67 protein-coding genes (2 of these 67 cut by a window edge) are annotated in these 53,785 nt (G+C 69.8%); 42 read left to right on the top strand and 25 right to left on the bottom strand.

Annotated elements, in window-relative coordinates:
- From SCAB_RS23305 to SCAB_RS23255, 11 genes are all read right to left on the bottom strand, one after another.
- On the bottom strand, positions 1-501 hold the 5' portion of the coding sequence (locus SCAB_RS23305; protein WP_013002527.1) for an FAD-dependent monooxygenase. It extends 642 nt beyond the left edge of the window; the window shows 501 of its 1,143 coding nt (coding positions 1-501); its start codon is at positions 499-501; the stop codon falls past the left edge of the window.
- Positions 502-518: 17 nt separating this feature from the next.
- Positions 519-1,502: an SMP-30/gluconolactonase/LRE family protein gene (locus tag SCAB_RS23300; protein ID WP_225618759.1), complete on the bottom strand. Its 984-nt coding sequence runs from the start codon at positions 1,500-1,502 to the stop codon at positions 519-521.
- Positions 1,503-1,577: 75 nt separating this feature from the next.
- Positions 1,578-2,462, bottom strand: a complete 885-nt coding sequence (locus SCAB_RS23295; RefSeq protein ID WP_013002525.1) for an aldo/keto reductase — start codon at positions 2,460-2,462, stop codon at positions 1,578-1,580.
- Positions 2,463-2,507: 45 nt separating this feature from the next.
- Entirely contained in the window at positions 2,508-3,296 is a 789-nt protein-coding gene (locus SCAB_RS23290) for an SDR family NAD(P)-dependent oxidoreductase (protein ID WP_013002524.1), read from the bottom strand.
- Between the two features lie 36 nt (positions 3,297-3,332).
- Complete coding sequence (locus SCAB_RS23285; RefSeq protein WP_013002523.1) at positions 3,333-3,650, bottom strand: putative quinol monooxygenase; 318 nt, start codon at positions 3,648-3,650, stop codon at positions 3,333-3,335.
- Between the two features lie 13 nt (positions 3,651-3,663).
- Positions 3,664-4,437, bottom strand: coding sequence for an SDR family NAD(P)-dependent oxidoreductase (locus SCAB_RS23280; RefSeq protein ID WP_013002522.1), 774 nt, complete (start codon positions 4,435-4,437; stop codon positions 3,664-3,666).
- Between the two features lie 94 nt (positions 4,438-4,531).
- The gene (locus SCAB_RS23275) at positions 4,532-5,512 is read right to left on the bottom strand and encodes an aldo/keto reductase (RefSeq protein WP_013002521.1); all 981 of its coding nucleotides are present in this window, start codon (positions 5,510-5,512) and stop codon (positions 4,532-4,534) included.
- An 86-nt stretch (positions 5,513-5,598) separates the two neighbouring features.
- Positions 5,599-6,441, bottom strand: a complete 843-nt coding sequence (locus tag SCAB_RS23270; RefSeq protein WP_013002520.1) for an SDR family NAD(P)-dependent oxidoreductase — start codon at positions 6,439-6,441, stop codon at positions 5,599-5,601.
- 31 nt (positions 6,442-6,472) lie between these two features.
- Entirely contained in the window at positions 6,473-6,802 is a 330-nt protein-coding gene (locus SCAB_RS23265) for a carboxymuconolactone decarboxylase family protein (protein WP_013002519.1), read from the bottom strand.
- 271 nt (positions 6,803-7,073) lie between these two features.
- Positions 7,074-7,967, bottom strand: coding sequence for a helix-turn-helix transcriptional regulator (locus SCAB_RS23260; RefSeq protein ID WP_013002518.1), 894 nt, complete (start codon positions 7,965-7,967; stop codon positions 7,074-7,076).
- 118 nt (positions 7,968-8,085) lie between these two features.
- Positions 8,086-8,592 (bottom strand): NUDIX domain-containing protein, encoded by a 507-nt coding sequence (locus SCAB_RS23255; RefSeq protein ID WP_013002517.1) that lies wholly within the window; start codon positions 8,590-8,592, stop codon positions 8,086-8,088.
- A 141-nt stretch (positions 8,593-8,733) separates the two neighbouring features.
- Here SCAB_RS23255 and SCAB_RS23250 point away from each other — a divergent pair, with 141 nt between their 5' ends.
- The gene (locus SCAB_RS23250) at positions 8,734-9,915 is read left to right on the top strand and encodes a hypothetical protein (RefSeq protein WP_231885111.1); all 1,182 of its coding nucleotides are present in this window, start codon (positions 8,734-8,736) and stop codon (positions 9,913-9,915) included.
- A 62-nt stretch (positions 9,916-9,977) separates the two neighbouring features.
- Here the strand turns inward: SCAB_RS23250 and SCAB_RS23245 are convergent, their stop codons facing one another.
- The 7 genes from SCAB_RS23245 to SCAB_RS23215 form a co-directional block, all read right to left on the bottom strand.
- Positions 9,978-11,021, bottom strand: a complete 1,044-nt coding sequence (locus SCAB_RS23245) for a serine hydrolase domain-containing protein (RefSeq protein WP_041670878.1) — start codon at positions 11,019-11,021, stop codon at positions 9,978-9,980.
- Between the two features lie 100 nt (positions 11,022-11,121).
- On the bottom strand, positions 11,122-12,237 hold the full coding sequence (locus SCAB_RS23240; RefSeq protein ID WP_013002514.1) for a glycosyltransferase family 4 protein: 1,116 nt from the start codon (positions 12,235-12,237) through the stop codon (positions 11,122-11,124).
- The gene (locus tag SCAB_RS23235) at positions 12,234-12,770 is read right to left on the bottom strand and encodes a dCTP deaminase (protein WP_013002513.1); all 537 of its coding nucleotides are present in this window, start codon (positions 12,768-12,770) and stop codon (positions 12,234-12,236) included. Before SCAB_RS23235 ends, SCAB_RS23240 begins: the two co-directional genes overlap by 4 nt.
- A complete protein-coding gene (dcd, locus tag SCAB_RS23230; RefSeq protein ID WP_013002512.1) occupies positions 12,767-13,306 on the bottom strand; it encodes a dCTP deaminase in 540 nt (179 codons plus the stop codon). Before dcd ends, SCAB_RS23235 begins: the two co-directional genes overlap by 4 nt.
- Entirely contained in the window at positions 13,303-14,538 is a 1,236-nt protein-coding gene (locus SCAB_RS23225; RefSeq protein WP_013002511.1) for a bifunctional UDP-sugar hydrolase/5'-nucleotidase, read from the bottom strand. The genes dcd and SCAB_RS23225 overlap by 4 nt, the downstream gene beginning before the upstream one ends.
- A complete protein-coding gene (locus SCAB_RS23220; protein ID WP_013002510.1) occupies positions 14,535-15,821 on the bottom strand; it encodes a UDP-N-acetylglucosamine 1-carboxyvinyltransferase in 1,287 nt (428 codons plus the stop codon). The genes SCAB_RS23225 and SCAB_RS23220 overlap by 4 nt, the downstream gene beginning before the upstream one ends.
- Before the next feature lie 39 nt (positions 15,822-15,860).
- A complete protein-coding gene (locus SCAB_RS23215; protein WP_041669528.1) occupies positions 15,861-16,292 on the bottom strand; it encodes an ATP-binding protein in 432 nt (143 codons plus the stop codon).
- A 176-nt stretch (positions 16,293-16,468) separates the two neighbouring features.
- Between SCAB_RS23215 and SCAB_RS23210 the strand changes: the two genes are divergently transcribed.
- On the top strand, positions 16,469-17,758 hold the full coding sequence (locus SCAB_RS23210; RefSeq protein ID WP_173402999.1) for a helix-turn-helix domain-containing protein: 1,290 nt from the start codon (positions 16,469-16,471) through the stop codon (positions 17,756-17,758).
- On the top strand, positions 17,755-18,300 hold the full coding sequence (locus SCAB_RS23205) for a flavoprotein (protein WP_013002507.1): 546 nt from the start codon (positions 17,755-17,757) through the stop codon (positions 18,298-18,300). The genes SCAB_RS23210 and SCAB_RS23205 overlap by 4 nt, the downstream gene beginning before the upstream one ends.
- 293 nt (positions 18,301-18,593) lie before the next feature.
- Here the strand turns inward: SCAB_RS23205 and SCAB_RS23200 are convergent, their stop codons facing one another.
- The 5 genes from SCAB_RS23200 to SCAB_RS23180 all read right to left on the bottom strand — a co-directional run bounded on the left by SCAB_RS23200 (position 18,594) and on the right by SCAB_RS23180 (position 24,212).
- Entirely contained in the window at positions 18,594-20,309 is a 1,716-nt protein-coding gene (locus tag SCAB_RS23200; RefSeq protein ID WP_013002506.1) for a relaxase/mobilization nuclease domain-containing protein, read from the bottom strand.
- The gene (locus tag SCAB_RS23195; RefSeq protein WP_041669526.1) at positions 20,306-20,866 is read right to left on the bottom strand and encodes a MobC family plasmid mobilization relaxosome protein; all 561 of its coding nucleotides are present in this window, start codon (positions 20,864-20,866) and stop codon (positions 20,306-20,308) included. The genes SCAB_RS23200 and SCAB_RS23195 overlap by 4 nt, the downstream gene beginning before the upstream one ends.
- A gap of 334 nt (positions 20,867-21,200) precedes the next feature.
- Positions 21,201-21,995: a DUF2637 domain-containing protein gene (locus SCAB_RS23190; protein ID WP_225618762.1), complete on the bottom strand. Its 795-nt coding sequence runs from the start codon at positions 21,993-21,995 to the stop codon at positions 21,201-21,203.
- Positions 21,996-22,445: 450 nt separating this feature from the next.
- The gene (locus SCAB_RS23185) at positions 22,446-23,708 is read right to left on the bottom strand and encodes a DUF3631 domain-containing protein (protein ID WP_013002503.1); all 1,263 of its coding nucleotides are present in this window, start codon (positions 23,706-23,708) and stop codon (positions 22,446-22,448) included.
- A 264-nt stretch (positions 23,709-23,972) separates the two neighbouring features.
- Positions 23,973-24,212, bottom strand: a complete 240-nt coding sequence (locus SCAB_RS23180) for a hypothetical protein (protein ID WP_013002502.1) — start codon at positions 24,210-24,212, stop codon at positions 23,973-23,975.
- A gap of 111 nt (positions 24,213-24,323) precedes the next feature.
- Between SCAB_RS23180 and SCAB_RS23175 the strand changes: the two genes are divergently transcribed.
- On the top strand, positions 24,324-24,989 hold the full coding sequence (locus SCAB_RS23175; protein ID WP_013002501.1) for a helix-turn-helix domain-containing protein: 666 nt from the start codon (positions 24,324-24,326) through the stop codon (positions 24,987-24,989).
- On the top strand, positions 24,986-26,623 hold the full coding sequence (locus SCAB_RS23170) for a site-specific integrase (protein ID WP_013002500.1): 1,638 nt from the start codon (positions 24,986-24,988) through the stop codon (positions 26,621-26,623). The genes SCAB_RS23175 and SCAB_RS23170 overlap by 4 nt, the downstream gene beginning before the upstream one ends.
- A gap of 298 nt (positions 26,624-26,921) precedes the next feature.
- Here SCAB_RS23170 and SCAB_RS23165 read toward each other — a convergent pair whose 3' ends face one another.
- Complete coding sequence (locus SCAB_RS23165; protein WP_013002499.1) at positions 26,922-28,601, bottom strand: tyrosine-type recombinase/integrase; 1,680 nt, start codon at positions 28,599-28,601, stop codon at positions 26,922-26,924.
- On the bottom strand, positions 28,601-29,632 hold the full coding sequence (locus SCAB_RS23160; protein ID WP_158512257.1) for a helix-turn-helix domain-containing protein: 1,032 nt from the start codon (positions 29,630-29,632) through the stop codon (positions 28,601-28,603). The genes SCAB_RS23165 and SCAB_RS23160 overlap by 1 nt, the downstream gene beginning before the upstream one ends.
- 224 nt (positions 29,633-29,856) lie before the next feature.
- On the opposite strand from SCAB_RS23160, the gene SCAB_RS23155 reads away from it, so the two are divergent.
- The 37 genes from SCAB_RS23155 to SCAB_RS22985 all read left to right on the top strand — a co-directional run.
- A complete protein-coding gene (locus SCAB_RS23155; protein WP_013002496.1) occupies positions 29,857-30,195 on the top strand; it encodes a MerR family transcriptional regulator in 339 nt (112 codons plus the stop codon).
- A 14-nt stretch (positions 30,196-30,209) separates the two neighbouring features.
- The gene (locus SCAB_RS23150) at positions 30,210-30,782 is read left to right on the top strand and encodes a hypothetical protein (protein WP_148274222.1); all 573 of its coding nucleotides are present in this window, start codon (positions 30,210-30,212) and stop codon (positions 30,780-30,782) included.
- Positions 30,779-31,429 carry a DUF6907 domain-containing protein gene (locus SCAB_RS23145; RefSeq protein WP_013002494.1) on the top strand — a complete coding sequence of 217 codons (651 nt, stop codon included), beginning with the start codon at positions 30,779-30,781 and terminating at the stop codon, positions 31,427-31,429. The genes SCAB_RS23150 and SCAB_RS23145 overlap by 4 nt, the downstream gene beginning before the upstream one ends.
- An 82-nt stretch (positions 31,430-31,511) precedes the next feature.
- Positions 31,512-31,829 (top strand): hypothetical protein, encoded by a 318-nt coding sequence (locus SCAB_RS23140; protein WP_013002493.1) that lies wholly within the window; start codon positions 31,512-31,514, stop codon positions 31,827-31,829.
- On the top strand, positions 31,826-32,068 hold the full coding sequence (locus tag SCAB_RS23135; RefSeq protein ID WP_013002492.1) for a hypothetical protein: 243 nt from the start codon (positions 31,826-31,828) through the stop codon (positions 32,066-32,068). The genes SCAB_RS23140 and SCAB_RS23135 overlap by 4 nt, the downstream gene beginning before the upstream one ends.
- A gap of 100 nt (positions 32,069-32,168) precedes the next feature.
- Positions 32,169-32,471 (top strand): hypothetical protein, encoded by a 303-nt coding sequence (locus SCAB_RS23130; RefSeq protein WP_013002491.1) that lies wholly within the window; start codon positions 32,169-32,171, stop codon positions 32,469-32,471.
- Complete coding sequence (locus SCAB_RS23125) at positions 32,468-35,158, top strand: hypothetical protein (RefSeq protein WP_013002490.1); 2,691 nt, start codon at positions 32,468-32,470, stop codon at positions 35,156-35,158. The genes SCAB_RS23130 and SCAB_RS23125 overlap by 4 nt, the downstream gene beginning before the upstream one ends.
- Positions 35,159-35,399: 241 nt before the next feature.
- Complete coding sequence (locus SCAB_RS23120; RefSeq protein WP_013002489.1) at positions 35,400-35,645, top strand: hypothetical protein; 246 nt, start codon at positions 35,400-35,402, stop codon at positions 35,643-35,645.
- Positions 35,645-36,169, top strand: a complete 525-nt coding sequence (locus SCAB_RS23115) for a single-stranded DNA-binding protein (RefSeq protein ID WP_013002488.1) — start codon at positions 35,645-35,647, stop codon at positions 36,167-36,169. The genes SCAB_RS23120 and SCAB_RS23115 overlap by 1 nt, the downstream gene beginning before the upstream one ends.
- Positions 36,170-36,178: 9 nt before the next feature.
- On the top strand, positions 36,179-36,346 hold the full coding sequence (locus SCAB_RS47800; protein ID WP_013002487.1) for a hypothetical protein: 168 nt from the start codon (positions 36,179-36,181) through the stop codon (positions 36,344-36,346).
- Entirely contained in the window at positions 36,343-37,008 is a 666-nt protein-coding gene (locus SCAB_RS23110) for a hypothetical protein (RefSeq protein ID WP_013002486.1), read from the top strand. Before SCAB_RS47800 ends, SCAB_RS23110 begins: the two co-directional genes overlap by 4 nt.
- A 311-nt stretch (positions 37,009-37,319) precedes the next feature.
- The gene (locus tag SCAB_RS23105) at positions 37,320-37,688 is read left to right on the top strand and encodes a hypothetical protein (RefSeq protein ID WP_013002484.1); all 369 of its coding nucleotides are present in this window, start codon (positions 37,320-37,322) and stop codon (positions 37,686-37,688) included.
- On the top strand, positions 37,685-38,065 hold the full coding sequence (locus SCAB_RS23100; RefSeq protein ID WP_013002483.1) for a DUF6907 domain-containing protein: 381 nt from the start codon (positions 37,685-37,687) through the stop codon (positions 38,063-38,065). The genes SCAB_RS23105 and SCAB_RS23100 overlap by 4 nt, the downstream gene beginning before the upstream one ends.
- Positions 38,062-39,183: a hypothetical protein gene (locus SCAB_RS43820; RefSeq protein WP_013002482.1), complete on the top strand. Its 1,122-nt coding sequence runs from the start codon at positions 38,062-38,064 to the stop codon at positions 39,181-39,183. The genes SCAB_RS23100 and SCAB_RS43820 overlap by 4 nt, the downstream gene beginning before the upstream one ends.
- Entirely contained in the window at positions 39,180-39,356 is a 177-nt protein-coding gene (locus SCAB_RS47795) for a hypothetical protein (RefSeq protein ID WP_013002481.1), read from the top strand. Before SCAB_RS43820 ends, SCAB_RS47795 begins: the two co-directional genes overlap by 4 nt.
- The gene (locus tag SCAB_RS23090) at positions 39,353-39,652 is read left to right on the top strand and encodes a hypothetical protein (RefSeq protein WP_041669521.1); all 300 of its coding nucleotides are present in this window, start codon (positions 39,353-39,355) and stop codon (positions 39,650-39,652) included. Before SCAB_RS47795 ends, SCAB_RS23090 begins: the two co-directional genes overlap by 4 nt.
- A 100-nt stretch (positions 39,653-39,752) precedes the next feature.
- Positions 39,753-39,953 (top strand): hypothetical protein, encoded by a 201-nt coding sequence (locus SCAB_RS23085; protein ID WP_013002479.1) that lies wholly within the window; start codon positions 39,753-39,755, stop codon positions 39,951-39,953.
- 2 nt (positions 39,954-39,955) lie between these two features.
- Complete coding sequence (locus tag SCAB_RS23080; protein ID WP_013002478.1) at positions 39,956-40,138, top strand: DUF6257 family protein; 183 nt, start codon at positions 39,956-39,958, stop codon at positions 40,136-40,138.
- Positions 40,139-40,225: 87 nt separating this feature from the next.
- Positions 40,226-42,319, top strand: a complete 2,094-nt coding sequence (locus SCAB_RS23075; protein ID WP_013002477.1) for an FtsK/SpoIIIE domain-containing protein — start codon at positions 40,226-40,228, stop codon at positions 42,317-42,319.
- 187 nt (positions 42,320-42,506) lie between these two features.
- On the top strand, positions 42,507-42,872 hold the full coding sequence (locus SCAB_RS23070) for a DUF6221 family protein (RefSeq protein ID WP_013002476.1): 366 nt from the start codon (positions 42,507-42,509) through the stop codon (positions 42,870-42,872).
- A 15-nt stretch (positions 42,873-42,887) separates the two neighbouring features.
- Complete coding sequence (locus SCAB_RS23065; RefSeq protein ID WP_013002475.1) at positions 42,888-43,100, top strand: hypothetical protein; 213 nt, start codon at positions 42,888-42,890, stop codon at positions 43,098-43,100.
- Between the two features lie 184 nt (positions 43,101-43,284).
- Positions 43,285-43,578, top strand: a complete 294-nt coding sequence (locus tag SCAB_RS23060) for a hypothetical protein (RefSeq protein ID WP_013002474.1) — start codon at positions 43,285-43,287, stop codon at positions 43,576-43,578.
- Between the two features lie 18 nt (positions 43,579-43,596).
- Positions 43,597-43,824, top strand: a complete 228-nt coding sequence (locus SCAB_RS23055) for a hypothetical protein (RefSeq protein WP_013002473.1) — start codon at positions 43,597-43,599, stop codon at positions 43,822-43,824.
- Between the two features lie 63 nt (positions 43,825-43,887).
- Positions 43,888-44,142, top strand: coding sequence for a hypothetical protein (locus SCAB_RS23050; protein ID WP_013002472.1), 255 nt, complete (start codon positions 43,888-43,890; stop codon positions 44,140-44,142).
- A 12-nt stretch (positions 44,143-44,154) separates the two neighbouring features.
- Positions 44,155-44,445 carry an HNH endonuclease gene (locus tag SCAB_RS23045; RefSeq protein WP_013002471.1) on the top strand — a complete coding sequence of 97 codons (291 nt, stop codon included), beginning with the start codon at positions 44,155-44,157 and terminating at the stop codon, positions 44,443-44,445.
- 208 nt (positions 44,446-44,653) lie between these two features.
- Positions 44,654-45,085, top strand: a complete 432-nt coding sequence (locus SCAB_RS23040; RefSeq protein WP_231885110.1) for an ATP-binding protein — start codon at positions 44,654-44,656, stop codon at positions 45,083-45,085.
- A 676-nt stretch (positions 45,086-45,761) separates the two neighbouring features.
- Complete coding sequence (locus SCAB_RS47410) at positions 45,762-46,001, top strand: HNH endonuclease (protein ID WP_158512256.1); 240 nt, start codon at positions 45,762-45,764, stop codon at positions 45,999-46,001.
- Positions 46,002-46,011: 10 nt separating this feature from the next.
- Positions 46,012-46,287 (top strand): hypothetical protein, encoded by a 276-nt coding sequence (locus tag SCAB_RS23030; protein WP_106437432.1) that lies wholly within the window; start codon positions 46,012-46,014, stop codon positions 46,285-46,287.
- Positions 46,268-47,806 carry a terminase gene (locus SCAB_RS23025; RefSeq protein WP_173402899.1) on the top strand — a complete coding sequence of 513 codons (1,539 nt, stop codon included), beginning with the start codon at positions 46,268-46,270 and terminating at the stop codon, positions 47,804-47,806. The genes SCAB_RS23030 and SCAB_RS23025 overlap by 20 nt, the downstream gene beginning before the upstream one ends.
- Positions 47,788-47,967, top strand: a complete 180-nt coding sequence (locus SCAB_RS23020; RefSeq protein ID WP_041669517.1) for a hypothetical protein — start codon at positions 47,788-47,790, stop codon at positions 47,965-47,967. The genes SCAB_RS23025 and SCAB_RS23020 overlap by 19 nt, the downstream gene beginning before the upstream one ends.
- The gene (locus SCAB_RS23015; RefSeq protein ID WP_013002465.1) at positions 47,964-49,319 is read left to right on the top strand and encodes a phage portal protein; all 1,356 of its coding nucleotides are present in this window, start codon (positions 47,964-47,966) and stop codon (positions 49,317-49,319) included. Before SCAB_RS23020 ends, SCAB_RS23015 begins: the two co-directional genes overlap by 4 nt.
- Complete coding sequence (locus tag SCAB_RS23010) at positions 49,319-50,311, top strand: HK97 family phage prohead protease (RefSeq protein ID WP_041669515.1); 993 nt, start codon at positions 49,319-49,321, stop codon at positions 50,309-50,311. Before SCAB_RS23015 ends, SCAB_RS23010 begins: the two co-directional genes overlap by 1 nt.
- Positions 50,311-51,792, top strand: coding sequence for a phage major capsid protein (locus SCAB_RS23005; protein ID WP_013002463.1), 1,482 nt, complete (start codon positions 50,311-50,313; stop codon positions 51,790-51,792). The genes SCAB_RS23010 and SCAB_RS23005 overlap by 1 nt, the downstream gene beginning before the upstream one ends.
- A 71-nt stretch (positions 51,793-51,863) precedes the next feature.
- Entirely contained in the window at positions 51,864-52,274 is a 411-nt protein-coding gene (locus SCAB_RS23000) for a hypothetical protein (RefSeq protein WP_013002462.1), read from the top strand.
- 10 nt (positions 52,275-52,284) lie between these two features.
- A complete protein-coding gene (locus tag SCAB_RS22995; protein ID WP_013002461.1) occupies positions 52,285-52,683 on the top strand; it encodes a hypothetical protein in 399 nt (132 codons plus the stop codon).
- 9 nt (positions 52,684-52,692) lie between these two features.
- Positions 52,693-53,508, top strand: coding sequence for a hypothetical protein (locus SCAB_RS22990; protein ID WP_013002460.1), 816 nt, complete (start codon positions 52,693-52,695; stop codon positions 53,506-53,508).
- On the top strand, positions 53,509-53,785 hold the 5' portion of the coding sequence (locus SCAB_RS22985) for a hypothetical protein (protein ID WP_013002459.1). It continues 191 nt past the right edge of the window; 277 of the gene's 468 nt are visible here — the first part of the coding sequence; the start codon lies at positions 53,509-53,511; its stop codon lies off the right edge, out of view. It abuts the gene before it with no gap.

Raw genomic sequence — 53,785 nt, 5'->3', positions numbered from 1 at the left:
AAACGTCGCGTCGGGCTTGTCGGGTGCGACGCCGCCGCGCACCACGCTTCCGTGGCCGTCCGCTCCGATCACGACATCGCCCCGGAACGTCCGCCCGTCCGAGGTGATCACCCACGCCGAGTCCGCGTCCTGGCCGACGCTTCGTACGGTCGTGTGAGGGCGGAGCTCAATACAGGGGTCTGCATCGACGGCCGCTCGGAGCCGGGCGTGGACCGCCGTCCAGCTCTGCACACCGGAGGCCACCGAACTCAGCGGCGCCGGGCTGCTCTTCGAGAGATCGGATCCCGTGATTCTGCTGAGCAGGCCCTCACTCACCCCGCCGAGAGCGGCCCCTCTGCGGGCCCGGGGGACCGCCCCGGATCGCTCCAGCATCGTCACGTCGATTCCATTCTGCGAGAGGGCCAGTCCGGTCATCAGACCCGCGAGGGAAGCACCGACGACGACGGCGGTGCCCTGGCGCCCGTTCCCGGAGCGGCTCATGTCGCGCGTTGCTGTGGTCATGCTGGTGTTCTCCGCATTCAATGTGAGAGCAGCGCGGCGAGGTTGATCTTCCCGATCTGCAGTTTCGCGTCGTGGGGTTCGTTCAGTCCGCCGTCGGTGATGTACAGCCGCTTCCCGCGCACCGCGGTGGCGGTGGGCGAGGCGAGGCCGTCCGAGGCGGTCAGCACGGTCTTGGTGGTGCCGTCCGGGAAGACCACCGCGACCTTGTTCTGCGTGTTCAGCGCGGCGAACACGACGTTGGAGCGCTCGCTGAGGAAGTTGAAGTCGTCGACGCCGGTGAGGCCGTCGGCGACCGTGTGGATCCGGCCCGGGGCTCCGGTGGCGGTGACGGGGATCCGCAGCAGGGTGCCCTTGCTGAGGTTAGAGACCCATACGGCGCCGTTGTGGAAGCGGAGTCCGTTCGCGCCGTACGGCACGGGCGCGGACGCCTTGATCGCGAGGGCGGGGCCGACCAGCCACGCGGTCGCGGGACCGCCGGAGACCGGGACGGCCCAGACGGTGCCCATCTGGCTGTCGGCGACGTACAAGGTGCGCCCGGCCGGATCGATGGCCAGACCGTTGGGGACTCCGCCGACGGGCAATGCCGCGATGCGGTGGGGGGTGCCGCCGGGCGGCAGCTTCCACACTCCGTTGCGGGAGGCGTCGGAGGACCACACGTTGTAGTAGACGGTGCCGTCGTGGCCGCGGGTGTTGCCGGTGATTCCGTCGCCCTTCTGCCCGGTGACCAGCACGGTGCGGTGCCCGGACGGTGCGATCCGCACCAGGGCCGGCCGTTCGCCCGCGGGCGTGCCCACCATCGAGACGGTCAGTGAGTTGTCCGGGGCGACGGTGATGTTCTCGGGCACGTCGCCGATGGCGAAGTCGAATGCGGCCACGGTCTTCACGTGGGTGACGGCGGGCTGCGCGTCCGCGTGCTCGGTCGCGGCGGACGCATACGGTGCCGAGACGACGACGGCGGCGGCCGTCGCGGAGATCACCGTGAAGGTGAATCGCTTCTTCATGGGCAGGGCTTTCGTGATCATTGCGCTCTTGAGTTCTTTCGTTCGTGGGCTTGTCGGAGAGGTACTTCAGGGCCCCTAGTCCGGGATCGAGAAGCCGGCGTTCTGCAGGTCGAGTGAGTCCGGGTCGGGTCCGCCGCGTACGCCGGTGTCGAGGGCGTCGATCGCGACCACCTCGTCGGATGTCAGGGCGAAGTCGAAGACGTCGAAGTTCTCGGCGATGCGATGGGCCTTCACGGACTTCGGGATCGCGCAGAAGCCGTGGTCGAGGTGCCAGCGCAGCACGATCTGCGCGGACGTCTTCGCGTACTTGTCGGCCAGGGCCGTGATGACGGGGTCCTCAAGAGGGTTCGTCTCGGCGCCTCGGTACACGTAGGAACCGCCGATGGGCGACCACGACTGGGTCAGGATGCCGTGGCTTTCGTTCGCCGCCCGCCACTCGGGCTGCGTGTAGTAGGGGTGCACCTGAATCTGGTTGACGGCCGGGACGACGCCGGTGCGGGAGATGAGTTCGTCGAGCTGCTTGGGCGTCTGGTTCGACACGCCGATCGCACGAACGCGCCCCTCCGCGAGCAGTTTCTCCGCCGCTTTGTACGCCGAGATCGTCTTCTCGAAGTCGGACGGCAACGGCTGGTGCAGCAGCCACAGGTCGAGCTGTTCGAGGCCCAGCTTGCGCAGACTCACGTCAAAGGCTCGCAGCGCGGAGTCGTAGCCGTAGTCGCTGATCCACACCTTGGTCGTCACGAAGATCTCGGAACGGTCCACGTCGGAGCGGGCGATCCCCTCGCCGACCTCCCGCTCGTTGAAGTAGGCGGCGGCGGTGTCGATCAGCCGGTAGCCGTCGTGCAGCGCGGTTACGACCGCGTCGGTGGTCTCCTCGGGGGCGCTCTGGTAGACGCCGAGTCCCAGGGCGGGAATCTGGACGCCGTTGTTCAGGGTGATGAGTGGGTTGGTTCCGGTCATGGTTCGCTCCAATCAGGGTGTGCGGACGTGGAGGGGTGCGCGGGCTCAGTCGGCAGAGACCGCTGTCGGCAGCTCGACCTCGGTGAGGTCGGCGCAGTAGGCCAGCAGGCGGTCCTGCACCTCGGGCGACTGCGTCGCCGGGTGTGGACGGCGGGGCTGCTGGTGGTGGAAGTAGCGGCCCGTAACCAGCGCCTCTGGGTCATCGCCGGCCGCCAGCCATGCCTGGGTCACCGGAGCCAGCCGCAGGTCGTCGGTGGCGCTGTTCCCGCCCATCTTTGTCGGCACCCAGCCCGGGTCGACGGCGTTGGAGAGCACCTCGGGCCATTTCCTCGCGACGGCGAGCATGAGAGCGGTGACGTGGAACTTCGACTCCGAGTACGCCTGGGAGCCCTGCCACGGCCGCGTCGCCCACTGCGGGTCCCGCAGGGTGGGGTCGCCGCTGTGGTGCATGCCGGAGCTGAGATAGACGAGCCGTCGGGGCGGGGTGATCAGCGCCGTGAGGAGGTAGGGCGCCAACACGTTGACCGCGAAGACATCCGAGAGGCCGTCCTCGGTCTCCACCCTGCCTCGCCCGTAGTAGCCGACGCCGGCGTTGTGGATGACCGCGTCGAAGGTGCCCAACTCGTTGACCTGAGCCGCCACATCACGGGTCTGGGCGATGCTGGAGAGGTCACCGACGACGACGCCCGCGTTGTCCGGGAGCGCGGCGTGTGCGTCACGGGCCCGGGTGTCGTTGCGAGCGTGGAGCGCCACCGTGTGGCCCTGCCGAAAAAGCAACTGAGCGGCCATCAGGCCGAGGCCGTCGGTGGAACCGGTGATGAAGATGCGAGCCATGGATCTTTCCTGACGGGTTCGGACCCCGACCAGTCGCTAGGCCGGGTCGCTGACCCGATTGCTGGTGGTGACCTTGAGGGGTACTTCGAGCAGCGGGAGCAACCGCTCCACGACCTTCGTCACGTTCGGGTGCTCGGCGTGTTCCGCGACGGCTTCGGCCGAAGCCCAGCCATCGACGATGTAGAAGGTGTCGGGCTCGTCCGACTGCTGGTAGAGGTCGTAGTAGAGGCATCCGGCCTCCGCCCGCGCGGGGCCCACGAGCTCCAGCAGGAGCTCCTCGACCCTGGCGCGGTGGGCCGCCTGGCCGCGTACCTCGCAGATGATGTGGCGCTCTGCCGACTTGACCGTGCTCATGTGGATTCCTTCGTCAGTTCTGGCCGGCGTAGACGCGGGTCATGCCGCCGTCCACGACGAGGTCGACGCCCGTGATATAGCGGCTGGTGTCCGAGGCGAGGAAGACGAGGGCGTCGCCGATGTCCTCGGCCGTCCCCACGCGTCCCGCCGGGATCTCCTTCGCGACGCGCTCGACATAGGCGGCGATGTCGTCATCGCTCAGCTTCTGTTCGTGGCTGTAGCCCTCGGTGGGCACCACTCCGGGGCTGATCGAGTTGACCCGGATCCCACGGTCCTTGAGGTCCGTCGTCCAGCTGCGGGCGAGGGAGCGTACGGCCGCCTTCGACGACGCGTAGACGGCGAACCCGGGCAGCCCCATGTCGGCGGTGATCGACGCGTTGAGGACGATGGACGCTCCGTCGCGCAGGACGTCCAGCATGCTCTGCACCGTGAGGACGACACCCTTGATGTTGATGCCGAGCTCGCTGTCGATCTGCTCCTCGGTCAGCTCGGCAAGGGGCGTGGCGTGTCCGCCACCCGCGTTGGCGAAGAGTATGTCGAGGTGGCCGTGCGCCGCCTTGATCGTTTCGGCGACGCGCAGCATGTCGCTCTTGCTCGTGACGTCGGCCCGGATCCCGGTGGCGGACGGGCCGAGCTTCTCCACGGCGGCGTCGAGCACGTCCTTGCGCCGGCCTGTGATGTAGACAGTGGCTCCCTCTTCGATCAGACGCTTGGCGGCGCCGAAGCCGAGTCCGGTCGTGCCACCGGTGACCAGGGCGATCCGCCCCTTGAGTGCCTGCGATTCCATGTGAACTTCTCCTGCTGGGCAGGGCGTTCCTGACGAAGCGCCTCGAACGAGGCTCCGGCGCTTCGTCAGGAACGGGCCGATGGGGGCCGGTGGCTTACCGGTTGATGGTCTTCTGCTGCGCTGCGGTGTACCGCTCGCCCTTGATCTGCACCTGGGCAACGGCCTCTTCGATGCGCTTGAGGTCCTCGGCGGTCAGTTCCACGTTGTCGGCGCCGATGTTCTCTTCGAGGCGGTGCAGCTTCGTCGTGCCCGGGATCGGTGCGATCCACGGCTTCTGCGCCAGCAGCCACGCGATGGCGGTCTGAGCCCGGGTCGCCTGCTTGGCGTCCGCGATCTCACCCAGCAGCGCGATCAGTGCGAGGTTGGCCTCACGCGCCTCTTCCTCGAAGCGCGGCAGCACGTTACGGATGTCGTTGGCCTCGAACTTCGTGTCCTGACTGATCGCGCCAGTCAGGAACCCCTTGCCGAGCGGGCTGAACGGCACGAAGCCGATGCCCAGTTCTTCCAGGGTCGGCAAGATGGTCTCCTCAGGCTCACGCCACCACAGCGAGTACTCGCTCTGCAGAGCCGTGACCGGCTGCACCGCGTGCGCCCTGCGGATGACGTCCACACCGGCCTCGGACAGGCCGAAGTGCTTGACCTTGCCCTCCTGGATGAGGTCCTTGACGGCTCCCGCGACCTCTTCGATCGGCACGTCGGGGTCCACCCGGTGCTGGTAGAACAGATCGATGCGGTCGGTCTGCAGGCGCTTGAGGGACTGCTCGGCGACGATCCTGATCCGCTCCGGCCGGCTGTCCAGTCCCGCCGTGGGGTTGCCGTCCTTGAACCCGAACTTCGTGGCGAGGACGACCTGGTCGCGCACCGGCGCGAGGGCCTCGCCCACCAGCCTCTCGTTCGCCTCCCCGTACCCCTCGGCGGTGTCGAAGAGGGTCACACCACGTTCGGCGGCCGTCCGGATCAGTTTGATGGCCTCACCGGTGTCCGCGGCCTGGCCGTAGCCGAAGGTCATGCCCATACAGCCGAGCCCGATCGAGGACACTTCGAGGCCGCTGCTTCCCAGTTCACGCTTCTTCATGGGTGGTTCTCCTTTCGAGTGGCCAAGGGCGACGGCGCCCTGGCCGGTGTAGGTCCTGATGGTGGTGAGGTGTGACAGGCGTCTGGTCAGGCCGCGTCGTCGTGGGCCAGATCCCAGCCCAGCGCGCGCGATGCCTCGACCTGCGCCAGCAGTTCCTCGGCCTTGGCCTCTACGGCGGTGATGGCGTCGGCGCCGGCCACGAACCGCACCGGCGGCTCGTCCTGTTCGGCGATCTTCAGCAGGGCGGCCGCGAGCTTGGCCGGGTCACCGGCCTGCCGGCCGTTCATGGACTTCCAGCCCTCGATCTGCGCGGCGGTGCTCTCGGCGTAGTCGTCGACGGTCCGCTCCGGCCAGGTGGTGGAGGCGTCCACCAACAGCTCGGTGCGGAAGAAGCCGGGTTCCACGGTCGTCGTGCGGATCCCGAAGGGGGCCACGTCCAGGCGCAGCGCCTCCATCCAGCCCTCCACGGCGAACTTGGACGTGGTGTAGGCGGCGCAGAACTCCTGGCCGACCAGTCCGGCCAGCGAGGAGATCGTCATGATGTGCCCGGCGCGCTGCTCGCGCATGACGGGCAGCACGGTTCGGGTGACGTTCATCGGGCCGAAGACGTTGGTCTCGATCTGCTGCCGCAGCTGCTGCTGGGAGACGACCTCGAAGTAGCCGGCGAAGAAGTTGGCGGCGTTGTTGACGAGGACGTCGATCTGGCCGAACCGCTCCACGGCCGCGCGGACGGCGGCCTCGGCCGTGTCGGGGTCAGTGAGGTCCAGGTCGGTGACCAGCAGGTTGTCCTGCTCGCCGTCGAGGGCCTTGACGACGTTCTCGGGGCGACGACCGGTGGCGACCACCTGGTGGCCGGCGTCCAAAGCCTGGCGGGCGATGTCCACGCCCAGCCCGCGGCCGGCGCCGGTGATGAAGAAGACCTTGCTCATGGGGTGTTGCTCCAGACGGGTCGGCGCGGGGTCAGCTCGCGTCGGCGCCCTCGACGATGTTCTTCAGCTGGGTGATCGCGGACATCGCGTTGGGCCAGCCGGCGTAGAACGCGATGTGGGTGATGGCCTCGACCAGCTCGTCCTTCGTCACCCCGTTCTCCAGGGCCTTGGGCAGGTGGAAGGCGAGCTGGTCGGCGCGGTAGAGGGCGACCAGGGTGGTGATGGTGATCAGGCTGCGGTCCCGCTGGGACAGGCCCTTACCCGCCCACACCTCACCGAAGAGGACGTCGTCGGTGAGCCGGACCAGTTCGGGGGCGAAGTCGCCGAGCAGCTTCTGTGCGGCGGTCTGTTCCTCGGCCATGACGTTTGATCCTTTGCGCGTGTTTGATCTGTTACGAAAAGTGATCGGCTGTGGTGGGAGCGGCGACGGGGAAACCCGCTCGCCACGGCGTCCCGAATGGGGACCGGTCGGCCCCAAGGCGGGGCACTGACCATGCAACCGGGAACGGGCACGATGAGGGAGTCTCCGCTGTGAGGGGTAATGGCAGGGACCCCCAGCGGTATATGCGCAGGCCAAGGCCCCACCCTTGCTGTCGGCGGCAGCCGGAGAGGGCAGGACTACGGAGGGTGGTTCAGTTCTCGGAGTCCGCCTCGGCAGCCTGAACATCCGCGTCCTCGGCCGTGGCGGACCAGCTCGCCAGCAGCTTCAGGCCGTCCTCGGCCTCGGAGCCGGGGGCCGCGTTGTACAACGCCACGACCAGCCCCGAGCCGTCCGGCAGGTTCATCGATTCGAAGTTGAGCTCCAGGTCGCCGACGACCGGGTGCCGGAGGCGTTTCGTCCCGTCATGGAAGACGTGTACGTCGTGGGCGCCCCACATCACGCGGAAGGCGTCGCTGCGGGTCGACAGCTCACCGATCAGGTTCGACAGCTCCCGGTCGTACGGATTCTTGCCCGCCTCGATCCGCAGCGCGCCCACGGCACCCTTGGCGATCCGCTCCCAGTCGACGTAGAAACGCCTGGCCGCAGGGCTGAGGAACACGAACCGTACGGTGTTCGCCCCGCAGGCCGGATCGGCGTACATCTCCGAGAACAGGGCGCGACCGAGCGGGTTGGCGATCAGAATGTCGAAGCGGTGGTTCTTCACGAACGCCGGCATGCCCGGCATCCCGTCCACGATGCGCTGCACGCTGGGCCGCACAGCCGGCCGGGCAGGGGCGGGCCGACGCCTGGCCCGCGCAGGCGTTGCGTTCGCCGCGCGGGCAAGGTCGTGCAGGTGCGTGCGCTCTGTGTCGTCGAGGCGTAGGGCCTGGGCCAGCGCGTCCAGGACACTGTCGGAGACACCGCTGAGGTTGCCCCGCTCCAGACGGGTGTAGTACTCGACGCTGACGCCCGCGAGCGTCGCGACCTCGTTCCTGCGCAGTCCAGCCACCCGGCGGTGGCCGTAGACGGGCAGACCGGCCTGCTCGGGCGTGATCTTGTCACGGCGAGACTTCAGAAAGGCACTGATTTCGGCGCGGTTGTCCATAAGGCCAGGGTAGGTTTGCCGGCCATTGGCTGAGGGTCCCTGCCATTACCCCCATCAGCAGTAACCCCCTCCCCGGGGATCGAGTCTGTACGGTCGTCGGCTGGACAGACCCTGGGGATCAGGACTGCTTCCAACCGTCAAGTGACACCTGTGGACCGTCGCCGAGATAACGGCGGAGGGCGCTGGCAGTCGTGTCCACGAACTCTTCGGGGATGGCGTCGGTATCGACCCAGCAGACCTGAGCGTGCTTGCGCGGCTCGCGGTTCTCGGGATCCCCCATCCATTCATGGGCAGCGAAGACGACGGTCAGGAAGCCGTTGGGGGCTTCGACGCCCCAGGCGCCGTGGATGATGTGCGCGACCTTCAGGGACTCTGGTTTCACGGTCAGCCCGGTCTCCTCATACAGCTCGCGTACTGCAGTCTCGGTCACAGGCTCGCCCTGCTCGCTCTTACCGACGGGAAGGTCCCACATGCCCTGGGCGAACTTGGCGTTCTGGCTGCGCTGGAGAAGGACGACGCGGTTGGTGGCCTTGTCGTGGACGATGACGGCGGCGACCAGCAAGGTCATGGATTCGAGAGCGGGCGGCAGGGCTTTGGGCTGGTCGTCGGTTGTCCGCTGAGCCACGGCTGGTGTCCCTTCGTCGGCCGGTTGGTGGGCAGTCAAGGGCGTGCGGATGACGGCGACACTCGGGCTCAACCCAAGCGTCGCCGGGACGCTGCAGAAACCCGTGAGAGCGGCGCACGGAGCAATCTATGATCGACCGTCATGGGCGTGTACATAAGCCGACATCGGACAGATGCGACACCGAAGCGAGCATCTGAGTCGGATGCCGAATTCTTCGAACGGATCGCAGGTCCGTTCTGGGACCAGGTTCGAGATGTGATCAACGAGTGGTGGTCACACCTGCCCCCCGATGCTCAGCCCGGCCTGCGCAGTCGGCTACGCGATCGCAATTCCGACGCGAACGTCTTCTCCGCGTTGTGGGAGCTGTACGTGCACGAGATGCTGCTCGGCTCCGGTTGTACCGTGGAGATCGAGCAGCAAATAGGCACAGGGGGAAAGTACCCAGACTTCCTGGTCACCCGTGGCGACGAGCACTTCGTTGTCGAGGCGATCTGGACGGCCGAGAATCTGGGCGCAACCGGGAGCAGCTCGCTCCCGCCTCAGGTGGTGGACGCGATTGACTGCGTTCCGAGCCCAAACTTCTACGTGGCGTACAAGGTTGACAGCGTTGGCTCGACCACGCCGCAGCAACGGCGGTTGAAGAACGAGCTGACACGATGGCTGGCAAGCTTGGACCCCGACCAGGTCACTGCCGAGTATGAGCAGAAGGTGCCGCTACCCAGGCATACCTGGCAGGAGGCAGGTTGGCGCCTCAGCTTCGAGGCGATCCCCCGCAGCCCCGGCAGGCGAGGCGAGCCGACGAGCAGGACAATCGGCTTCCATCCCTCGGTGTGGGTCGCCGATGACTCAGATCGGGTACTCAAAGCCGTGAGAAAGAAGGGAAGGAAGTACGGCGACCTGGCGCTGCCATTCATCGTGGCGGTTGGTAATTCGGCGGTCTTTCCCGAGGATGAGGACACCGAGAGCGCGTTGTACGGGACCTCGGTTGAGTACGCCCACCACACCGGATCGACCTTCGGCCGCAATACCGACGGCTACTGGACTGCTGCGCAATATCAGGCCCATAGCCGGGTCAGCGGCGTACTGACCGTCGATAACCCGGCCCCTTGGACATGGGCGAAGAAGGTCCCAGTCCTCTGGCAAAGCCCCGCACCTGACTCGCTCCCGGCCCCCGTTCTCCCCACCTGGGAAACAGCAAAATTGGTCGATATTCGCATCGAACGCCAGCCAGCGACTCGCCCCATCCACACGTCTCTTAGTCTGCCTGAGCACTGGCCGATCGGGGACGCTTTTCCCCGGCGTCGGCCAAGCACCGAAAGCTGAGGGCCCAACGCCAACGGGCGGATGCCGGTCAGGACAGGTTAGGTGCCATCCAGCCAACAGGCTCAGTTGAAGACAGATGCGCGGAAGGTGTTGCGGATGTCCGTCAGGGGTTGTCGGTCGCGGGTGTAGTAGAGCTTATTGGTCAGCAGGACCGCCCACCGTTGGAGCCGGGGGGAGATCCACATGCCGGTCCCCGTGAAGCCGTAGTGGACCCAGATGCCGTCGGAAGGATCGACGCTGGGTGCGGGGTGCCAGAAGAGACCGCGCGCGGGAGTCAGGGAGCCTGTCTGCGTGGTGAGTGACTCCGCCGTCCACGCGGACCCAAATCCTGCCCGCTCCTGGACGCTGTTCTGGTCCAGCATGTAACGCAGGAAGCGGGCGAGGTCGTCGAGGACCGTGAAGGCGCCGGCGATGCCGCATACGCCGCCGAGGAGGCGGGCCGAGAAGTCGTGGGCGATGCCCTTGAGGTGGGTGTTGGTGTCCGGGTCGAGTTCGGTGGGCGCGCATCGGGCGGCCGTCTCGGCGGGTAGGGGGCCGAAGCGGGTGGAGTTCATGCCCAGGGGCTGCCAGGTCCGTTCCGTGGCGAGCTGGTCGAGGGGCTGACCGGAGAGGTGTTCGGCGAGGTAGCCGAGGATGAGGGCGGCTCGGTCGGTGTACTCGACGGCCTCGCCCGGCGGGCGGTGCAGGGCTTCGTGCAGTACGCCGTCGCGGATGTCCTGGGGGTCGGTGCCGTACAGGTTCTTCAGTTGGGCCCGTAGCGGGACACCAGCGGTGTGGGTGAGGAGTTGGCGAGCAGTCACAGGCGCGAGCGGGTGGCCGTCGACCTCCGCCCAGAACTCGCCCAGTGGGGAGTCGAGGTCGAGTTTGCCTTCCTCCCACAGGGCTCCGACGGAGGACCAGACGGCGAGGATCTTGGTGAGGCTCGCGGCGTCGAAGACGGTGTCGGGCCGCATCGGAGCGTTCGGTTCGTCGGGGTCGAGAACTCCTGTGGTGCCTTGGGCCCGGATGCCCGAGGCGTCGCCGACGGCCCAGACGGCGCCGGGGTAGACCTTGTCGCGGACGCCTTCGTCGAGCAGGGTTTCGATGTGGTCGGTGCAGTACGTCATGGTCTCCCTGTTCGCCGTGGGCATCCCGCCGGTCAGCGTAGTGATGGGGGTGGGTGGGGCGGGGCAATGGCGTGTCGGACGGCAGTTGGCGCTGGTCGTTCTAGGTGAGCTGGCGGCTCAGGTCGGCCAGGGCCTGGGCGGTGGCGGAGAGCGGGTAGCGGGCGGCGTTCCCGTGGCCCGCCTGACGGAGGGCCGGGAGCAGGCCAGGTGTCGTGCGTAGCCGGTCCAGGTCGCGGGCGAGGGCGGCGGGGTTGGTGAAGTCGGTTGCCACGCCGGAGGCGGCGAGGGCTTCGCTGAGGCCGGGTACGGGTTGGTAGAGGACGGGGAGGCCGCAGGCTTGGGCCTCCAGTGCGACCAGGCCCATGGCCTCCAGGGTGGTGGAGGGCATGACCAGGAGGTCGTGCTCGGTGAAGGTTTTCCACAGCTGTGGGCGGCGGAGCCAGCCGAGGTAGCGGGCTCGTACGCCGGCTCGTTGCAGGAGCGGGGTCAGGGTGTGGAAGTGGGCTTGGGGTGCGGCGACGCTGAGTTCGATTCCCGGTACCGAGGCCAGGCTCTTCACCAGGGCCTCGACGCCCTTCTCGGCCGTGAGTCGACCCGCGTACAACAGCCGCAGATGGCTCGTCGGCGAGCGGGGAGGCCGGGCCGGTGGGTCGGTGATCAGGTGGTCGGGGATGCCCCAAGGGATGTGGGTGATCTTGCGGCGGTTGACCAGCGGGACCAGTTTGCGGAGTTGGTCGGCCATCGCGTTGGTGGGGACAACGATGGCGTCGGCGGCCTTCGTCGTCTCGTGCAGTACCTGGAGCTGGTCGCGGTGGGCCTCGGCATACAGCAGGTCGGTGCCGTGGACCAGCGCGATGCGGGGGTGTGCGGGGAGCGCGCGGATCAGGGCGGGGGTGGCGCCGAAGGTGAGGTGCTGCAGGTGCAGGACGTCGATCCGGGTCGGGTCGATCGCGGCCGTCAGTGCCGAGCGCAGGGCGGCTACGTATCGGCTGAAGGCTGGGCCCTCCAGGCACTTCCCGGGGACATGGAGGAGGTCGAGGCCGGCCCGGAGGGGAGGTCGGGGGCCGGTGGGGGCGAGCATGAACGCCCGCGCCGGGATGAGCGGTTGCTCGCCCGTGTAGAGGTCGAGGAAGAGTTCGACGCTGCCTCCCGGGCTTCCGACGGGCAGATCCAGCAGGGTGGCGGCCAGCGGCCCAGAGGTCGGTTGCGGGGTCATCGGACTCCTCCGGGGTTCTCTTCGTAGAGGCGGGAGATGTCGATGCCGTCCGTCGCCGCGTACTTGGCGCCCTGCAGCTGGTAGCTGGCCGGCGTGCCGAAGGCGCTGAGGAAGACGAGCTTGCCGAAGGTCATGCCCGCGTAGATGCGAACCGGCCGGGCGGCACGGATCTCCAGGGTCCAGCGGATGGCATGGCCTTGGTGGCCCAGCGGGGCGGAGACGTGGACCCAGATGCCGAGCGCACCGATGGTCCGATCGCCGTTGAGCATCTGCGCGTACAACTCGGAGCCCGTCCTCTCCAGCGTGACGCCGAGGTAGAGAACACCCGGCTTCAGAACCAGGCCCGCGGCGGGGATCGTCTGCTCGGCGCACTCGGTGGGGACGGCTGCGTCCAGGTCTCCGTCGCAAATACGGATGGTGTCGCCGAGTCGCCAGTCGTAGGCGTTCGGGGAGAGGCGGGCAGGGTCGTACGGGTCGATCGTGATCTCGCCTGCCTGGATGGCGGCGCTGATCGCGGGGCCGGTGAGGATCACGAGGCGACCGCCTTGAGCGGGGCCGTGTCGCGCCAGTAATCGGAGGGCTGCGGGCCGACGGCGTCCTGGTATTTGCCCTGGTAGGGGGCGATGGAGCCGGTGGAGACGAAGAACATGATCTGCCCGATGCGCATGCCCGCGTACACCCGTAGCGGGCGGATCGGGGAGAGCATCAGCGTCCACTGGCCGTGGAAGCCGATGTCGCCGATCGGTGCGGTGATCTCGACGAACAGCCCGAGCCTGCCGACGGAGGAGCGGCCGAAGAGCAGCGGTACGTAGGTGTTGGAGCCGACCTGTTCGACGGTGTGTCCGAGGTACAGCTCGCCGGGCCGGAGTACGTATCCGCTCTTCCCGATCGTGATCTCGTGGGTGGGGTTGGGGCGGTGGGCGTCGATCACGGTGTCGGTGTAGGTCAGCAAGGTGGGGCCGAGGCGGACGTTGTAGCTGTTGGGGTTGACCTGCTCCGGTTCGAAGGGGGCGATGGTCAGGCGTCCGTCGTGGGCAGCGGCGGTGATCTCGGGCCCGGTGAGGATCATCGCTCGCCTCCTGCGACGGTGGGGGCGGTGCCTGCCAGGGGTGTGGCCAGGACGCTTCGTACGGCTTGGCTGAGCCGTAGTCCGGCTTGATGTGTTCGTCCGCCGAGGTGGCTGTTGGCGAGGTAGTCAGTCGTCAACACGCTGCTCGTGGCCGGGGGCAGAGGAGTGGGAGCGGTGACCAGGGGGCCGACGCGTGCGGTGAGGTCGCTGAGCAGCTTCTCGTGGTCCTGGGCGTGGTCGTCGGAGAGGTGGGCGTGGACGAGTTGGTTGTCGAAGGGCTCGATGGTCAGCAGGTCGCCGAGGGTGAGCATTTCGCCGAGAGGCGTGGAACGCAGGGCGGTCTCGTTGAGGACGACCGCGTCCGCGCCGAGGCCCGAGTGCAGTCGGCCGGCGACCTCTGTCAGCAACTGGTGTCGGTCCAACGGGGTATTGCGGTAGGGCTCGTTCACGTTCCCGAGCGGACTCGCGAGCCTCCGGTCGATGAGTTCGATCTCGTCTCGCACCGTGGCGAGGCCCTCGGGCCACCCGTGCGAGCTGGGGAAGGTGCCCCTGCGGGCGGCCCAGCCGGTCCCGACGGGCTCTGCGACGGCGTACCCGATGCCGAGTTCGCGTCCTTTGACGACGAGGGTGTCGCCGACGGCTACGGGACCGTACGTGTCGCTGTGGCAGTGCCCAGCGAAGATGACGTCCGCGAAGGGGCAGGCGGCGGCCAGCTTCAGGTCCTCGTCGAAGCCGGAGTGGGACAGCACGATCCAGGTGTCGGCGCGGTGGTGGTGTTCGAGCATCACCTCGCGCAGGGCCTGGGCAGGATCGGTGACGTGGTGCCCGATGCGATCGCCGGCGGGAATCGCGTCGAACGCCTGGGCTCCGATCACTGCGGTGACGGCGACGCGTCGGCCGGCGATCTGCTCGATGCGTACGCGGTCGAAGAGGGGCTTGCCAGCGTCGTCAGTCGTGTTGGCGCACACGGTCATCTCGCGCAGCCCCGGCTCGAAATGATGCCGCCAACCGTGATTGCCGGGGGCCAGCAAGTCGTAGAGGCTGGTGAGGATCTCGTGCTCGATCTGGCCCTGGCCGAGGCGGTAGAAGCCGCTGCCTTCGAAGAAGTCGCCGCAGTCCACGATCAGGCTTGCGGCCCTGGCGGCGTGGAGGTGGGCGACCATCGGTGCGGGGGAAGCGAAGGCGGAGTGGACGTCGGTCGTGGCGATGACCTGCCGTAACTGTCGGTTCATGGCGTGACCTCGCAGATGTCGGCGCCGAGGGCGTACAGCTTGATGGGGAGGTCGGCGTGGCCCCGTCGGAGCTGGTCGAGGCCGCCCAGGGTGGTGACACCGTGCGCTGTCAGGCCGGCGATGAGCAGGGCGGAGCCCGTCCGGATGTCGGTGGCCTCGACTCCGGCCCCGGTCAACTGCTGCGGACCGGTGAGACGGCACTTGGTGGAGGACAGTTCCTGGATCACGGCACCGAGACGGGCCAGCTGCGGCAGCAGGTTGCCGTGGCGGCCGGGGTTGATGGTGTCGGAGAAGAGGTGGGTGCCGGAGCGGGTGAGGGCCAAGGCCATCAGGGAGGGTTCGAAGTCGGCGTCCAGACCACTGGGGGCGAGGGAAGCGACGGCTCGCAGTGACCGGCTGGTGGGACGGCTGTCTCGCGCTCGGACGGTGAGTACGTCGTCCTCCATGTCGGCGGGGACCCCGAGCCATCGCAGGGCCCTGACCAAGGGGACGACATCGTCAGCGCGTACGCCGCAGATGCGCGCGTCGCCGCCTGTGACCGCGACCGCGCACGCCAGAGTCCCGGCCTCGATCTTGTCGCCGGGCACCCGCCAGACGATGCTCTCCGGAGGAACGGACAAGGACGGCGCGAGGGCGAGAAGCGCCTCGCTCACTCGGCACTGCCAGCCAGCCGCCCGCAACGCTTCCACGACAGCGAGCACTTCCGGCGAGAGGTTGGGCATCCCCAGCCGCAGTGGCCGTCCGGCCACGACCGCGCGCAGGAGAGCGGCGATGGTCGCGCCTCGGGAGCGGAAGGGCAGTGTGATCGCAACGGTTCCGGCCCGGGGAGTGCCGGCTGCTTCCACGACGTAGCCGTGGTCGTCGACGGTCGTGCGGTCGCCGAAGCGTTCGTAGACCTTGAAGTGCTGCTCCATGCCGCGTTCCCCGATCCGGCAGCCGCCCGGCCAGGGGAGCCGGGCACGCCCGTACGTGCCGAGTAGGGCGGGGACGAGGTAGTACGAGGCCCGGATGCGGGCGGCGATGTCGAGGTCGGGCCCGGCCTCGGGCTTGTGACCCGGCAGGATCACCGCGGTCTGCGGGTCGCTGACGGGTCGAGTCGTGTGCCAGCCGGCCTGCTGGAGCAGGGCGAGCATCGTCTCGACGTCTGCGTTCGCGGGGACGTTGCCCAGGTGCACCGGGCGGTGCAGCGCCGCCGCGGCGGCCAGGAGCGGCAGGGCTGCGTTCTTGGACCCGTCGACCGTGACGGAGCCGGTGAGAGGGCTCCCGGGTCGGATGGCCACCACTTCGGCGGCGACTGGAGGGATCCGTACGGCTGTCAACCGTCAACTCCTTTGCAGAGGAACGTGTCGTGAGGGCTGGAGAGGACCGCCGACCTTGAACTCGGCCCAGCAGCGTTTGCCGGACGGCAGCGGGTCGACTCCGTGGCGATCGGCCAGAGCGGCGACGAGGAACAGGCCGCGCCCGCCCTCTGCCTCCATGTCCGGCAGTCCGGCTCGCGGGACCGTGTGGCTGGCATCGGTCACCTCGATCAGCAGACGCTCGCCGTCGAGGCGGGCGCCGGCCGAGATCGGGCCGTGGCCCGCGTGCCGTACCGCGTTCGTCAGCAGCTCGGCGGCGACCAGTTCTGCCGTGTTCAGCAGGTCCTGGTCGAGGGAGGCGTCCCAGCGTCGTATCCCGTTCGCGAGCTGCTGCCGCGCGGAGCGGGCGGCGGCAGCCGTGCCGTGAACGGAGAATCGGATCTGGTGCGCTTCCATGAGCTGCCTCCTGGATCGGTGCGGCTGCTCCACGCAACCGCTCCGGAGGCAAGCTGGACTACGCCGTGTGCTGGGGCTGCATCACTTATGCAGGAGCTGCATCGCGGTGAATCGCCGCTCGGTTACGCTCGGTTGAGCAGGCAGGATCGGCGACGGCAGGAGGGGCCGTGGCGCAGATGGCCGAAGAACAGAACGAGGCGAGACGGATCGGCGAAGTGATCCGTCAGGCACGTGCTTTACAGCGGCGCTCGCAGAAGGACGTGGCCGCCGCACTGGGGTATCACCAGTCGAAGGTGAGCCGTCTGGAAAGCGGCAGGGGCACGGAGGACGTGCGCACGCTGCGCGAAGTCGCGCAGGTGCTGGACATTCCGCCGCACCGTCTCGGCCTCGCAGCCGCTACTGACACCGGCCCCGCCGCCGAGCCCGGAGCAGAGGACATGCACCGCCGTACCTTCCTCGCCGCGAGCGTGGCCGCGCTCGCGGCCCCGCCGTCGCCGTCATCGTCGTCGACCACCGCGCATCACGACCTGATCCAGGTTCTGATGCCGGGCCCAAGCCCCGCCACCACCGGACAAGCCCTGGGCATCGACGAGCTGCGGGACCGGCTGCGGGCAGTACGCCGGATGTTCTACGTGTGCGACTACGCGGAACTGGAGCAGGCCCTGCCGGGGCTGATCGCCGACCTGCGCCTGGCCGCCGACGGTGGTTCCTCCGGCTCGGCGGAGGCGTCCGGGCTCCTCGCGACCGCCTACCAGACATCGGTGAGCCTGCTGCTGAAACGAGCCGACCAGGGCAACGCCTGGCTCGCGGCCGGTCGGGCCATGGCCGAGGCGGAACGATCCGGAGACCCGGTCGTCCTCGCCGCCAGCGTCCGCGTGCACGCCCACGTCCTCGTACGGGACAAGCACACCGCCCAGGCCGTGAACATGGTCCGCCACACCGCCGACCAGCTCACCGGCTCCTACGACCAGCGCTCCCCCCGCTACCTGGCGGCGGTCGGACTGCTCCTGCTGCGCGGGGCGACCGCCGCCAGCAGAAACGGCGACCGCGACACCACCCGGGACTTCCTCACCGAGGCCAGGGAAGTGGCCCGCTACGTCGCTTTCGACCAACCGGACGCCTGGGCGAACTTCAGCCCCACCAACGTCGCCCTGCACGAGGTCAGCGCGGCCGTCTCCTTCGGCGACGCCGGCATAGCCCTGCAGACCGCACGCCCCCTCATGCGCCGGCACATTCCCGTCCCCGAGCGCCGAGCCGCCCTCTGGGTGGAGACCGCCCGCGCCTACAGTCAGCAGGGCAGACTCGCCGACGGCTACCAGGCCCTGCGCATCGCCGAGAGCTGCGCGGCACAGGACATCCGTCGCCCGGCCGTACGCGAACTGGTCGCCGACATGGCAGCCCGCGACCGCCGCCGGGCCCTGCCCGAGCTGCACCATTTCAGCCGCCAACTGGGAGTGCCTGCGTGAGTGACCAGCCCGACAAGCCGTTCCTGCAGATCGTGGTCTGCGCGGCCGGAGTCGCCGGGGACGTCGGCAAGCTGATCACCGCAGCGCACGAGCGGCAGTGGGACGTCGGCGTCGTCGCCACACCACAAGGGCTCGGCTTCCTCGACGTGGAGGCGGTGGAGAACCAGATCGGGCGCCCCATCCGCTCCGCCTGGCGCTCGGCGGGCGAACCGCGCCCGACCCGGCCCGCCGACGCGATCGCCGTCGCCCCGGCAAGCTTCAACACCGTCAACAAATGGGCCGCCGGAATCTCCGACAACCTCGCCCTCGGCATCCTGTGCGAAGCACCCGCCATGGACGTCCCCATCGCCGTACTGCCGTACCTCAACTCCGCCCAGGCCGCCCACCCCGCATACCGCAGGAGCCTGGAGCAGCTGCGTGAGATGGGCGTCCTGATCGGCTCGTACGAACCCCACCGCCCCAAGGCCGGCGGCGGAGCCGACCGCTACCGCTGGGAGGAAGTACTGGAGCTGCTCGCCCCCAGGCTGTCCGGGCGGTCGTGATCAGGACTGCGCCGTGCGCCGTCACGCCTACGGGCCCGGCCATCAGTAGCCGGGCCCGTTCATGGCCTCTCAGTCGGAGTGCTTGTACCGGCTCAAAACCCGCCGTCGGCCCGCCCAAGTACCACGTCCACCACGTCAATGAGGGGTTCGGCCCGATCCTCCAGCGCCTCGCGAACACCGTGGTGCCGGTGCAGACTGAGCCCTGGTGCCGTGGTGTCGAGACAACAGGCAGAGCCACTTTCCGCTTCCAAGCCTGCTTTGGCCATGCCGGATAGGCACACTGCGCTGGGTGCCTACCGGCGCTGTCGGCGCTGCTGTTCGGTAGGCGATGGAGTCGCCGCTGGGAGCCGACCGTTTCCGGTCTGCTGAGTGGGGGTCGAGCCTGTCGTGGTCGTCTGCAGGCGGGCGGCTTCGGCTCGGCGGTTGGGTGCTGAGTTACGGCCGGTGTGTTGGATGCGGGTGATGAGGACGCGGGCGGGTTGGCGGGCTGTGGTCAGCTCGCGCTGGGCGGCGGCTTCCTTGAGGAGTTGGTGGGGTTGGTGGCCGCGGGCTTCGGCGTCGGCGAGGACGGTGGCGAGCGCGGGCCAGGCCGGGTCGGCGAGGATGCGCTCGGCGTGGTCGGGAACGGCTGCTCGTACGTCGCCGGCCAGAACGCGGCGGGCTGCCTCCTTGGGTGGCCGGGCTGTGAGTTCGGCGAGCGTCGAGGTGAGGGCGCGGTCGGCGGCTGTCTGGAGGTGCTGGACGGCCTGGCGGGCGGCGTCGGCCTGGTGGGCGTGGTGCTTCGCTTCGTGCCAGCGCCCGGCGACTATGACGGCCCAGACCAGGGCTGTGACCAGGGCGGCCAAGGCACTGCCGTCAGGGCCGGTGGCGGTATGCACGATGTCGCGTGCCGCGATGCGCAGAGCGTGGGCGGCACGGTCCTCCGCCCGTACCCGGGAACGCTGGGCGCGGGCGAACGCCTTGGAGGCGGCCCGGAGATCGGCGCGCATATGGGTGGGTGTCTTCTGGGCGGTGGCTTCGAGGAGTTCACCGAGGGCGGTGATGTGGGCCTGCGCGTGGATGTCGTCGGCGAGGTCGGTGTGGAGGGTGTCGAGGGCGTCGGTGGCTTGGTGCCAGGGGGTGTTGGGGTGGTTGCGGCGGGCGGTGGGGTGTTCTTCGGGTCGGCTGGATTCGAGGCGGGCCTTGATTTTGGGCAGGGAGAGGTCGGGGGAGATCTTGCTTCCGGGGTGGTAGATCTGCTTGCCGGCCTCGTTGACGTCGCCGGGGCGGCTGGCGGCGTAGCCGAGGAGGTCGCCTGACGGGCCGCGCCGGACCTGGACCTCGATGCCGCTGGCTTCGAGGTAGGCGATGAATTCCTCGGCACCGGTGACGTGGGGGATGGCGGCACGGATGCGGTCCTGGAGCCACTCGGCGCTGGTCTGGTCCCAGCCGAGGCGTTCGGCCTTGTGCATCTCGGCCTGGGTGGGACGGCGGGCGCCGGTGCGGTCCCCCTTCTTCAGGCGGCGCAGCCCGTAGTCCTTCTCGATCTCGCGGCAGGCGTCGCCGACGCGGATTCCGCTGTCGTGGAGTTTGGGGCGGCGTCCGTCTTCGCGGACGGTGGTGGCGAGGATGTGGATGTGGTCGTCGGCGTGGCGTACGGCGATCCAGCGGCAGGCCAGGTCGTCACCGGCCGGAGCGATGCCGGCGGCCTGGACGATGCGCTGGGCGATCTCGCCCCACTCGGCGTCGGAGAGGTAGCGGTCCTCGGGCGCGGTACGCACCGGGCAGTGCCAGACGTGGTCGGTGACAGGCTTGCCGAACTCGCTGTTGCGCAGCCGCACGGGCTCGTCGAGGTAGCGGGCGAGTTCGGTGAGGGTGGCGTTCTCGTCACGGCCGGGGTCGGGCATGCCGAGCATCGCGAAGCCGGCCACGATGTGCGGGTCGAAGTGCTCGTCGTGGGTTCCGCGGCCGTAGAGGTAGGCAAGCAGGCCACGGGTATTGGCCCCGGCGGGCTTGATGGCGGCGATCACGCGGATGCCTCCGTCTCCGGGTCGACGGGCTGGCGCAGGGCTTCGGCGATCAGCTCCAGCAGGTGGTGGAGTTCGGTCAGCCGTTGGCGTATGTCGGGTGGGATGTGGTCGCTGTTGAGGGCGCGGGCGATCTGGTTGACGTTGACGCCGATCCGGTTGAGCTGGCGCAGAACCTGAACACGGAAGTGGTGGGTGCGGCGTCGGTCCTCGGACAGGGGCAGGTTGGCGGTGAACCGGCCGGTGATGAAGGCGAGGACGATGTCGGCGGCGAAGCCGGAGTCGCCCTTATAGCCGTGCTCGGCAGCGGCCTGCTGGAGATGGGCTCGCTGGTCGCCGGTGAAACGCAGCGGGCCGACACGGTCGTTGCGCTTGGTGCCGGTGAAGCGGCGGATCGTGGGCTGCACGCTCTGCACGGCAGGCTCGCCGGCGGCGATGGCTGCGCTGTCTTCGGGGCGCAGGACGGCTTGCTGGACGGAGTGCAGCGTGTCCAGGTCGGAGCCGCCCTCGGCTCCGACCCCCTGGTCCGGCGCCCCCTGGCGCGGGGCCGTCTCCGCCACCCCCGGGGCGGAGATCCCCGAAGTCCGGCCGTGAGTCGGACTCGGGGTACTACTGGCTCCGCCAGGGGCAGCCCGTCCGAACGCGCGGCGCAAACGCCCCATCAGCGTAGGGGACTTCGCCAGCGGCAGCAGGTCGTCGGGAGTGCGGTCGGAGCGATGCGGGTCGTGCGTCACGGGCGGTTCTCCGGAAAGGGCGGTTGCGGGTCGGCGGGGAAGGGCTGGCGGAGTGGTGGTGGTCGGCGCGCCATCCACAGTTGTGGATGAGCGAGCGGTGCCGATAGGCGGCTGGCCGGGGTGACCGGAAGGGGTTCCGGTCACCCCGCTGGGTTTCCGGTCAGCCGCTGCTCGGAGCGGTCTTGGCGGCGGCTTCGATGTCGGGCCGGAGGGTCTCCATCACCTCGGTCTGCCGCCGACTGCTGATCGTCAGGTCCCTGTCCTTAACTGCCTTCCGGAGTAGGGACCGGCTGAGTGTGCCGTGCTCAGCGAGGGCTATCCGGCCGATCGCCACGAGCTCTGCGAGCGTGGCCTTTGGCGGACGGCCACCGCGCGGCTTGCTCTCCGAAACCTCGGGCGGTGGTTCCGTCGGCTGGACGGAACCGGCGGCCGGAGGCTCAGTAGGCCGTACGGGCTCAGTCGATGGCTCGGCGGCCCCGGTGACCGGTCGTACCGGCGCCTGGACGGAAGCAGCGTCCGGGTGGCCGGCCGGTTGGTCGACGAGCTGGTGGATCTGCCGCATCAGGACACCGAAGGCCAGCAACGCGGCGGTCGGAGGAACCGCAGCGACCACATAGTCGAGCAGGGGCACGGCGCTGGCCTTGCCTGTACCGCTGACCCCGGCCACGTTGAGTGCGATGGAGCCGACCGATCCGGTGGCGGTGAGGGCGATGGCCCAGCCGTCGGTCACCCGGCGCAGGCCCGCGCGGAGCATGAGCAGTTCGCCCGCGACGATGAACGCGTCCAGAGTCGCCGGCCAGGCCCACTGGCGGACCGGGGAGCTCTTGAGGCCGTGCTGTCCGGCGACCTCGGCGAGGTGCGCGTAGGACAGCCAGAACCCGCTGGCGGTGAGCGCCACGATGACGACTCCCGCCGCGATGAGCGCGTACCGCTCGGCCGCCTGCTTGGTCGTCATCGGCCGCCCTCCGTCAGGACGATGGTCCCGGTGGGTGGGTGTGGAGAGGGTGGTCAAGCGGGGTTCTCCTGAGGTGGTGGCGTGGTCCGTCTTTGCCGTCTTGGCCGTTGCATGCGCAGGTCAGGGCCGGTACGGCAGGAGGGCTGGTGTTCCGTCCTGGCGGCGCCGACGCGCCCTGGGGGCACACACGGGCGGCGGGTGCTGCGGTTCGGTGGCCGTGGACGGATCGGATCCGTCTTGCCGTCCCGGCCGACAGCGTCGTGACCTGCGGTGATACGGCGGGGACGCCCGGGACGGCACAAGACGGATCGGGGCAGCGTCAGGTTGGTGGCAGCACGCTCTTCATGATCGCGTTGCCGTCTTGCCCCTGGTTTCCGTCCCGGCCGCATGCCGTTTGACCTGCGGGATCACGGCAGGGACGGCAGGGACGGTCACTGGGGGAGGCGGGGTTCAGCCCGAGGCTGGGGTGGTGGGTTCGGCGTTCACTGAGTGAACGGTGGGGCAGTAGCGCCGCCACGCGTCGAGGAACTTGTTGCGCGTGTAGCCCTTGCGCTGGGTTCCGTCGGCGAGGCGGACGTTGCCGGGCCTGATGTCGAAGGCGCGCAGCAGCGACCCGAGCTCACGCGGGCCCAGCCCCTTGCGACCCCACTCCGCCCACGGGCCTTCCAGGTCCTGGCGCAGGTGGTGCAGGAGTTCGTCCGTGGAGAGGCTGTCGACCTCCCGCTGGGCTACGAAGACCCGGCGGATGTCGGCCAGGATCCGCGCTGAGCTGGGGTGGTCCTCCTCGGCCGCCACTTCGGCTGCCACCATCTCCTCGCACGCCGCGCGGGCGAGGCGTGGCCAAGGGCCGGCGGCGAGGTCGGCGACGATCACCAGGGGTTCCCAGGTATCGGCGGCTCGGTCCTCCACCGGCATCGCCGGTTCCAGGCCGGCGGCCTCGTCCAGCAGCGGCCGGGCCCAGGCGGCGAGGCGGTCGCGCAGGTCGTGCAGGGCTGGGGTGTCACGGCGGGAGCGGAAGGGCTTGACGCTCTCGCCCTCGGCCCGGCGGCGCATACGAATCACCACCGACCGGTCCATGATCGTGTCGGGCAGGTCGCCGATGCCCGCGAGCGCGGCCATGGCGAAGGTGGCGAACCGGTGCGGGGTGTGGTCGTTGCCTACGACGCGGGTGACGTACCGGTTGCGCTGGTGGCCGGCGTTGAGCAGACCACGCATCTCCTCATTCTTCTCCGCCTGCTTCGGCGTGCCGAAGATTGTGTCCGCCTCGTCCACCAGCAGGGTGGGCGGCTCCTCGGTGATGGACCGGAAGATGGCCGCGGGCGTGGTGTTGATGGTGAGCATCGGCTCGTGGACCGTCTCGGTCAGCACGTCCAGCAGCCGCGACTTGCCGCACCGCTTCGCCGGCCCGACCACCGCCAGGCGCGGTGCGTGCTGCCACGCGGGCTGCAGATGCGTCGCCGCCACCCACAGCGTGACCGCGTCCAGCGCCTCCGGCGAGGGCAGGATCACGAACCTGGCTATCTTCGCGCGCAGTTCGTCCAGCAGCGCCGAGCCCGGTGTCGGCTCCGGATCCAGGGGTGTGTCCGAGGGCGCGGCGGCTTCGACCGGCGCGGTGTCCTCGGGTTCGCGCTGGTCGGGGTTGGCCGGCACCGCGACCAGCGGCCAGGCGGCGGTACCGGGCGCGGAATAGGGCTCGGGTGTCGTAGGTTGCACAGGGCGGCTCCTCTTCTGCGCTGCCGGGCATGCAGGCCCGGTGCGCGCGGATCGTTCGTTGGATGCGGGCGGCGGGGTTTCCCGAGCCTCCGGCGTTACCGCGCCGGAGGCTCGCTGCGTTCAGAGACTGAACACTCGCTCTGTCCCGAGACGGGACGCTCGCGTTGTTCCCCGAGGGAACACGGACAGTACGTCCACGCCCGTCGACAGTCCAGCGTTTCTGTGTCAGCTCAGCGCAGAACCGTTTGCTACGCTGCCCCGCTTTCACGCCGCCAGCCCGAGCAGCTCCAGCAGGTCTGCGGTCACTACCCGGTAGGCGTTGCCGAGCCGCAGCACCTTGCACGGATACTCGCCCCGCTTCGCCAGCTCATATCCCTTGCTCCGCCCTAGCCCCAGTGCTCGGTTACTCGTATCCAGGTCAACAGCCACAGGCAGGGCGAGCAGCTCTTCCCGGCTCATCCCCTTCGAGCCCTTCGACCGTCCGTCCGTCGCGTCTTCGCGCATGCAGTGCGCCCCTTTCGGTACAGCCCTCGGCGAACATGCCCATCACATCCGGCTCCAGGCGGGTACCAACCATCATGCGCAAGCTACTGTGTCTTCATGACACAATGCCGTATGGATGCTGATGAGGACGACTTCCCGGAGTGGGCAGATCGGATCAAGGCCAACGTGGCCGGCGAAGTCCGGCGCAGAAGGAAGGAGATGGGATGGAGCGCACAGGACTTGGCGGACCGGTGCGAGCAACTCGGGCATCCCATCCCGCGCAACGTGATCGCCAACATGGAGTCTGGCCGTCGGGCCAATCTGCCGCTCGTGGACGTCATGGTCCTGGCAGCGGCCCTGGAGACGTACCCGGTCTGCCTGATCTTCCCGGTCGGTTACGTCGAGGAGACCCAGGAACTCCCCTTCCAGCACCTCATCCCCACCTGGGACGCGCTACGGCACTTCACCGGTGAAGAGGAGGTGCCGATGTACGACGCGGGCCTGGTCCCCGACTTCGAGCGCCACGCCAGCCTCGTACAAACCGCCCTCGCCGCCCTCGAAGAGGAAGAACAGGCCCGGTTCGCGGCCAAGACGGCAACCAGCCGCGCGCAGCAAGAAGAAGCCGAACGCAAGCGGACCAAGTACGCCGACCAGGCCATCTCCGCCAAGTACAGCCTCCGCCACCTCCGCCGCGAGCTCCGCGAGGAGGGCGCCACCCCACCCCGTCTGCCCCCCGCGCTGGGCGACGTCGACCCACCCAAAGAAGAACCCGACACCACCCCGGAGGAACGCCTTTGAAGGGCTCCACCCACCGCCGCTGCTACTGCCGCGATCCCAAGACCGGCAAACCGCTCGGCAAGAAGTGCTCCCAGCTCTCCAGCCGCAAGCACGGCGCATACTCCATACGCCAGGAGCTCCCGCCCCACGAGGACGGCACCCGCCGCTCCTTCAGCCGCGCCGGCTACGACTCCCTGAAGGCCGCCCAGGCGGACCTCGACCACGTCCGCTCCCTGCTCGCCCTGGCGGACAAGGACGACCCGGACAGCCTCCAGCGCCTCGTCGCAATGCTGGAGGAGGTCGCGGTCGAGAAGGCCCCGCTGCCAGCCATCGAGGAGACCCGACGCCGTCTGCGGGCCGGCCTGGCCCTCCGCGGCAGCCTCACCGTCGGCGAGTGGCTCGACCAGTGGTTCGCCGCGAAGAAGCGCCGCAAGACCACGCTCAACGGCTATGCCTCCCATATCCGCGTCCATCTGAAGCCCCGCATCGGGCACGTACGCCTCGACCGCCTCAACGTCGGCCACCTGGTGGAGATGTTCGACGCGATCGCCGACGAAAACGAGGTGATCGCGGCCGAGAACGAAGCCCGCCGTGAGCAGATCGCCCGCTGCAAGCCGAGCAAGCCCGGTCGCCCCGTCGGAGCCGAGCGGAAGCTGCTCGCGACCGAACGGGCCAAGCTGGCGGAGATGAAGCCGTTCCGGAAGACAACCGGCCCGGCCAGTCGTCAGGCGATTCGCCGTACTCTCCGCGCGGCCCTCAACTCCGCGATCGCCCAGCAGCTGATCACCTTCAACCCGGCCTCCCACGTCGAGTTGGAGTCCGGCAGGCGCCCGAAGCCCCTCTTGTGGACGGACGAGCGGGTCCGGCGGTGGCGCGAGACGGACGAGATGCCTGGCCCGGTCATGGTGTGGACCCCGCAGCAGTTCGGCGCCTTCCTCGACGCCGCCGACGGCGACCGCCTGTACGCGATCTTCCCCCTCATGGGCACGCGCGGCCTCCGGCGTGGCGAGGCGGTCGGCCAGGACTGGCACGAGATCGATCTCGACGCTGGCCTCATCACCCCCGCCAAGGAGATCGTGGTGGACGGCTGGGACCCCTACGAGTCCGAGCCGAAGACGGACGGCAGCGCGAACACGATCGCGCTCGACAGCGTGAACATCGCCGCCCTACGCGACCACAAGGCCCGTCAGGAGAAGGAGCGCGCCGAATGGGGCACCGCCTGGCAGAACACCGGCAAGGTGTTCACCAAGGAGGACGGCTCCTGGCTCCACCCGGAGACGGTCTCGGAAACGTTCCGCCGCATCCTCGCCACGACCGACCTGCCGCCCATCACCCTGCGGGACCTCCGTCACGTCGCCGCGACGCTCACGCACGGAGGCGGCGGCGACATCCACACGGTGAAGGAGACCCTGCGCCACTCCACCATCACGCTGACCTCGGACACATACACGAGCCTGCTCCCTGAGCTGGACCGCGACATCGCCGAGAAGGCAGCGAAGCTGATCCCGCGATCGCGTCCGGCAGCTGCTGATTCGTCCGCCCAAGCAGCGACCATTCCGCAGGCCACGAGCGCATCCGCTCACGCATCGCTCACGCAGTGGCTTCAAAACGAAGCAGCGCCCGACCCGACCGAAGCCGACTCAGGCGCTGCGTAGCAGGTCAGAGGGGGTCTCCCCTCCCCCGCACCGGTAGGCCCTGTGGGACTCGAACCCACAACCAATGGATTAAAAGTCTGGGGCGTCATTGGACCGGACCATTCCGGCGAATGTCAGCCTGTGCCGAGCTAGGTCGTTACGTGCTGGTCAACGGCCCTTTGTGTGAGCCCCGGCAGCGTCTCAAGTGCCGTCCTATGCCGTCTTCTGTCGGCCACTTCCGGGGCGTTCGGTTGAGCACTGGCTGAGCAGAAAGGCCCCGCCACCTGCGGTGACGGAGCCTCGTTCGTTCCCCTCAACTCTACGCCTCCTCCTCCGCGCTGTCAGTGGCCCCGTCTACCGTGGACGGATCATCAACCGCGTCTGCTGGCTGCGACGCATCGGGCCCCTGCTCCGGGACAGCGACCGGCGCGGGGGCCTCGTCGCGCGGCTTCCTCGCCCTCGGCACGGCCGCCGCCGCCTTCTCCGTCAGCTCGTCCTCGTACTCCTCGAACAGCTCCATGTACGTGTCTGAGGTCAGGACGACCGTGGAGTGCCGCAGCTTCACCTTGGCGTCGTGCAGGTCTCCCCCGCCGGCCTTCACCAAGGCCGCCGCGCCGTGACGGAGGTCGCGCAGGTTGATGGGCGGCAGGCCCGCCGACTCGACGATCCGGCGGAACGTCTTGCTCACGGTGTCCGGGTGCAGCCAGGAGCCGTCCTCCTGGACGAACATCTTCCCGGTGTCGGTCCAGTCCGCGGTGTCCTTGCCCAGCTCGCGCTCGACGGCGGCCCGCGCGTTCCACTCGGCCCGCTCGGTGCGCTGCCGCTCCCGGTGCTCCTCCAGCACGGCGACCGTGCCGGCGTCTACCTTCACGATGCCCACGGACCCGTCGGTCTTCGGTGCCGTCTCGATCGGCGTCCAGCCGTCCACCACGATCTCGGCGGACACCCGGATCTCCTTCCTCTCGGGCGAGAAGTCGGCCCATCCCTGGCCGACGCCCTCGCCGCGGCGCAGGCCGTGGTGGGCGATCAGGTGGAAGAACGCGTACAGCCGGTCGTCCTCGGCCTCGTCCAGGAACGCGCCGAGCTGGGCGGGGGTCCACACCATGACCGGGCCCGGCTTCACTCCGGTCTCCCGCCAGCGCGCGACCCGCTCCGCCGTCCACAGCAGGCCCTTGGGTCGGGCGGCCGGTTCGAGTTCGACGTGGGCGGCCGCGTTGAAGGTGATGAGCTGTCCGGCGATCGCCTTGTTCAGGGCCATGCGGAGGGTACGGCGGATGGCCTGCTTCGTGGCCGGGCCGGTGACCCGGCGGAACGGCGGCATCTCGGCGAGCTTCTCGCGCTCGGCGGCCAGCTGGGCCTTCTCGGCAGCCTTCGGAGCGCCCGGCTTGCCCCTCTTGCTGCGGGCGACCTGCTCGCGGCGGGCGGCGTTCTCTGCGCGGATGACGTCGTTGCGGTCGTCGATGGCGTTGAACATGTCCTGGCAGTGGCCGACGCTGAGCCGGTCCAGGCGCAGGTGCCCGATGGCTGGCTTCAGGTGCACGCGGATGTGGGACGCGTAGCCGTGGTTCGTGGTTGTCCGGGTCTTCTTGTTGGCCATGACGTGGTCGAGCCAGTCGCCGACGAGCATCTTCCCGTCGAGGGGGACGCCGACGCCGAGCTTCCTCGACACCTCGGTCGGCTCGGGAATCGGGCCGCGGGTCTTCTGCAGGTCGGCGAGCAGGTCGCCGACGCGGCGCAGGCCGTCCTCGTCGTCCCCGGCGAGGTCGAGGATGGCGCGGATGCGGTCGAGGTCCTTCTGCGCTTCCTTGACGTCGGCGTAGCCGGTGCGCTGGAACCGCCGGCGCCCGCCGTCCGCGTCCTCGGGGAGTTCCTGGGAGACGCGAGGCTTACCGTGGGACCGCTTCGACAGCTGCGGACACTTCGAGCCGAGGCGTTTGCCGTCCGGGCCGCGGCACTCACACCGTTTGCTGATGCCGCCAGCGCGGCGAGACGTGGGCATCATTCATCTCCGTCGTTCTCAGCTTGCTGATTCGCGGCGTTTCCTTTCACTGCCGACCGACCTAGCACCTCTGCTACTTCTCGCTGAGCCTGCAGGATCAGCTCGTCCGAGGCAGTCCCCTCAGTCGAGGAACGCCCCATCATCTCACCTTCGTATTGCCTAATGAGTGGCTCGGGACTGAGTCCGACCGCCTCGGCGAACCGCCTGATGGAAATCTTCATCCCTGCGTGTCGACGCTCAACGTTCTCGCGGCGCCGCTTGGAGCCAATCCCGAGACCAGATTTAACAATGCTGGCGTAGTCGGGGTCCTCAAGAGTCTGCACGACTGCCGGTTCCAATGAGGCGGCGACCGCTACGTCCTTGATACTCATACCGGCCTGTTTGCGAGCGGCCTGCAGACGCTTTCCGATCGAGAACTCAACAACACCATCGAGTGCCGAAATCGCTGGTTCAGCCTCATCAAGCATTGAATCCAACTGCGAGTTTCGCTTGGCGTGCACATCGGCAGCGGCGATCCTCCGGATATGTTCCTCCAGGTTAGCCAGGACAGACCTCGCATTCTCATAGTGCACTAGAAGCTCGCGCTCACGCATTTCTGCATCACGTGCATCAACTTGCGCCATTTCCATTGCAACCTTGGCGTGGAGGGCCCGATCACGCGCAGCTTCAAGCTCTTCTCGGACCAGCGCAAGGCGCCCCTCAATATCTTTCTTCTGCTCCTGCAATTCTGCAAGAGTGTGCGGATCCTGGAACGATTCTTCCGCATCAGCGGCAATGGCCGACGCCAACATCTCCTGTGGCGTCGTCCCCAGTGCGGCCGCAATGGAGATCCATTCATTCACGCGAATCGGGCGCTCCCCGCGCTCCATCTTCGCGATCTGAGTCTGATGGAAGCGGAAGCCATCTTTGATCATCCGAGCAGCAACGTCCTGTTGCGTGATCCCGAGTCGCTCGCGAAGCCTTCGCATCTCACGGCCAATGACCTGCTCGGCATCGGTGGGGGGCGCCCGATGAGGGTCGAGAATCTCCATGAGGTTGAACGATAGAAGCGCTCTCAGCATTAGGCAACACAAGGCGGCACGACCCGCCACAGGTTGACCCAACCCCTTGGAGGTTGCGACTCAACAACCCCAGAGAGCTTGCGGCGGCACTCGGCGGTGTGCATGATGTGACCTCACACCGGTTCCGGCAAGGGAGTCTGTGTGAGGTTACGCATCTCGGGCCACCTGGACCCGGTCAAGCAATGGGGAAACCTATGAGCACAAGCACCGCAGTCCGCCGCAAGGCGCTCTCCGTCGCGGAGGCCTTGGCCCTGCCGGTGATGTTCGACGTCTGGCCGACAGTCGGTCAGGCACTCGACATCGGCCGCACCGCCACCTACCAGCTCGCCCGCGAGGACGCCCTTCCGATCCCGTGCATCCGGGTCGGCAGGCAGCTCCGCGCGCGGCGCAGCGACCTCCTGAACTTCCTCGGTCTCCAGGACCAGGCCGCCGCCGAAGTCGAGTCGGCAGCGTCCGCAGAGGAAAACGACGACGCCCCGGGAGTCGAGCCCGGGGCGCCTGTCGAGCGAAGCACCCAGTCCACCAGCAAGTAGAAGAGAGCACGCTCATGACCAGCGTAATCCCCGAGGCGTCAATGGCGACGCCGAAACTGACGAGCAGCGCATCCCCCACTGCGCCCGGCACGGACCCCAACGGCGAGCAGGCGTTCGACGACTTCACCCAGCGCATCATCGCCGAGGCCGCCAAGACCGCCGACCCCCAGAACACCATCGCCAGGATCATCAGGACCCTCCCCGCGATCATGCCGACGGCCATCGCCACAGTCATTGGACGACGCCAGGCAGCCCCCGGCCACTACCCGTGGTGCCGACCCGACGGCTGCACCACCCACCGGTCCGACAACCACACCTGGACCGAACACGCCGGCAGCAGCTACACCACCGGCCTGGTCGAAGACCACGGCGGCAACGGCACCCTCGAACTCATCGCCCAACTCGCCCAGGACGACAGCTTCCACGGACCCACCCCCGTCGTCCACCTGTACGAGACGTGCGGAGACGGCGTCTTCCTCGACGGCCCCGCTCTCGACAACGCCATCGTCCGCCTCGACGGGCTCGCCGACCTCCTGCGGGTTCTCCGCGAACAGATGAGCATCGAGAAGGCGGAGGCACAGGCATGACGGCCACCGACCACGCCACCAGCGAGACCGCCGCCCTGGTCGCCGATGTCGAGGAAACCGCCGACCTCGAAGTACCCATGGTCCACAAGCGGTTCGGCAACCGCATCCGCGCCGCCTTCAACCCGCTGGCCATCACCCGCGCCAAGGTCGAGCACAAGCTGGCCCGCGCATACCCCGGATACCGGCCCGGCGCCGCACCCACCGCCGCGCAGCGCGGGCCCGCCTGGCAGGCCAAGTACCTGTGCTCCATGCCCGAGTGCGGCCTCGACCACGCCGGGAAGGACGGCGAACCCGGATGGCACGCCAGCGTCCCCATCGAGACCGAGTCCCAGGACATCAGCTCCGACCTCCCGGCCGACGGTCCCTGGCTCAGCGCTCAGATCGTCGTGATCGACGACAAGCCGCAGGCGTACGGACGTAAGACCGAGGTGTGGGTGCACTACGGGCCCGAGACCGGGGCGCTCTCCCCAGCCCAGACCCGACAGGTGGCCCGCGACGCCCGCGCGTTCGCCGAGCGGCTGGAGGCGCTGGCCAACCACGCGGAGCAGCTGGCGGCGGGTGACTTCGAGGGTGACCCGGAGATCGCCCGTCTCGACCGCGAGGCCGAAGACGCGCGCATCCGCCGGATCACCGAGGGCCGCCCGTGATCAGCCCGACGAACGCTGTGTCGGCCGCAGGGGGAGCCTGCGGCCGTCCGGCCCTCAACCAGCCCAAGGCACGGAGGGCAGCATGACGCGCACCCCGCTCGACACGTTCTTGTCCGACCAGGCCCTCGCCACCGCACGCGATGCCGCCGCCGACCCCAGCCTCGTACCGGTCGCCATCACCGCCGCCAACGGCGAGCAGTGCACCTGGTGCGACTGCCCCGACGGGCCCCGCTCGCCGCACAACCAGCGCGGCTACCGCTGCCCCGGCTGCCCGACCACGGCGAAGAACGTCGTCAGCACCTTCACCGGGCCCAACCTCCGCTACGACTTCCCCGCCTGCGACCGGCACACCACCGACATCGTGGCGTCCGTCGCCAAGCTCGTGGGAGGTTCCCGATGACGGACTACTCCACGGGCGAGTGCCCGGCAGACGAGCCCGTCGGCCTCATCCCCGAGGACCTGTACCTGAAGCGCGCGGCCGAACGCGGCCGTCACGAGATCGTCCTCGGATCGATCCGAGCGCACCTCGAAGAGCAGCCCACCCCGAGCGCGGTCGCCGCCGCCGTCCGGCACTGGATCAGTGACCTCACCGCCCTTGGTGACGAGGTCGCCAAGACCAAGCAGCGCCCCCCGAGCTGACCCGGGGACGCGCACTGCAGCCCCGGGCCACCCCCTTGGCCCGGGGCTGCACGCGCACTCACGAACCTCACTGGCCCCGCTCGTAGAAGAGAGCACGTTCGTGAACACCAGCACCGCCGTCCTCCAGTTGTTCAGGGAGGACACCGAGAAGGACGAGGCGGAGATCCAGCCGCCCCCGTCTTTCCTGGGCATGGCCGCCGCCACGGCCCGCCTCGTCGCCTACCGCGACACCCAGTACGAGGACGGCGAACAGCGTGCCCTGCTCGTCGTCGACTGCCCGTTCTGCGACCACCAGCACATCCATCCCGCCGGCCTCGCCTCGGCGCCGCGTGTCTGCCCTCGCACGTCGCGGTGCGTCGGCCGCTCGACCGGCGTCTACTACTTCCCGGCGGTGACGCAGTGACCCAGGCTCCACCCGTCGAACTCGTCGCAGACCAGCAGCTGGTGCACGCGTCCCTGGCCTATCACTTCCAGGACGTGCCCGGCCTGCTCAGCATCTGCTCAGACAAGGACGGCTGGGCCGGACGCCGGTTCACCACCGACGAGGCCGGCATCGAGGCCGCCACCCAGTACGCCCTGAAGCTGGACAGTCGGTCCGCGAAGGGCGTCTATGCGCAGGTGACCACCCTGCGCGAGCGGCCCGCCGAAGGACGTGGCGGCAAGGAGCTGGCCCACGGCCTGACGTTCCTCTGGGCCGACGGCGACTTCGGCGACGTCGGCCACAAGCCCGGCCTGGACGACCTGCCGCACCCGCTCGACGCCGACCACGTCCGCGAGATCGTGGCCGCGTCCGGGCTGCCCGAGCCGAGCGGGTGGTGGCTGTCCGGCGGCGGCTACAACCCCATCTGGGTCCTGGCCGAGCCGTACATCATCAGCAGCGACGACGACCGGGCCGCAGTCGAGCAGTTCACCATGGGCCTACAGGCTGTCCTCGGAGGGTCGGCGTACTCGCACGGCTGCTCGTGGGACACGCAGATCGGCAACCTCGACCGGCTCATGCGGATCCCCGGAACCGTCAACCGCAAGGCTGAGCCCCGGGCGACGGCGAGCCTTCCGGGCACTGGCGAGCCCATCGACTTGGCCGTGATCCGTGAAGCCGTCCAGCGGCTGGAGCCCGACGCGCGGGCCCTGCTGGAGAAGGCCGCAGCGGAGAAGCGGGACCGGCACGCCGCGCGAACCGGCCGCGCCACCGTGCCACCACCGTCCGCGCGCCGCTCCGCCTTCCCCCGCTCGGGCAGCGGCACCAGCGTCTTCGACATCCTCGCCACCGAACTCACGTTCCGGGACGTCCTGGAGCCCGAAGGCTGGACGTACCGTGGCACGGCCGCCGACGGCCGGGAGAAGTGGCTCCGGCCCGCCGGCGCCGAGGGAGCTGCCGACAGCGACTACAGCCTCGTCTGCGACGACCACGTCGCCGTCAACTGGTCCGAACGCTCGGACCTCCCCGTCGGCCAGCAGCCTGCCGGGCGGAAGCTCACCGTCCCCACCCTGTGGGCACACATCCACTACGGCGGCAACGAGCGCGAGGCCGCCCTCGACGTACTGCGTGCCGCGTTCGGCCAGGACGCGCAGGCCCCCGCACGGGCGCTGTCCGCCGCCGTGCTCGGTCGCGTCCGGCAGCACGGCCACCCGCCCGCGCAACGCCGGGACACTCCTCCCCCGCCGACCGACGACATCTGGGCCGACTTCGACGAGCACCCCGAACCGGACCCCGCCGAGGATGACGCGGTTGAAGGGCCCGCTACGCCCGCCGGGCTGATCCCGGAGGAGTTCTACGCGGCCCGCCCCGAGCTCCAGCACATCCGTCAGGCCGGGCACTCCCGTAGCCGATCCGGCGACGTCGCCCTGCTGTCGGTCCTCACCCGGCTCTCCTCCCTGGTGTCGCACCGCATCCGCGCGGACACCGGCATCGCCGGATACGCCTCACTGAACCTCTTCGGCGGGATCATCGGCCCGTCCGGCATCGGCAAGTCCACCGGCGTCGAGGTCGCCGACCGCCTCATGCCCGCACCCCCGAACCTGGACTTCCGCGACGGCCTCCCGCTCGGCTCCGGCGAAGGCCTCGCCGAGGTCTTCATGGGCATCGTCGAGGAGGAGACCGGCGAGGTACGCCGAGGGCGTGGCGGAACAGAGACACCCGTCACCGTCAACGTCCGCAAGCAGGTCCGGCACAACGCGTTCTTCTACGTCGACGAGGGTGCCACGATCACCCGGCTGATGAAAGAGCGCTCCGGCTCCACCCTCGGCGAGACCCTGCGCAGCGCGGCCGTCGGCCAGACCCTCGGGCAGACCAACGCCAGCAAGGACACCAGCCGGTACATCCCCAGCGGCTCATACAGCCTCGGCCTGCTGGTCGGCTTCCAGCCGGAGACCGTGGCCCCGCTGTTCGAGGAGGTCGCCGAGGGCACGCCGCAGCGGTTCGTCTGGGTGCAGGTCATCGACCCGTCGATCCCCGACGTCCAGCCGGCCTGGCCTGGAGAGTTGCACGCCTGGCGGGACGCGGCCGCCGCACCGTCCGGTGACGAGGCCAGCCGTTTCGTCCTCGTCTCCTTCGACGAGTCCATCAAGGCCGAGCTGCGCGCCGCCGACCTGGCCAAGGTCCGCGGCCTGGTGAACCCGGCCGAGATGAACCAGTTCGACTCACAGGCCCCGGTCATGCGGGTGAAGCTCGCCTCGCTGCTGGCCATCCTCGCCGGGCGGCGGCACGTGAACGTCGAGGACTGGCAGTTGGCCCTGATGCTCTGGCAGGCGTCGTGCGCCACGCGGGACGCGATCCTCGCCTACAGCGCGGCCCAGCGCCGTCTGGAGCAGGAGAAGCGCACCACGGCCCGCATCGAGGAGGAAGTGCGCGTCGACCACGCGAAGCAACTGGCGGAGGACGCACGGACCGACCGGGCCGTCGAGCGTCTCGCTCTCCGGCTGGCCGTGCGGGTGCGGGACAAAGGACCGCAGACGCGCCGGGAGATCCGCGACAGCACCGCCGGGCGGGACAAGCGCTACCTGCCCGACGCCTACGCCTACGCGGTGCTGCGCGAGTGGGTGGTCGAGGAGGAGAAGAGGTTCGTCCCCGGTCCTGTCCCCCCGTCGTGAGGGGGGACAGAGGGGGGGACATCCGGGAGGGGGGACACGATCTGTCCCCCCGTCTCTCCCGGGGGACAGCAAAAAACTCGTTCCGCTGCTCAACTATCTCAGCCGCAAGCAAGCCTCTGACCAGCACTAATAAAAGATCAAGATCAACTATTTCTTGACTCGCATGGCGCGCGAGGGAGGGGGGGACAAACAGCGTCCCCCCTGTCCCCCCTGTCCCCCTGATCGATCCCGAGGAGAGGCAATGCCCGACTTCATCCCCGCCGCCCCCGGCTGGTACGTGTCCGAGCACATCGACGGAGAGACCGACCTCGACCCCGTCATCGCATGGAAGCCCGCCACGACCTCCGCCGGCGAGGACACCCTGCTGCCCGTCGTGAACGGCGGCGTCTGCGTACCGCCGATCGTCCTCGACGAGGCCGCCTTCCAGCAGCACGGCCGGCACATCGTGTACCGGCCCTCACACGACCCCGCGAAGGAGACCCACTGATGTCCGGAGAGACCGTCATCACCGTCGTCGGCAACCTGGTCGACGACCCCGAACTCCGCTTCACCCCGGCCGGCGCCGCCGTCGCCAAGTTCCGCATCGCCTCCACCCCGCGCGTCTACGACAAGCAGACCAACGAGTGGAAGGACGGCGACCCGCTGTTCCTCACCTGCTCGGTGTGGAGGCAGGCCGCCGAGAACGTCGCCGAGTCTCTCGCCAAGGGCACGCGGGCCATCGTCCAGGGCCGGCTGAAGCAGCGGTCGTATGAGGACCGCGAGGGCGTGAAGCGGACTGTGTACGAGCTGGACGTCGACGAGGTCGGGCCGACGCTCGCCCGCGCTACGGCGAAGGTCGAGAAGAACCCGCCGGGCGGCGGCCAGCGGCAGGCAGGTGTTTCAAATGGAACACCCGACCCGTGGGCCACAGCCCAGCCCTCCAGCGGCCAGCAGGGTGGCGGATGGGGTGGCGCGCAACAGCAGCAGCCCGCGGCCCAGGGCGCCGGACCCTCCGACGAGCCCCCCTTCTAGGAGACGACCATGACCGACCACGAACTCCAGCTGTTGTTCATCGGCATCGCCGTGGGCATGGACCTGATGCTGCTCGTCCAGGTCGCCTTCGGGTTCCGCGACGACCGCCGCGACCGTAAGGCCGCGCGTGCCGCTTGGGCCCAGCTCGAAGCCACACGAGAGAAGGTCCGCGCGTGACGGCCAGCTGCGGACTGTGCGACCGCGACCTGGAGCACGGCTACCTGTGCCCCGGCGACACGCTCGCCCTCGCCGAACGCCTCGACCGAATGCCCCACCTGTACGAGGCCCTCGCCGCGTTCCTCCAGCCGTCCGGCCGCCGCCCGGAGTTCGGCCGGTCCCGGCCCGCCGAGGCGCCCCTGCCGATCGCCGAGCCCGCGTTCAACCTCCGCGGCCCCGGCGGCATGGTCGGCGTCCTGGAGGACTGGCGCTCGGCCATGCAGGCCGACCGCGGTTGGGGCGAGCCCGCCATCGAGGGCACCGTGGAGCGGCGGATCGCCGTCGCTGCCCGGGCCCTGTCCATGAACCTCGACTGGATCGCGGCGAGCTGGCCGATGGCGGGCGCGTTCGCGGAGGAGATCCGCGGCCTGGAGCGGGACGGCATCTCCATCGTCAACCCGCCGGAGCGGTCGTTGCGGCTGGGGAACTGTCCGGCCGTGTACGAGGACGGTGTCGTGTGTGGTGCGGTGCTGCGGGTGCCGGCGGGCACGGCGAAGGTGGAGTGCCGGTGGTGCGGGTGCGAGTACCCGCCCGAGTCCTGGTTGGAGCTGCATTCTCTCCAGCCGAGCGCGACTACTTCGGCGGCTCGGGGCGTGTGGGAAGCTCGTCCGTCTCATGCGTGAGCCAGCGGAGAAACGAGCGGATGGACTCGCCGCGGTTGCGGGGCCCGACCGCCTGGCCCGCCTTCTCCCACAGTTCCTTCTCTACGCGGACCGTCTGGCGGGGCGTCTTCTCGACGTTCGGCATCAGCTCTCCACTCTCGTCATGACACCCCGAGGTTAGCCCTTGCGGTGTCATGACACCAGGGTCTAACGTAGGTGTCATGACACCCGCCCCGGCGGTCCTGTCACCACAACTGAAGCGGCCCCCGCCGGTGCTACGAACACCGAACGAGGGCCTGACCGAACTCCACGCTCAAGACAAGGAGTCGGCTATGGCCGATCTTTCCGTGCGCCCCGACGCGCCCGCAAGTTCCCCGTCCACCCCCACGCAGAACCCGGGCGACGCCCGCGACCTCCGCAACCTGCTGGAAGCCGTCCTCGAAGCCGTCACCCTCCCCCACGACACCCCCGAGCACGCCCGCCGGATGGAGACCCGGGCCGACTGGGTCCGCGCCACCCTCAAGGGCGCCTTGGAGGAGGACCCGGACGGTATCGGCTGGAACGCGGACTTCCTCCGCGGCAGGCTCCGCGCCGAGGAGACCGAGGCCGCCGAGAGGGCCGCCTGCGCCTCCGTCGACCGCGCCTTCCCCGCCGTCGCCGCGTTCCTCGCCGACGAGCGCGCCCGGGAGGAAGGCCAGTGAGCACCGCGCCCCGTCTGATCACGCTGCCCACCCTCGACCACGGCCCGGTCACCCTGACCTGCCCGGCCTGGTGCGTCGGCCACCACGACCACCGGCCCGACACCCACCGCGCCGACATCCTCCACAAGGGCCCGGACGTCCGCTTCGACTTCCTCGGCGAGGAGGTCATCAGCGCGGGCCTCGCACAGTCCCCGTTCGCGACGCTCGTCACCCCGGGCCTCGGCGGCCGGACGGTCGGTGTCTCGATGTACCCGCCCGGCCGGACCCTGGACCCCGTCAGCCTGTACAGCCTCGCCGCAGCCCTCGACGGCTACGCCGACCGGCTGCGCGATCTCGCCGACCAGCTCACGGTGATCCTCGCCGGAGGTGACCGGTGACCACCCGCGAACTCACCAAGGGGCAGGCCGGAGTGCTCGGCACGGCCGCCGGCCTGATGGTCGTCGTCGGCGCGTTCGGCGCCTGGGGCACCTACTCCAACGCCGTCGCCGAATTCCACCGCCAGGCCACCGCGGCCGGTGTCGTCGCCGCCGGTGAAGGCCTCACCCTCATCCTCGCGATGGTGATGCTCGGCCGGACCATGCTCGGCCAGCCCTCCCCTGCCGTCGTCCGCGGCGGGATGTGGCTCGCCCCGCTGTCCGCCAGCGGCATCGGCATCACCATCGCCACCGACGTCCGCGAAGCCGCCGTGTACGCGGTCACCCCGCTCGCCATGTCCGGCGCCGCCGAGGGCCTCGGGTTCATTGCCCGCAGCATCGTCGTCTACCGCACCGGCGTCGACGCCGAGGTGATGCGCCGCAACGCCGACGCCGCCCGGCAACTGGCCTTCCAGCGCGCCGTCGCCGACGGGCACCCCGGCCAGTTCCGGCGCAAGCTCGCCGTCCGCCGGTACTGGCAGCTGGCGAAGTACGTCGGCGTCGGCGACACCGAACTCGGCGCCGGCCTGGTCGACGTCCAGCGCGTCCGCGTCCGCGAGGGAGCTGATGCGGCCCTCGCCACCATGTACGGCGGACAGCCCTCCCAGAAGGAGGCCAGTCCCGCCCCGACCCGGTCGGCGCAGGCCGTACTGCGGGAGAAGTTCGCCGAGATGGACCCCGCCGAGGTGATCCGGATCGCAGCGGATGCGCACCCTGATGCGCCCCCGCCCGAGCTGGCCTCCCTCCTCGTCTCCTACGGGGTCGTCGTCGACGCCGTGCAGGTCGCCGTCGTCCTCGGCCACCGGCCCGACGAATACGAAGTGGACCGGCCTGATACGCCCGCGCATCAGCAGGTCAGTGACCCTGTCGCCGCCCTGGAGCCGGTCACTATGGAGGCGGCCGTCGTCGAGGCCGCATCCTCTCTGGGCCCGGACGCATCCGCCCGCGAGATCGCCGAACGCGTCGCCCTCAACCGGCGCCTCGTCGTCACCGAGCCCTACGTCCGCACCGCCCTCTCGCGGGCCGCGAAGAAGCCCCAGCCGGAAGTCCCGGCCAAGCCGATGGAGGGCGGATACGCATGATGCGCATCGTCTTCGGCGCTCTCCTCGGGCTCCTCGTCACCTACCCGTCCCTCGCCTCCGTCGTCCTCGCCGTGGCCGTCGCGGTCGCGTCTCAGCCGGTCGTCCTGGCGTTCGCCGCCGGGGTCATCGCCTGGCCGCGCATCACCCGCCGCATCAGGGGGTGGACGGCATGAGCGACCTGGAGAAGGCCGCCCAGGACGCGGTGGAGGCCGCCGACAACACCGAGCTGGTGCGCGCGATCGCGGCCGTCATCGCCGCCCAGCAGATCCACCAGCCGCAGCAGCAGTGCCAGCACCAGGCGCGCCCGGAGTTCGACGCGAGGAAGTGGCTCGTGATCGGCGGGGTGGTCGTCGCCGGCGGCCTGGTCGCCTCGCTGTTCGCCGTCGCCGTTGCGGTCGGAGCCGTCTCGGTGGCGCTGCTTGCGCTCGTCCTGCGCTCGATGTGGGCCGACTTCAACAAGGCCCGCTGACCTGCCCGTCCGTCCTCCGGTGATCACTTTCGCGGCGCCTCGAAAGTGATCCCGGGGGTGCGGTGGGGCCGGACAGCCCGGCCCGTCCGAGGAGGACACCGTGAACCGTGAACAGCGACTGGCCATGGCCGACGCCGCCACCACCAGGGCGGCCGGACTCGCCCGCGAAGCCGAGGACGCCGCCCACGACTTCCACAACCACAACAAGGCCGCGCCCCTGGCCGCCGTCGGCGCCCTGTGGGCCGACATCGCCCGCTCCCACGCCGCCATCGCCGCCGCCCTGCCCGAGACGGAGGCCTGAACATGGCCGACAACCCCGACATCAGGTTCGCGGACTTCACCACCAGCGAGAAGCTCCGCGTCATCGCCCTGACCGCCCGTATGGCCAAGCGCGGAGCGGGCGGGGACGGCGTCGACATCTCCGACCTGCAGGCCCGCGTCGAGCGCATCGAGCGCCAGGCGCTCCGCCGCAAGAACAAGAAGTAGCCACGCCCCGGGGACGGCCGTCCAACTGTCCAGGCCGGCGAGCCGCCCCCGGGCCTCCCACCCCAGTAAGAGGCAGGAAGCCCCAGCATGAGCAACGTCGTCCGCCTCCACAAGGAAGCACCCGCCGACACCCCGGACCCCCTCACCGAGACCATCATCGACGTCATCCACGACGCCGAACCCCGCCCCGTCGACCCGCCCGCCGAGCAGGCCCCGGAGGGCACGTGGCTCGCCGAACGGCAGGCGTACCTCGCCGAGGCCCCGCCCGTCGTCCCCACCTTCCTCCGCCGCCTGGACGCGTTCGCCAACGCCGCCCGCTGGACCGCCAGCTACTACGGGCACGTTGCCGCCTTCCACACCCTCCGCGCCCCCGTCTACCTAGCCCGCCTGCTGCTCCGCGCCCCCCGCGGTGCCGGCCGCCTCGTCATCCGGTGGGGCCGCTGGGTCGCCGACACCGAAGCCCGCCCCGTCGAGGCCAAGGCCGCCGCGGCCGCCGACGTCGAGGCGTGGCTCGCCCTCTCGCGCGAGCACTCCCGCCGCGTCCGCCCGCGCCGCATCGCCTCCCTCGCCGTCGCCACCACCACATCCATCACCAGCCTGGTCAGCGCCTTCCTCGTGCCCGGCTGGACGATCAGCGCAGCCGTCGCCGCGGCCGCGCTCGTCGGCGTTGCCGGGAAGAAAGGCGACAGGCCCCTGATCACCCGCTACGTCGCCACCAACGTGATGCGGCGCCTCGACTCCACCGAGGTCTTCGACGCGCTCGCCGCGATCGGCATCGAGGGCAAGAAGGGCCGCAAGGGCGTCGAGTTCGCCTCCGAGGTCATGCGCGACGGCCCCGGCTGGCGCGCCGAAGTCGACCTGCCCCCGGGCGTTGAGGCCACCGCGGTGCTGGAGAAGCGGTCCGCCCTCGCCGCCGCCATGCGCCGGCCCATCTCCACCGTGTGGCCCGAGGCGGACCGCACCGCCCACCCCGGCCGCCTCGTCCTGTGGGTCGCCCAGCGCGACCCTGCGAAGGCCGGCCGGAAGCTGTGGCCCCTCATGAAGGAGGGCCAGGCCGACGTCTACCAGCCCCTGCCCTACGGCTTCGACCCGCGCGGCAACCTCGTCGAGATCACTCTCATGTACTCGAACCTGCTGGTCGGAGGCATCCCCGGCTCCGGCAAGACCTCCTGCGCCCTCGCCATCGTCCTCGGCGTCGCCCTCGACCCCACCGCCGAACTGTGGATCTACGAGCTGAAGGGCTCGGGTGACCTCGACTCCGTCAAGCCGATCTGCCACCGGTACGTCTCCGGCGACGAAGACGAGGACCTGGAGGCCGGTCTCGCCGGGATGCGGTCGGGGATCGCCGAGTACCAGCGTCGCGCGAAGTTCATCAAGAGCCTGCCCGCATCGGAGGTCCCCGAGGGCCGCAAGGTCACCCGCGCGCTCGCCGAGAAGTACCCCGAGCAGGACCTCGGCCCGCGCGTCATCGTCATCGACGAGGTGCAGGAGCTGTTCACCCACGCCGAGTACAAGGAGGAGGCCGCCGCCCTCGCCACGCGCCTGATCAAGAAGGGCCGCGCCTACGGCATCATCCTCATCCTCCTCACCCAGAACCCCGACGCCCCGTCGCTGCCGTCTTCCGTCTCCAGCTCGGTCGGCACCCGCCTGTGCCTCGCCGTCATGGACTGGCGCGCCAACAACAACGTGCTGGGCACCGGCGCCTACGACCGCGGCCTCAGGGCCACCGACATCTCCGTCGACGAGCAGGGCACCGGCATCCTCGCCCGAGGCCGCGAAGGGATCACCGTCCGGGCCGCGTTCATCAAGCAGACCGAGGCCGAGGAGATCGGGAAGCGGGCTCTGGCGCTGCGGACGGCCGCCGGCACCCTGTCCGGGCAGTCCGTCGGCGCGACCGTCGAGGAGCTGGACGTCGAGACGGTCGTCGACCACGTCCGCGCCATCTGGCCCGACGGCGTCGAGTCAGTGCACTCCCACCGGCTCGTCGAAGCCCTCGCCGCCTACCGGCCCGACCTCTACCGGCCGTGGACGGAGATGGACGCCGCCGGGGCCTCCACCGCGCTCTCGGCGGCCCTGAAGCCGTTCAAGGTGTCCACCCGTCAGCTCACCATCCGGGAGTGCTGCGGCGGCGCCAAGGGCCTCCGCAGGGAGGACATCCCGGCTGCCGAGGACGGCGAGTAGAGGCCCTCAGACCGGTTTCGGATCAAGGCTGCGGTTTCACCTTGGTCCGAAACCGGTTTCGGCCCCGATATCGGCGCCCACCTGCGAAGTTTCGAGTTTCGGGGCCTCCCGCCCGGCCGCCGAATCGGCCCCGAATCCGTCTTCCGAAGAGGGGCCGCCCGCGACATCGCTACGAGAGGATGACCCCATGGACGACATGGTGCAGTGGCTCGGGCAGCAGCTCGACGAGGACGAACGGATCGCTCGGGTAGCGACGCCAGGCCCGTGGGAGCAGTCCGGTATCGGCGAGTACGGGTGGGCCGTCAGCTTCAGTCGGCCCGGCGCCGGGGTCGAAGTCGAGGACAGCGACCAGGGCCGCGCCGACGCCGACTTCATCGCGGCGCATGATCCGGCGCGTGTCCTGTGCGAGATTGACGCGAAGCGCCGCATCATCGCCGCCTACGAGAACTACGACCGCGAGGCGCCCGAGCTGGACGTGCCCGAGTCCGTGCTGCGCCTGCTCGCCCTGCCGTACGCGGACCGGCCTGGATACCGCGAGGAGTGGCGGCCGTAACGGGACACTGGATGCATGGAGTCGCAGATCATCCGGCCCGGCCACCTCACCGCCCACCAGACCGCCCGACAGCTCGGCATCACCCTCGGCGGCGTCCGCCAGCTCGTCCGCCGAGGCCGACTGAAGCGGTCCGGCGGCACCGTCGGACAACCCTGGTACGCCGTCGACGACGTCACCGCCCTCGTCCTCGAACGCCGCGCCAAACAGCCTCTGATCAAGTCCGCTTGACCGCAGGTCAGCCGCCTGTCACGCTTTCCGCGTACAGCCATGCCCGCACACGGGCCCCACACAGACACACGACGAGCCCCCAGGTGACCTGAACCCTGGGGGCTTCGTCGTGCCCGGCGGCGGCGCGGAAGGGCCCGGGCGAGGGGCAGCCCGACCGCGTCGCCGCCCACCCAACGGAGGCGCCATGGAGATCCCGAAGCGCGGCAGCCCGGAGTACAGATGGTGGACGGCTGGCGCCGAAGCCGAAGCGCAGGCACGGCTGGAAGGGCGCAGCAAGGCAGGCCGGGACGTCACATCCTTCGTGGACGCGCTGGCCGAGCATCATCACGAAATGGACTACGCAGACATCGCCGTCTACGTCTTCGGCGTCTTCGGGCTCACGGAACGACGCTTCCGAACGGTGCGGTCACGTGCACGACTGGCCCTGTGGGTGTTCAGGAAAGGCAAGGGCCGCACACCGATACGCCGCGCCCGCTGACAGGCAGGAGCCTCCGCGATGCCCACTCGGTCTGAGGCGCCCCGCAGCGCCGCCGAAGCCGCCCACCAACTCGCCCGGCAAGGCCGCCACGTCCACCTCGTCTCCGACGGGCACGGCACCTGCCTGAAAGGGACGTGCGCGACGCCCCCGCTCGACCTCCCCGACACCGTCCGCGAGCGGGCCCGCCTCACACGGATCCTCCTCGCCGCCGAGGAGCGTCAACGCGGTGTCACAGGACGGATATAACGCCCACGGCGGTCGCCGCCGGACGGCATCATGCCCTCCTCGGCATACGTCCTTGGGGAGAGCATGAGCAACTACAGAGACATCCAGAGCGCCGTCCGCGTCGAGAAGCTCCGCATCTGGTTCGCCTGGGCCTGCGGCAACTTCATCCTCCTGATGATCGCCACCGCCACCCAAGACATCGACATCGTCAGCACCATCACCCTGATCCTGCTCGGCGCCGGCTTCCTCGCCCTCACCATCGCCCTCTTCCGGATGACCGGCGCCCTCAACCGCAAGGCCCTCGCCGCCCGCCGCGAAGTCCTCGGCGACGACGCGTAGGAGGTGGCGCCCGTGGCCGGCAACCCCCGCAACGGGCGCCCCTACCGCCGCCTCTGCGCCGCACAGCGAGCCCTCGGCCTGCCCTGCTGGTGGTGCGGCAAGCCCATCCGCTACGACATCACCGGCCCCCTCGCAGGCCGCCACCGAGACGCCTTCACCCTCGACCACGCCGTCCCCCTCAGCCGCGGCGGTGACCTCCTCGATCCCGCCAACGCCCGCAGCGCACACCGCCGCTGCAACTCGGCACGCGGCAACCGCACCGACCACAAGCGGCAGCCCGTCCGCGCATCACGGAGATGGTGACCATGCGTCTGCCGCACTGGATCCACCGAGACTCACGCTGGCGGACGCACGGCATCTACGCCTACTACGAGTGCAGATGCGGTGCCCGACGGACCCGACGGCTCGCAGCGAACCTGGCTGGCCCTGTCGCTCCCGGATGGCCTGAGCCCCGCGACAAGCACGGCCGCATCCTCGATGACTCAGGGTGGATCAAGCCATGCTCTACGTCGTGACCGGCCCGCCAGCCGCAGGCAAGTCCTCGTGGATCGAAGCGCGCGCCCGGCCCAGCGACATCGTCATCGACCTCGACCGCATCACCCAAGCCCTCATGGGCCCCGGAGCACCCGCCTGGTCCCAGCACCCCATCGCCATGAAGGTCGCCCACCGCGCCCGCTACGCCGCCATCGACGAGGCCGTCAAGCACCTCGACGACGTCGACGTCTACCTGATCCACACCATGCCCAGCCCCAAGTGGCTGGCCCGCTACCGGCGGCACGGGGCCGAGGTGGTCGCCGTGGACCCGGGCAAGGACGTGGTGATGCAGCGGGTCAAGGACATGCGCGCGCCAGGACTACAGGCTGTGGCGACGCGCTGGTACGCACAGCGGGCCAAGCAGCGCAGCCAACACAAAGTCACGAAACAGGCGTCACGCACCTGGTGACCTGACACCCGATGGCGGCGGCCGACTGCACCCCGGACGCCCGGCGAGTCCCTCACCGAAGGGGCGCGGAGCAGCCGACGGACGACATTGCACAGGGTGATGGGCCTACGTCCGGGCAGGTGACAGGGCGCTCGGCGGGCGCTCGGACCTGGAGGGAGGGGGGCCCGAGTCCATCGTGAAATCCGCAGGTCCGGGCGACCCAAACGCCCTTCTCGCTCTGTTTTTTGCGCGGCCTTTTTTCAAGATCTATTCACGCGAACTCAGTTCGACCGACTTAGCAATCATCACCCTGAGTAACGTCACCGTGTGTGATCGCGGCTAATTCGTCGCTTCGCGGTTCAGCCCAATTAGCGCCCGCCGCTTGATCACGGTGGGAAGGAAGGCCCGAGTCTCCCGGCTCGGGCCTTCCGCATTCCCGGGAGACGCCATGGCCAGGAAGCCAGACACCCGCACCTACGCCGAGCGTAAGGCTCGGCGTCCGCTCGCAGCCTGCGACGCATGCGGTAGCCCGTACCGGCAGCTGCGGCCGACGCAGCGGTGGTGCTCGCGGCTCTGCGCGGCCTCCCACAAGCCGGGTTCCGGTCCGCGTGGCGGGCTCTCGCCTGAGGCGCGCGAGCGGCAGCGCCTGTACTGGCAGGCGAAGAATCGCCGCCGGAGGGCTGCGAAGCGTGGTGGGGTGTCAGAGCCGTACACGCTGGCGGAGATAGCTGCGCGCGACGGCGGCCGGTGTGGGCTGTGCGGTCGGCGGGTGTCGATGAAGTGGAAGGCGCCGCATCCGAAGTCGCCGACGATCGATCACCTCATGCCGGTGTCCGAGGGCGGGGATGACTCGCGGGCGAACGTGCAGCTGGCGCACTGGGGCTGTAACAGCGCGAAGTGCAACCGGGGTTCGCAGCAGCTCGCCTTGATCGGCTGAGGGGGCGGTGATGGGTGCGGTGAGTGACGCGGTCAATGCGGAGATCGAACAGCTTGGCGTCGAGCCGGTGTCGCCAGGCTTGGCCGAACTCGCCTCCAGCCTCGCTCAGTCGGTCGACGAGTCCGATGCCCCGACTGCGAAGGCGGTCGCGGCGCGTGAGCTACGGGCCGTGATGTCCGACCTGCGCAAGCTCGCGCCCGTGCAGTCGAAGGGGGACGCGGTCGATGACATTGCTGAGCAGCGAGCGAAGCGCCGGGCAGCCGCCCGTGAGCAGGCCAGCGGCTGACGGGGTGATTCTCGGCTGGCAGGAGCCGCCGATCCAGATCGCGCCGCCGTCGGTGTCGACGGCCGGTCAGGAGGCGATCGACCTGGCGCGGAAGGCCGGGCTGAAGCTGGACCCGTGGCAGCAGCATGTGCTGCGGGTCGGGATGGCGGAGAAGGCCGACGGGTCGTGGGCGGCGTTCGAGGTCGCGGTCAACGTCCCTCGCCAGAACGGCAAGGGCGGGATCATCGAGGCCCGGGAGCTGTGGGGCCTGTTCATCGGCGGTGAGGAGCTGATCCTCCACTCCGCGCACGAGTTCAAGACCGCGAAGAACGCGTTCCGCCGGATCGAGCGTCTCATCAGGGGATGCCCTGACCTGCATAAACGCGTGAAGCAGTACCGGCAGACCGTGGGTGAGGAATGGATCGAGCTGCACGACGGCGCGATGCTCCGCTTCATCGCCCGCTCCAAGGGGTCCGGGCGGGGGTTCAGCGGCCACAGCAACATGCTCGACGAGGACATGATCCTCGGGGACAACGAGATGGACGCGCTGCTGCCCACGATGGCCGCCATCGACGACCCGCAGATCTGGTACCTCGGCAGCGCGGGCATCGGCGCGCCCTCCGTCCAGCTGGCCCGTCTGCGCCGGCGGGCGCTGAAGGCGATCGAGGGCGGTGTTCCGGACCCGTCGCTGGCGTACATGGAGTGGTCGGCGGACCTGCACGTGAAGGAGTGCCCGAAGGACTGCACGGCGCATGACGACGCGGGCTCCGATGCGGCGGTGCTCAAGTCCAACCCGGCGGTCGGCTACCGGCTGTCGCTGGCGAAGGTGGCCAACGAGCGGGCCACCCTCAGCGCGGACGGCTACGCACGGGAGCGGCTCGGTGTGGGCGAGTACCCGTCGGATGAAGAGGACGCCTGGCAGGTCATCGGCAGGGACGTGTGGGAGGCGCTGGCGGACGAGGAGAGCCAGCCGGACGATCCGGTGGCCTTCGCGGTCGACGTGACTCCGGAGCGGTCGCACGCGTCGATCTGCGTGGCCGGCCGGTGCGGCGGCGGGGTGCATGTGGAGGTCGTCGACAACCGGCCGGGCACCGGGTGGGTGGCCGAGCGGCTGCGGGAGCTGGCTGAGCGGCACGGTCCGCGGTGCGTGGTCATCGACCCGGGCAGTCCGGCCGGCTCGCTCATCGCCGAGGTGACCGAGGCGCTGAAGGTCGACCCGGATGCGGAGGTCGCCGAGGACGAGGAGCCGCAGCTGCTCGTGCCGGTCGTGCAGATGAAGACGCGGGACGTCGTGCAGGCCACCGGCCAGTTCTACGACGCGGTGGCGGCCGCCCGTATCTCGCACCTCGACCAGGCGCCGCTGGCGACGGCTCTGGCGGGCGCCCGGAAGCGGGAGTTGGGCGAGGCGTGGGCGTGGGCTCGCAAGGGCGTGGGCGTGGACATCACGCCGCTGGTCGGCGTCACGGAGGCCCGCTGGGGCCTGTTCGTGGAGATCGAGGAGCCGGAGGAGGAGGTGGAACCGTGGGCCGAGTTCGGCTGACGCGCGCGGCTCGCGCGCGGGCGGGTGTGCTGACGGGCGGCGCCATGGCGGCCTCCGGCGCGGGTCTGGGGCTGGGCCTGGCGGTGGGCCTGGTGGTGGGCGGTGTGCTGCTGGTGACGTACTGCCTGCTCCTGGCTGATACGGGCGGGGGCGGCCCGTGACGAGTCTGTGGCAGCGCTCCCGGCGCTCCCGGTCGGCGTCCCGGGACATCACGAGCATCGAGGACTACGCGGCCGCCCTGCAGCAGTCGCTGGGCTACGGCGGATTCTCCGCGCTGGGGATCACGCAGACGCAGCCCGGGCAGGCCGCCGAGCGGGCGCCGACTGACCTTCCGGGCTACGCGCAGCTGTTCGCGACGAACCCGGTGATCTGGGCGTGCATGGTGGCCCGCATGTCGGTGTTCTCGGCGCCGCGGTTCACCTGGCAGCGGATGAACAACGGGACGCCGTCGGAGATGTTCGGCACGTCCGAGCTGCGGCTGCTGGAGACGCCCTGGCCGGGCGGGACGACGCAGGATCTGCTGAACCGGGTGCTGCAGGATGCGGACCTGGCGGGTAACAGCTACTGGACGCGGCAGGGCGACGAGGCCGTGCGGATGCGCCCCGACTGGGTGCAGATCGTCCTGGAGCGGCGCCGGCACCCTCACGGCGGTGATCTGGGGTGGCGGCGGTACGGCTACTGGTACCAGGAGCCCGGCTGTGAGCCGGTGTTCCTGTGGCCGGAGGAGGTGGCGCACTTCGCGCCCACCCCGGACCCGCTGGCCACTTTCCGCGGCATGTCGTGGCTGACCCCGGTGATCCGCGAGGTGCAGAACGACAACCTGATGGCCCGCCACAAGAGGCAGTACTTCGAGAACGCGGCCACCCCGAACCTGGTGGTGAGGCTCGCGCGCGAGGTCACCCCGGAGGCGTTCGCCAAGTTCAAGGCCAAGATGGAGTCCGGCCACCGCGGCGTGGAGAACGCCTACAAGACGCTGTACCTGGGCGGCGGTGCCGACGTGACCGTGGTCGGCTCCGACTTCCAGCAGATGGACTTCAGCAGCGTCCAGGGCGCCGGCGAGACCCGCATCGCGTCGGCGGGCGGGGTGCCGCCGATCATCGTGGGCCTGTCCGAAGGGCTGAAGGCCGCCACCTATTCGAACTACGGGCAGGCCCGCCGCCGGTTCGCCGACGGCACGATCCACCCGCTGTGGCAGAACGCCGCCGGCTCCTTCGCCCCGCTCGTCACCCCGCCCGGCGGAAGCACTTCCGGCCGGGTCCGCCTCTGGTACGACGCCCGCGGCGTGCCGTTCCTGCGGGAGGACGCCCGGGACGCCGCCGAGATCCAGGGCCTGGAATCCCGCACGATCCGCACGCTCGTCGACTCCGGGTACACGCCGGAGTCGGCGGTGGCCGCCGTGCGGTCCTCGGACTGGTCGCTGCTGGTCCACACCGGGCTGTTCTCCGTGCAGCTGCAGAAGCCCGGCTCGCTCGATGCACCCGAACCGCCCGCTCCGACCGAAGGGGGCCCGTGATGCCCGTCCTGTCCGCCGTGACGCGTGATCTGGAGAGGTCGGCGCCGTTCCAGCTGGTGCGCGCCGACGGTGACGAGGAGGGCGACGGGCGGACCCTGACCGGGTACGCGGCTCTCTTCGGCCAGCCCACCGAGATCAACTCGTGGGAAGGCACGTTCACCGAGACCATCCGCAAGGGTGCCTTCAAGAAGACGATCCGCGAGCAGACCCCGGTCATGCAGTTTGACCACGGCCGGCACCCGCTGATCGGGTCGATCCCGATCGGGTCCATCGCGGACCTGCGCGAGGACGACCAGGGCCTCTACGTCGAGGGCCGCATCACCGACAACTGGCTGATGCAGCCGGTCCGCGACGCGATCGCCGAGAAGTCGGTGAACGGCATGAGCTTCCGCTTCGACGTCGTCCGCGAGGAGTGGCGTGACGTCAATGGCAAGCTCGTCAAGCCAGAGGAGGTCTACGACCTGCTGTGGATGCCGGGCGACCGAGGGCCCCTGCAGCGCGAGCTGATCGAGCTGAAGTGCCGCGAACTCGGGCCCGTGGTCTTCCCGGCCTACGCGGGCACCAGCGTGTCGGTGCGGGCCCGGACCGTCGCCGACGGCCTGGCGCTCGACGACGAGATGACCCGCCGCATCCGCCACTCCCTCGCCCGCGACGCTGCCGCGCCGTCCGTCCCGGACGACCCGGAGCTTCGCCGCGAGGTCGCCACCGCGCTGCTCTACCAACGGCCGGGCCTCCCGGTCCTGCCGTCCGGCCAGCGCCCGACCCAGCCAGCCGCGCCGTCCGCCCCCGGGCACCCGGCCCCTGAACGATCCGCTGGCGCGCCGCCCACTCCCGGGCACCCGCCGACCCCTAGTACGACTGACGCGCCGCCCGCCGATGGGCACCCGTCGCCATCCGAGCGCACAGCACGCATGCGTCCCCAGCTCGCCGAGATCGGCGGCCTGATGGATGACGTCCTGGCGTCCATCGACACCCAGAAGGAGACCGGCTGATGCCTCAGCTTCAGCTTTCCCACGGCCAGGCGGTCATCCGCCTGCGAGAGATCCGCGCCCGGCTCGAAGAGCTGGAACAGCGCGACAACCTGACCGCCGAGGACGAGCGCGACTTCGACGAGCTGACCACGGAGTTCGCCGAGGTCGACGACCACCGTCGCCAGCTGGAGCGCCGCAGCGCCCTGGAGCGCGTCCGTGCCGCGACGCAGGCCACCGACCGGACCCCGCCCGCCCTGGGCATCGAGCGCGGCACGCCGACCGGGCGGGGCGGGTCCTACGACCTCGACCCGGTCCTGAACCCCGACAGCGTCGAGGATCGACGGTTCCGCAACCCGTGGGACCTCGGCGAGATGCGGACCTTCAACCGCTCCCCCGAAGACCTCGGGCAGGAGCTGAGGGCCCGCGCGCTGTGCGCGGTGGAGAAGATGGCCGGCGCCAACGACCGCATCAGGTCCGCGGCCACGGACATCATCGAGGCGTGGGACGACAAGCGGGGCACCATCTCCCGGATGTGCCTGGCGACGTCCTCGCCGGAGTACATGCGCGCCTGGTCCAAGCTGGCCCGCGGCAAGGGTCACATGGTGACCCCGGAGGAGCAGCAGGCCCTGGAGCGCGCGATGTCCCTCACGGACAGCGCGGGCGGCTACCTGGTGCCCTTCCAGCTCGACCCGACGATCATCATCACGGCGAACGGGTCGATCAACCAGATCCGTCAGGTGGCTCGGCAGGTTGTGGCCACCGGTGACATCTGGAACGGCGTCAGCTCCGGGTCCGTGTCCTGGCGGTGGGCGGCCGAGGCTTCGGAGGCGAGCGACAACGCGCCGACCCTCGCGCAGCCGACGGTGCCCGTCTACAAGGCGGACGGCTTCGTGCCCATCTCCATCGAGGCGATGGACGACGCCGAGAACGTCACCACCGAGGTCGGGCGGCTGCTCGCCTTCGGCAAGGACACCCTGGAGGCCGCGGCGCTCGCCACCGGCTCCGGCTCCGGCCAGCCGACGGGCATCGTCACCGCGCTCACCGGCACCTCGTCGATCGTCACCTCGACGACCACGGACACCTTCGCCTCCGGCGACGTGTACAAGGTGGACACCGCGCTGCCGGGCCGGTACCGGCCGAACGCGGCGTGGCTGGCGAACCGCGGTATCTACAACGCGGTCCGCCAGTTCGACTCCTCGGGTGGCACGAACCTGTGGGAGAGGATCGGCGCCGACGTCCCGCCGATGCTCCTGGGCCGCAAGGCCCTGGAGTCGGAGGACATGGACGGCGTGGTCACCGCTGCGGCGGAGAACTACGTCATGGTGTACGGCGACTTCGACAACTACGTCATCGCCGACCGCATCGGCATGAGCATCGAGTTCCTGCCGCACCTGGTGGGCGCCAACCGCCGGCCGACCGGTCAGCGCGGCTGGTACGCCTGGTACCGGGTCGGCGCCGACTCGGTGAACGACGGCGCGTTCCGGATGCTCAACGTCACCTGACCCAGCCCGCTCGACGGCCGGGAAGCCACCACGGTTTCCCGGCCGTCGGCGTTCCCCGAGAGGAAGTCACCATGAGGCAGAGCCTCTACAACGTGGCGCGGGCCAAGGCGACGCTGGCCATCGCGCTGCGCACGAACGGCACGGTCAACGGCACCACCGTGGACCTGCACGAGAACAAGGACGCGTCCCGCTCGGCGATGCTCGTCGTGCAGACGGGCACGATCACCGACGGCTCGCACGCGATCATCCTGCAGGAGTCCGACGACAACTCCGCGTGGGGCACCGTCGCCGCCGCAGACCTGCAGGGCTCCGCGCCGACCGTCGTCGCGGCCGACGACGACACCCTGTTCGAGCTGGGCTACAAGGGCTCGAAGCGCTACCTGCGCGCCTCGGTGACCACGTCCGGCGCCACCACGGGCGGCACGTTCGGTGCCGTCATCGTGCGCGCGTTCCCGCGCCGCGCCCCGATCGCGCACAGCTGAGGAGCCACACGTGAAGCGCTGCACCGAGTCGTTCACCATCTGGCGCGACGGCGCCCCCGTGGCGTTCGCCGTCGGCCAGCTGGTCGACGACAAGCACCCGATCCTCAAGACCCACAAGCACCTGTTCGCCGAGCCGACGGCCAGCACCGGGCAAGCGACGGCCGCAGCACTCCGGCCAGCCGAGCAGGCCACCAGCGAGCCCGGCGAGAAGCGGACCCTCACCCCGCCCGAGCAGACGGCCCGCCAGGCCGAGGACGGCCCGAAGCCGTTCGACCCGGGCGAGCACAAGGCGCCCGAGGTGCTCGCCTATCTGAGGGACGCCGACGAGGAGGAGCGCGCTCGCGTCCTGGCCGCCGAGGCCGCAGGGCAGAAGCGCAAGGGCATCCTCGGCGACGCCACCACCGCGTAGGAGGTCCGCGTGCCGTTCGACCTCGGCGCCACAGTGCGCCTGACCGCCGACTGCCTCGACCCGGCCGGCACGCGCGTCACGGCCACCACCGCGGCGGTGACCGTGACGCTGCCCGACGGCACCACCGCCAGCCCAGCAGCAGCGGAGACCGCCACCGACGGCCGGTACCAGGCCGACTACGTCACGGTGCAGGCCGGACGGCACACCGTCCGGTGGGTGTTCACCGGCCCGGCCCACGCCTACACGGACATGTTCGACGTCCGCGAGGCGGCCCCGCCCGCGATCATGTCGCTGGCCGACGGCCGCCGGCACCTGAAGAAGACCGACACGGCCGACGACGAGGAGATCCGGTCGTGGATCGGGGCGTGCACCCGGGCCGTGGAGATGTTCGTGGGCCCGGTCGTCCCCCGGACCGTCACGGAACGGGCGCGGTTCACCAGCGCCCGCTCCGTGGCGCTCGCGCTCACTCCCTGCCTGGAGCTGGTGTCGGCGACGTCGCCACGGCCGGGCGGGGTCTCCTACGAAGTCGATGACCTGGATCTGGACCTGGAGACGGGTGTGGTCGAAGCCGTGGCCGGGGGCCTGCTGTCGGGGCCGCTGGACTTCACGTACCGGGTCGGGCGGCTGGTCGTGGGCGACAACATCACGTCGGCCGCGCGGATCATCCTCCAGCATCTGTGGCGCACCCGGCAGGGCCCGGGGCGGCCGCAGCGCGGCACCGAGGACTTCGACGTCACCGAGCCTCTGCCCGGCCTGGGCTTCGCGATCCCCAACCGGGCCGTGCAGCTGCTCGAACCCGACCGACTCCCGCCGGCGGTGGGGTGAATGGCGACCTCGGCCCTGCCCGCAGCCCTCACCGCACTGGTCACCATCCTCCAGGCCGCCGGTTCGCTGGCGGATGTGCTGGTCACCGACGGGGAGCCGACCGGTGACATCGCCACGTGCGACTTCCTCGCCGTCGGCTGGTCCGGCGGTGAAGACCCCACCGCCGAGATCGCGCAGAACTTCAACGCTGCCGGGGCCCGGACCCGCGACGAGGACTTCAGCATCGTTTGCGTCGCCGACGCCTGGTCCGGCGACGACGGCTTCGCGACGGTACGGA

Origin of the sequence: Streptomyces scabiei 87.22 (genome assembly GCF_000091305.1) — a bacterium.
GTDB lineage: Bacteria > Actinomycetota > Actinomycetes > Streptomycetales > Streptomycetaceae > Streptomyces > Streptomyces scabiei.
This window is presented reverse-complemented; position numbering and strand designations above follow the sequence as displayed.

What these genes read in the sequence shown, in the direction of transcription:
- SCAB_RS23300 (WP_225618759.1), bottom strand. Translation starts at nt 1,502, where the DNA reads ATGAAGAAGCGATTCACCTTCACGGTGATCTCCGCGACGGCCGCCGCC.
- SCAB_RS23295 (WP_013002525.1), bottom strand. Translation starts at nt 2,462, where the DNA reads ATGACCGGAACCAACCCACTCATCACCCTGAACAACGGCGTCCAGATT.
- SCAB_RS23290 (WP_013002524.1), bottom strand. Translation starts at nt 3,296, where the DNA reads ATGGCTCGCATCTTCATCACCGGTTCCACCGACGGCCTCGGCCTGATG.
- SCAB_RS23285 (WP_013002523.1), bottom strand. Translation starts at nt 3,650, where the DNA reads ATGAGCACGGTCAAGTCGGCAGAGCGCCACATCATCTGCGAGGTACGC.
- SCAB_RS23280 (WP_013002522.1), bottom strand. Translation starts at nt 4,437, where the DNA reads ATGGAATCGCAGGCACTCAAGGGGCGGATCGCCCTGGTCACCGGTGGC.
- SCAB_RS23275 (WP_013002521.1), bottom strand. Translation starts at nt 5,512, where the DNA reads ATGAAGAAGCGTGAACTGGGAAGCAGCGGCCTCGAAGTGTCCTCGATC.
- SCAB_RS23270 (WP_013002520.1), bottom strand. Translation starts at nt 6,441, where the DNA reads ATGAGCAAGGTCTTCTTCATCACCGGCGCCGGCCGCGGGCTGGGCGTG.
- SCAB_RS23265 (WP_013002519.1), bottom strand. Translation starts at nt 6,802, where the DNA reads ATGGCCGAGGAACAGACCGCCGCACAGAAGCTGCTCGGCGACTTCGCC.
- SCAB_RS23260 (WP_013002518.1), bottom strand. Translation starts at nt 7,967, where the DNA reads ATGGACAACCGCGCCGAAATCAGTGCCTTTCTGAAGTCTCGCCGTGAC.
- SCAB_RS23250 (WP_231885111.1), top strand. Translation starts at nt 8,734, where the DNA reads ATGGGCGTGTACATAAGCCGACATCGGACAGATGCGACACCGAAGCGA.
- SCAB_RS23245 (WP_041670878.1), bottom strand. Translation starts at nt 11,021, where the DNA reads ATGACGTACTGCACCGACCACATCGAAACCCTGCTCGACGAAGGCGTC.
- SCAB_RS23240 (WP_013002514.1), bottom strand. Translation starts at nt 12,237, where the DNA reads ATGACCCCGCAACCGACCTCTGGGCCGCTGGCCGCCACCCTGCTGGAT.
- dcd (WP_013002512.1), bottom strand. Translation starts at nt 13,306, where the DNA reads ATGATCCTCACCGGGCCCGAGATCACCGCCGCTGCCCACGACGGACGC.
- SCAB_RS23225 (WP_013002511.1), bottom strand. Translation starts at nt 14,538, where the DNA reads ATGAACCGACAGTTACGGCAGGTCATCGCCACGACCGACGTCCACTCC.
- SCAB_RS23215 (WP_041669528.1), bottom strand. Translation starts at nt 16,292, where the DNA reads ATGGAAGCGCACCAGATCCGATTCTCCGTTCACGGCACGGCTGCCGCC.
- SCAB_RS23210 (WP_173402999.1), top strand. Translation starts at nt 16,469, where the DNA reads ATGGCCGAAGAACAGAACGAGGCGAGACGGATCGGCGAAGTGATCCGT.
- SCAB_RS23190 (WP_225618762.1), bottom strand. Translation starts at nt 21,995, where the DNA reads ATGACGACCAAGCAGGCGGCCGAGCGGTACGCGCTCATCGCGGCGGGA.
- SCAB_RS23180 (WP_013002502.1), bottom strand. Translation starts at nt 24,212, where the DNA reads ATGCGCGAAGACGCGACGGACGGACGGTCGAAGGGCTCGAAGGGGATG.
- SCAB_RS23175 (WP_013002501.1), top strand. Translation starts at nt 24,324, where the DNA reads ATGGATGCTGATGAGGACGACTTCCCGGAGTGGGCAGATCGGATCAAG.
- SCAB_RS23165 (WP_013002499.1), bottom strand. Translation starts at nt 28,601, where the DNA reads ATGCCCACGTCTCGCCGCGCTGGCGGCATCAGCAAACGGTGTGAGTGC.
- SCAB_RS23160 (WP_158512257.1), bottom strand. Translation starts at nt 29,632, where the DNA reads ATGGAGATTCTCGACCCTCATCGGGCGCCCCCCACCGATGCCGAGCAG.
- SCAB_RS23155 (WP_013002496.1), top strand. Translation starts at nt 29,857, where the DNA reads ATGAGCACAAGCACCGCAGTCCGCCGCAAGGCGCTCTCCGTCGCGGAG.
- SCAB_RS23150 (WP_148274222.1), top strand. Translation starts at nt 30,210, where the DNA reads ATGACCAGCGTAATCCCCGAGGCGTCAATGGCGACGCCGAAACTGACG.
- SCAB_RS23145 (WP_013002494.1), top strand. Translation starts at nt 30,779, where the DNA reads ATGACGGCCACCGACCACGCCACCAGCGAGACCGCCGCCCTGGTCGCC.
- SCAB_RS23140 (WP_013002493.1), top strand. Translation starts at nt 31,512, where the DNA reads ATGACGCGCACCCCGCTCGACACGTTCTTGTCCGACCAGGCCCTCGCC.
- SCAB_RS23135 (WP_013002492.1), top strand. Translation starts at nt 31,826, where the DNA reads ATGACGGACTACTCCACGGGCGAGTGCCCGGCAGACGAGCCCGTCGGC.
- SCAB_RS23120 (WP_013002489.1), top strand. Translation starts at nt 35,400, where the DNA reads ATGCCCGACTTCATCCCCGCCGCCCCCGGCTGGTACGTGTCCGAGCAC.
- SCAB_RS23115 (WP_013002488.1), top strand. Translation starts at nt 35,645, where the DNA reads ATGTCCGGAGAGACCGTCATCACCGTCGTCGGCAACCTGGTCGACGAC.
- SCAB_RS47800 (WP_013002487.1), top strand. Translation starts at nt 36,179, where the DNA reads ATGACCGACCACGAACTCCAGCTGTTGTTCATCGGCATCGCCGTGGGC.
- SCAB_RS23105 (WP_013002484.1), top strand. Translation starts at nt 37,320, where the DNA reads ATGGCCGATCTTTCCGTGCGCCCCGACGCGCCCGCAAGTTCCCCGTCC.
- SCAB_RS47795 (WP_013002481.1), top strand. Translation starts at nt 39,180, where the DNA reads ATGATGCGCATCGTCTTCGGCGCTCTCCTCGGGCTCCTCGTCACCTAC.
- SCAB_RS23090 (WP_041669521.1), top strand. Translation starts at nt 39,353, where the DNA reads ATGAGCGACCTGGAGAAGGCCGCCCAGGACGCGGTGGAGGCCGCCGAC.
- SCAB_RS23080 (WP_013002478.1), top strand. Translation starts at nt 39,956, where the DNA reads ATGGCCGACAACCCCGACATCAGGTTCGCGGACTTCACCACCAGCGAG.
- SCAB_RS23075 (WP_013002477.1), top strand. Translation starts at nt 40,226, where the DNA reads ATGAGCAACGTCGTCCGCCTCCACAAGGAAGCACCCGCCGACACCCCG.
- SCAB_RS23070 (WP_013002476.1), top strand. Translation starts at nt 42,507, where the DNA reads ATGGACGACATGGTGCAGTGGCTCGGGCAGCAGCTCGACGAGGACGAA.
- SCAB_RS23065 (WP_013002475.1), top strand. Translation starts at nt 42,888, where the DNA reads ATGGAGTCGCAGATCATCCGGCCCGGCCACCTCACCGCCCACCAGACC.
- SCAB_RS23060 (WP_013002474.1), top strand. Translation starts at nt 43,285, where the DNA reads ATGGAGATCCCGAAGCGCGGCAGCCCGGAGTACAGATGGTGGACGGCT.
- SCAB_RS23055 (WP_013002473.1), top strand. Translation starts at nt 43,597, where the DNA reads ATGCCCACTCGGTCTGAGGCGCCCCGCAGCGCCGCCGAAGCCGCCCAC.
- SCAB_RS23050 (WP_013002472.1), top strand. Translation starts at nt 43,888, where the DNA reads ATGAGCAACTACAGAGACATCCAGAGCGCCGTCCGCGTCGAGAAGCTC.
- SCAB_RS23030 (WP_106437432.1), top strand. Translation starts at nt 46,012, where the DNA reads ATGGGTGCGGTGAGTGACGCGGTCAATGCGGAGATCGAACAGCTTGGC.
- SCAB_RS23010 (WP_041669515.1), top strand. Translation starts at nt 49,319, where the DNA reads ATGCCCGTCCTGTCCGCCGTGACGCGTGATCTGGAGAGGTCGGCGCCG.
- SCAB_RS23005 (WP_013002463.1), top strand. Translation starts at nt 50,311, where the DNA reads ATGCCTCAGCTTCAGCTTTCCCACGGCCAGGCGGTCATCCGCCTGCGA.
- SCAB_RS23000 (WP_013002462.1), top strand. Translation starts at nt 51,864, where the DNA reads ATGAGGCAGAGCCTCTACAACGTGGCGCGGGCCAAGGCGACGCTGGCC.